This is a genomic window from Comamonas terrae (assembly GCF_001544075.1).
Taxonomy (GTDB): Bacteria; Pseudomonadota; Gammaproteobacteria; order Burkholderiales; family Burkholderiaceae_C; genus Comamonas; species Comamonas terrae.
The window spans coordinates 280,640-338,310 of record NZ_BCNT01000005.1 but is presented as its reverse complement, the minus strand read 5'-3'; the positions used below and the strand labels follow the sequence as shown (position 1 = coordinate 338,310).

Sequence of the window (57,671 nt, the reverse complement as noted above, 5' to 3'; positions counted from 1 at the left end):
AATCGTCATGAAATAGCGGGTCACCGCAGCATGCGTGACCGTCAGCGGTCCGCCATTGCGCAGTTGGCTGCGAAACAAAGGCACCACACTGCCGCTGCTGCCCAGCACATTGCCGAAGCGCACCATGCAAAAGCAGGTCCTGTTTGCAACCGGAATACCCAATCCTGCTTCATCAATAGGCGCAAAATCCACTTCCGATGCACCGGCCATGGCTTGCAGCACCAACTCCGCCATGCGCTTGCTGGCCCCCATGACATTCGTAGGACGAACTGCCTTGTCGGTGGAGATCAGCACAAAGCGTTCCACTCCCAGTTCCATAGCCACGCGAGCCACATTCAGCGTACCGAAGACATTGTTCAAAATGCCTTCGGCTGGATTCTCTTGCACCAGCGGCACATGCTTGTAAGCTGCTGCGTGATACACCGTGTGGGGCCTGCAATCTGTAAAAATAGCACGCAGACGCCTCAGATTGCGAATACTGCCTAGCCGCGGCATCAACTGCACAGACAACCCATGCTCCTTACACAGCAGTTCAAGGTCGCGATGTATGGAGTAGAGTCCGTATTCGTTGTGCTCTACCAATACCAGAGCTTCGGGTTGTTCCAGGATGATCTGCCGGCACAGCTCGCTTCCGATGCTTCCGCCAGCCCCCGTCACCAGTACCACCTTGCCGGCTAGATTCTTGGCTAGCAGCTGCGGATCGGGCGTCACCGGGTCGCGACCCAGCAGGTCCTCGATGTCCAGCTCTTGGAAATCTGCCACCGTCACCTTGCCCGAGGCCAAGTCCATCATGCCCGGCAGAGAACGCACATGCACAGGCAGCAACTGCAACTGATCGATGATTTCCCTACGTCGCAAGCGGTTCAGTGAAGGGATCGCCAGCAGGATGTCGGAAATTTTGTGTCTCTGGATGAAGGCAGCTGCATCTGCAGGTGAAATGATCGGAATGCCATTGATGGTTCGTCCTACCTTGCCTAAATCATCATCAACGAAACCTCGAACCGAGAACTCACGCATCACATCAATGGCAGATGCCGTCTGCACCCCTGCATCGCCAGCGCCATATATCAGCAAATGCTTTTTTGGCGATAGACTTTGCTCGGAATCACTCACCCCAGACAGCCAATAGCGCGCAAGAATGCGCCAGCCGCCAGCCAACAGCAAGAAGAGAATTGGCTGGATCAAACCTATACTGCGTGGTACACCGTTCCAGCGCATCCACAGCAACACCGCAAAAAAGACAACACCGTAAATGACCACGGCAACCGCAGTAGCCACAACCGCTGGCATTCCGGCATAGCGGAAGATGGCCCGGTACAAGCCCATACGCACAAAGATCGGCACAAACAGCACGATCGCCAGACCGTAGACATAGCCTTGATCCATAACCGGTATCCCTGTCTGGTCAATGCGCAGGTAAAACGCCAGCCAGACAGCCAAAACCGCCACAGATACATCCACACCCAAAACTACCGCTTGCTTCAGCAATCGCGGCAGGCCCAACAATTGTTCAGCCAATGCATTCAACGACATGCTTTTTCCAAGACTGCGTTGATCGCATCACAGGTCTGTTGAACCTCCGCGTCTGTCAAAGTCGGATGGACTAGGAACATCAGGCTGGTGTCGCCCAGCTCCTTGGCAGAAGGTAGGCGTTCCGCTGGCCTCCAACCTGTGGAATCAAAGGCTTTCTCCAAGTAAACCTCTGAGCATGAGCCTTGGTAGCAAGGAACGCCTAATGCATTAATCTCCGAGACAATGCGGTCTCGGCTCCAGCCTCCAGCAAGTTGATTAGGTTCAACATATGCATAGCATTTGTAATGTGCATGTTCGATGCTGTCAGGAATCTCAGGCACTCGTAGCGCCGCGAATTTACGGCATGTGGCGAGAATGTTCATCGCATTTCGCGTACGCAGTGCAGTCCATTCCGACATGCGTTTGAGTTGAATACGGCCTATGACGGCTTGCATCTCCAGCATGCGCCAATTAGTGCCAAAGCTCTCATGCAGCCAGCGAAAACCCGGTGCATGCTCACGCTCATACACTGCCGCATAGCTCTTGCCATGATCCTTGAAGCTCCACATGGCACGCCACAGGGCTTCGTCATTGGTCGTCACCATGCCCCCTTCGCCGCCGGTGGTCATGATCTTGTCCTGGCAAAAACTCCAGGCTCCGACATGGCCGATGCTCCCCACGCTTCGCCCCTTGTACCGCGCTCCGTGTGCCTGGGCACAGTCTTCGATGACCTTCAGGCCATGCTGCTCGGCGAGCGCCATGATCGGGTCCATGTCGCAGGGCCAGCCCGCCAAGTGCACGCAAATTACGGCACGGGTGCGCGGCGTCAGTACCTCGGTAATGGTGTCTGCTGAAATATTGCCGCTATCGAGCTCCACATCGGCAAATACCGGTGTAGCGCCTGCATTGACCACACAGGAAATGCTGGCAATGAAAGTGCGCGGCGTCACTACTACCTCATCACCCGGGCCAATACCCAGCGCTTTGAGTGCAACATCCAGAGCCAGCGTGCCGTTGGCCAAGGCCACAGCATGGCTTGTTTCAGTCCATGCAGCGAACTCCTTTTCAAACGTACGGCACTCCTGGCCCGTCCAATAGTTCACCTTGTTGGACAGCAGCACCTGCTGAACAGCATCAGCCTCCTCAGCAGTAAAACTAGGCCAAGGAGAAAACGGGGTATTTAACATCTTCTAGATCCAGATCACTTCTATTTCACAACAATTACTCAATCCGCCCGCAACGGCCTCGCAGGATTCCCCACAACGGTTGTTCCGGCTGGCACACTTTTGGTCACAACAGCCCCCATCCCGACCACAGCTCCTCGGCCAATCACCAACGGCTTTCCTGGCACACCTTGCTTGATCACCGCACCAGCACCGATATAAGCATGGTCTTCCACCACGATGTTGCCGTTGCACTTCACGCCCGGTGCAAAAGTGACAAAGTCGCCAATCACGCAATCATGCTCCACATAGCTATAAAGATTGGCATGAAAGTGGCGGCCAACACGGATGTTGCTGGTCAGTGTCACAAACGGGCTAAGGGCAGCCCCCTCACCCAACTCCACATCGTCCATACGAACAACATTTGCGGCCTGTACGCTCCACGACTGCACTCCGTCCTGAGCCAGGCGAGCCGCAAGCTTTTCACGCACGGTCCCGTTGGCAATGGCCAGAACCGCATGGCGCATGCCTGCGGGCTCTGCCAAAAACTGCGCATAAGTCAGCAAACGCTGCCCATTCACTCGCTCCGGCCCAAGTCCATCATCCACAAATACCAAGCGCTCTGGCGCAATACCGGCCTGTACCAACTGCTGGCGAGCCAATGGCATCACGCCACGGCCACACCCGCTAGCGCCGTAAACAGCGAACAAATCTTCCAAGGGAGACACCTATGCGCCTTTCGCTCTTTTAAATATAGCTAGCCAAGCTTACTAGACAAGCACACAAGTGGCTTTTGCTTGAGATAGGCATCATGTTATGGCGTCTTGCGACCCGTGAACTTGCTCATCGTCGCTTCACCCGCCGCGCTGATGCCATCACGCACCAGCACCTTTTTCACCGTCAACCACAAAATCTTGATGTCCAGCCACAGGCTTTGATGCTCCACGTACCACACATCCAATGCAAATTTTTCTTCCCAACTGATGGCATTGCGTCCATTCACCTGCGCCCAGCCAGTCACCCCCGGGCGTACCTCATGGCGGCGAGCCTGCTCAGGTGTATACAAAGGCAGGTACTCCATCAGCAACGGACGCGGCCCCACCAAGCTCATGTCGCCTTTGAGCACATTCCACAGTTCGGGCAATTCGTCTAGGCTCGTTGCCCGTAAAAAACGACCCAAAGGCGTCAGCCGCACAGCATCAGGCAGCAATTGCCCATCCGGGCCGCACTCATCCGTCATGGTGCGGAACTTGATCATTTCAAACGATTTTCCACGCAGCCCTGGGCGCAATTGGCGAAAAAATACTGGACTACCCAACTTAATGCGAATTAACGCAATAAGAGCTAACAATGGCAAAGCCAGTATAATTAACCCGAACAGAACAGCGGTAAAATCCAAAAGACGCTTCATAATTTTATAGATTTACCTCACTAATATTTTTTCTGCTATCGAATGGCATTAGTCATTATTTTTTGCATGCATCAATAAACATGCGCACCAATAGTTTCATTAGTAAATAAAATAATTAAACTTTCCGACGAACTTATGTGAATATAGCAATCATTTATACAGAAAACACCCGCTTGAAGCAGCGTGTCACAACATTACATCTGCATTGAGAGATCACCAATAAAGATAGCCCCGAGCGACAAAATAGGTGTCACTCGACAACCCAACCCATGGGTACATCGCTAAGCAGTAAGTTAACTAACCGCTGATTGACCTTACGTACATCAAAATTTTCTTCCGCGAGCCGGCGACTTGCCTGCCCCATTGTGGCAATTAACTCAGGCTTCTCGATAAACAACTGCATCTTTTCAACCAATGCCTGCACATTACGAGGAGGTACGAGGAAACCATTGACACCATCCATCACCGTTTGACGGCAGCCCGGCACGTCTGTAGTAATCACTGCACGCCCCATGGCCATAGCCTCTTGCGTGCTCACTGGTACTCCCTCGCGATACGAGGGCAGCACATACACGCTGGTTTGCGTCATCCATGGCATTACTGGGGTATGGCCATACCACTCCAGGATGCCTTCGCCCACCCAAGCCTGTACATCAGCCTCGGTGATTGAGCCGGGGTTATCGTCCAGTCCGCCCAGCAGGATGAAACGCGTTTTCGGATACTTTTGCTTGACGATACGTGCTGCAGCGGCATATTGCACCACGCCCTTTTCTCGTAACAGGCGGGCCACAAGCATAAAGGTCGGCGACTGCAGTACTGGAGGAACGGGCACCCAATGCTCCAGATCCACGCCAATCCCGCCAAGTAGAAATCCCTTCCTAGCTGGCAAAACACCTGAATTGACCAACTCTGCTTGATCGTCGGAATTCAAAAATATCACCCGCTCGGCCCGTGACATCCCCAACTTGTACAACCACAGCACCATTCGCCTCAGCAAACGACGCTTAAATGGCAAGCCTCCATCATCGGTGGGCGTAAAGACGAAGCCTAAGCCCTCCACCATGGCAAAACGCCGCGGAACGCCCCCCCACCAAGCAGCCAACGTGCCAAAAATCACTGGTTTTATGAAATAACCAAGAGATACATCCGGTTTCAAACGTCGTAACAGCCGTGCCATACGCCAAGTATTAACAGCATCTCGCAACGGGTTCATGCCAGTGCGAGCCATAGAGCAATCAACTGGCGTTGCCCCCAATGAGTAAACAGCGGCACGCGTGCTTTCGTCAAAATTTGGGGCCAAGGCAAGCACTTGTACTCCTTGGGAATGCAGCAAACGTATTAGTGGAGCACGAAAATTAGTTAACGAAGGTGCGTGAGACGTGATAATGGCAATAGTTCGCATTATTTCAACCAAATAATATCAACATGCGTAATTAATAAATTTATTTTCGAAATAAGGTGCGCACGAAGCAATTAAATAATTTATTTTTATCATTAAAATTTTTTTATGGGATTACTCGTACAAACATGAGGTTTTATTTTCTAAAAAAACGTACTTTTATAACTCGTTAATATTCTCAATCATACGACGGATACAGCAAATCGACCAACCGTTGAGGCAAGCCTATTTCGGTCCTTAAAAGCTGCAGAGATAATCTATAATTTATTTTTCCTCAAGTCATTTATTCAAACATGCTCCACATACCAAGGCATGGCCTTCCCTATGCCTTCCAATATCCGATACTCAGGCGTATAGCCTAACTTGGCAGCCGCTTTGCTTATATCTGCTTGTGAATGGCGAACGTCCCCAGTTCGAAATTCACGATAAATCGGCTCTTTTCCATAAGTTTTCCCACTCTTTGCCAATGCGACTTGCAAAGCGTGAAATAAATCGTTCAACGTGGTACGGTCTCCTACCGCAACGTTATAGACTTCATTTTTTTCATCATCGCCTGCAGTTGCTGCAAGCAAGTTCGCTTGCACTGCATTTTCAATAAAACAAAAATCTCGACTGGTTTCTCCATCACCATTGATGAATATTTCATCACCCTGGATCATGGCTGCGGCCCATTTTGGAATAACAGCCGCATAAGCACCATTGGGGTCTTGACGTTGACCAAACACATTGAAATAACGCAAGCCTATGGTTTTAAAATCATAGGTACGTGCAAACACGTCGGCATACAGTTCGTTTACATACTTTGTTACTGCATAGGGCGATAGCGGCTTACCAATGTGCGCCTCCACCTTGGGTAAAGCTGGATGATCACCATATGTGGAGCTACTGGCTGCATAGGTAAAGCTTTTGACCTTGGCATCACGCGCTGCAACCAGCATATTTAAAAAACCACCTATATTGGTAAAATTGGTGGTAATTGGGTCGTTGATGGAGCGCGGGACAGATCCCAGAGCAGCTTGATGCAATACATAATCTACGCCCATACAGGCTCTCTGACAATCAGTCAAAGCACGAATATCACCTTCGATAAAATTAAAATTTTTCCATTGCTGCTCAGAAACCAAACTCTGCACTTCATCAAGATTGTGCTGATGTCCCGTGGCAAAATTATCCAATCCTACAACTCTCTGGTTGAGCTTTAACAAATGCTCCAAAAGGTTAGAGCCAATGAAACCTGCTACACCAGTCACCAGCCAAGTAGCTTGATTTTTTAACAGATATGTTCTTAATTTAGCGTATTTTTCCATATTACAACCGGATATCCGACTCATCAGCACTCAAAATATACTTCAAATCGTAAAGCACATGTACATCCTTTCCCAGCTTACGAATACCCTTGCCACCCATTTTGGAAAACTGTTTATGCGCAACAGCAAGAATAATGGCATTATATTCATTGCATTTCAATTGATTCTCTTGCGTCACGACATCAATGCCATACTCATGCTGCGCTTCTTCGGCACTAACCCAAGGATCAAAGCAGTCCACTTCAATGCCGTATTCCTTAAGTTCAGAAATAATATCCACCACGCGCGTGTTACGCAGGTCTGGGCAATTCTCTTTAAAGGTCAAACCCAATACCAACACCTTGGATCCATTCACCTGAATGCATTTTCTCAGCATCTCTTTCACCAACTGACCAACCACATATGTGCCCATGCCATCATTTAATCGTCGGCCAGCAAGAATAATCTCTGGATGGTAGCCCACAGATTGGGCTTTATGGGTTAGATAATATGGATCCACGCCTATACAGTGTCCTCCCACCAATCCCGGTCGGAAGGGCAAAAAATTCCACTTCGTCCCAGCGGCCTTCAGCACGTCTTCAGTATCAATATCTAGTTTATTGAAAATAAGTGCCAACTCATTAATCAATCCAATATTCACATCGCGCTGCGTATTTTCAATCACTTTCGCTGCTTCAGCCACCTTAATAGAGCTGGCTTTATGTGTACCAGCCACGATAATAGATCGGTACAGTTCATCAACAAAATTAGCAATTTCAGGCGTCGACCCTGAAGTCACTTTCAAAATGCTTGTAACACGATGCTCTTTATCACCCGGATTGATACGCTCGGGGCTATAACCCGCGAAAAAATCCTGGTTAAATTTCAAACCGGATACTCTTTCAAGAACAGGTACGCAATCTTCTTCTGTGGCGCCAGGGTACACCGTAGACTCATAGATCACTACCCCACCCTTTTTCAGAACCTTACCTATAGTTTCGCTAGCTTTAATAAGCGGCGTTAAATCCGGCTGCTTGTGTGCATTAATTGGTGTTGGAACAGTAACGATAAAAACATTGCACTTGGCAAGCTCATCGAGTTCGCTACTGTAAGAAAGCAATGTAGCTTGCGCTAGCTCCTCATCCTCAACTTCCAAGGTATGGTCATGCCCAGACGCCAATTCAGCCAAGCGTGCTTTATTAATATCGAAACCAAGTGTCGGATATTTTTTACCAAATTCAACTGCCAGAGGCAGGCCAACATAACCAAGTCCGATAATTGCCAGTTTTACGTCTTCAAATTTTTTCATGATTTCTCTAATCTTTAATATCCAAAATTACTTTAATCAACGTTTTCACTAATACTCTGTCAACCAAGCCTGAAACATCAAAACATCCCACAAATGATGTTGCCAATTGCGTTTACCACTAACATGCTCGTTCCATTTCTGCCGAATAGGCACAGGGTTGAAATAGCCCTCCTGACGCAAGCGCGATTCGCTGAGCAAATCCTCCGCCCAGTCGCGCAGCGGGCCACGCAGCCATTCGTCAAGGGGCACACCAAACCCCATCTTGGGGCGCTCTATCATTTCTCTGGGCACATGGCGGTACAGCACCTGGCGCAGAGCCCACTTACCTACGCTGCCGCGCAGCTTTAAGTGCTGGGGCAATTTCCATGCAAATTCCACCACACGGTGGTCAAGAAAAGGCACGCGCGTCTCCAGCGACACCCCCATGGCGGCGCGGTCTACCTTGCACAATATATCGTCGGGCAGGTAAGTGACGGCATCCAGCACCATCATGCGCTGCACCTCGTCCAGCCCTGTCAGAGACAGCGGATTTCCGCGCAAGGGGGTAAAGGGTTCGATAGCGCCCAGCACCAAGTCATCGGGCTTCCAATGGGTAACCAAGTCCAGATAGAGTTCATCCACGCTACGGGCATTGAGCAATGCAGCGCCCTTGTGCAGTTTGTCACCCATATTGGACTGGCGCAGCGAGGCTGGCAGCAGCGGCTGTACCGGCTTGCACAAAGTATTCCACGACGTAGGTGATAGTACCTGAATGCCTGCTGCCCCCAAGCGACGCAACGACTGCGGCAGGCTCTCCAGCTTACGCCACAAATTGCGTGTGAACAGATAGCGGCTGTAGCCAGCAAACAGCTCATCGCCCGCATCGCCCGAAAGCGACACCGTCACCTGCTGGCGGGCCAACTGGCTGACCAAGAAGGTGGGAATTTGCGACGAATCTGAAAATGGCTCGCTGTATAGCTGCGGCAGTTTTGGGATGACATCCAGCGCCTGCTGGGGCGTAACGTACAGCTCTGTGTGGTCTGTTCCCAAATGATGCGCCACCGCCTTGGCGTGCAAGGCTTCGTTATAGCCTTGTTCGTTAAAGCCGATAGTGAAAGTCTTGACTGGCCGCTGGCTTTGCGCCTGCATCAGCGCCACCACGGTGGATGAATCAATCCCACCCGACAGAAATGCGCCCAGCGGCACGTCGGCCATCATCTGCTGGCGCACGGCATCTTTGAGCAGCGCCTCCAGTGCATCCACCGCTTCGACCTCTGTACCTGCAAAAGGCGTAGCTGCACCTTGCAGCGCCACCTGCGGCAACGACCAATATGCTTCTATCTTTGGCTCGCGCTGAGCCAGCGACGCAGTCAGCAAGCAACCCGGCTGCAGTTTGCAAATACCTCGATAAATGGAATGCGGCGCAGCAATAGCGTTGTGGCGCATATACAGCGACAGCGCATCGCGGTTGATATCGGCAGCAAACGCCGGGTGCGCCTTGAGCGCAGCTAGATCCGAGCCAAACAGCAGGCTGGCATCTGCACCCTGTCCTTGCCAGCCGTAATACAGCGGCTTTTCACCCAGGCGGTCACGCGCCAGGGTCAAACTGCGCTCCTTCTTATCCCACACGGCAATGGCAAACATCCCAACGCAGCGTTCAAGAGTCGCACGCAGACCCCAGACACTAAATCCGGCCAGCAGCGTTTCCGTATCCGAATGCCCACGCCACCCAGCATTGCCATCCTCTCCCCCTGCGAGAGGGGAGGGGTGAGAGTGCTCCTTAGTGCCTAGTTGCCTGCGCAAATCCAAGTGGTTGTAGATCTCGCCATTAAAGGCCATCACATACCGCCCACAAGCCGACCGCATGGGCTGCGCGCCGGCGGGCGAAAGCTCCACAATCGCGAGCCGCCGGTGGCCCAGCGCAATCCCGCCAGCCGCATCATGCCAATAACCAGCACTATCGGGCCCCCGGTGCACGATGGTTTCCGCCATGCGCTCCAGCAGACCTGGCGCTACTTCATCGCGCGCCCACTGGCCTGCGGTTAAAAATCCCACGAAACCGCACATCTGAAATACCTTTTACTTGCTATCGCTGTCATTATCGGCCAGAGGGTGGGCCTCCCACAAAACCTCGCTCCGCGCCACATGTTCGTAAAACACCTCGTACAAACGCACTATGTGACCAATCTCGTAACGGGCTGCAACCCGCGCGCGCGCTTGTTCGCCAAGGACTGCTTTCTTTTCAGGCGGAAAGTTCAAAACGTCTACCAATCCCTGCGCCAAACCAGCCATATCGCCCGCAGCCACCACACGCCCAGTGTTACCCACGATCTCGGCGCTATCGCCTACGTCCGTCACCACGCAGGGTACGCCGCAAGCCATGGCCTCGCCCAGCACATTGGGGAAGGCCTCGCCATGCGAGCTGGAGGCCAGCACATCCAGCGAAGCCATCAGGCGCGGCACATCATCGCGCCGCCCCAGCAGGTGCATATGCGCCTGCAAACCCTTTGCGGCAATGGCGCTGTTCAGCAGGGCATTGGCGGCATCCACATCCGCACCCGCCAGCACAAAATGCACATCTGGCATCTGCGCACGCACCTGAGCGGCAGCTTCGACAAAACCGAAATGGTTTTTTTGCGAATCAAAGCGCGCAATCAAACCCACTAAAGGCGCATCAGTCTCCAACTCTAATTCAGTGCGAACGCTGGTGCGCGCTGTTATGTCAGGCACAAAGCGGCTTAAATCAAAACCATTGGGGATGACGTGTAATTTGTCTGCTGCATAGCCCACCGCAGCATGGACCTCTTTGGCCCGCTGCGAACAAGAAATAATTTTTGCTGGTACACGGTGCGACAGCAACGCACATGCCTTAACTACCCAGAGCGTGGAGCGCTTGTTTTCTGTTTTTGACAGATTGCTGTGGCGAATGCACCAAATCACCTGTTCACACCCCGCCAACCGCGCTGCCAATCCACCCAAGAAATCGGCATGGTACATCCACGTATGCACGACTTCTGGCTGAATTCTACGCAAATATTTAACCAAGCTTAATAGTTTCAGAGGGCTCGGAAAATTTTTCTTCATCCCTAATGCAAAAACAGGAATACCAAGCTTTTCAATACGTGGGCCAAATACCCCTTTATCCATCAACGATATAACATATGGCTCAAATCGATTCCGGTCGATGAGCTGCATGAGTTTATAGAGCATCGCCTCAGCCCCTCCAGTGGAAAGACCTGTAATAATAAAAGCTATTCTCATACCCCCCCCATAATTTGCAACCAATACAACCACTGAAGAACTGCATACAGAAAGAACATAGAGAAAATAAAAATTCTCAAACGACCTTTAAAAGCAGCAATAGACGCGACAATGGAAGGAAACGCAGCGGACAAAAATCTCATTGAATACCCCCCATGCAAAACATTAAAGGCAACAATTGATATTGTAATTAAAGCATATATAGAATAATCATATTTTAACAAATTTAATTTATTAAAATAGAATGGAATCAAAAGGAATATCCAAAAAAGCGAATATTTAATAGTACTCGACATATCTGAATACTCCGCTCTTCTATCCCCTATTATCGAAAGAATAAAATCCCGAAGAGGCCCAATCAAAATAGAAATAATTACACCAAAAGCAAATGAAAAAATATATATCCAAGTAGCATTTAAATTACGCTTGAAGTTAGCCTTCTTCAAATATAGCACAAATACATATATAAATATGAATATAAATGATCCAGTATGGATGAATACTGTCAACAATAATAATATAAAAGAGGTTTTTTTATATTTCTCAAAGAGAATATATGCTCCTCCCAGCAAAGACATCGCTAAAGCCATTCGATACTGAGAAAAAGCAAAATCGACTACTAACGGATTAAAAAGAAAGATAACATGATAAATTTCACCCCAGCGAGAGATTAAACACGCAAAAACATAAATCGTCAGAAACGATATTGAAATAAAAACCACATCCAAAGATATACCAACTTTATTCACCAAGAAATCAATAATAAAATACCAAAGAAACTCCCCGGAGATATAACCAAAAAATCCAACAACATCGTTTATTCTTGATAAATTATCCTCGTATAAAAAAGGATCTAGATAAATTTTTTTATCAACAAACCCATCACCATTGGAGATAGCGTATAGCGCCTCCCACGGTATTATTGAAAAAATAAAGGCAAATGAAAATAAAAATATAAACTTACTTAATTTCATATATACACTACAAATCCAACATTACACGTAGATAATTGTCTGTAGCATTCTTATAATTGAAATCCATTGCGCGGATCGCTCCCTTAGGAAGTTCTTCAGAAGGAGTATCAAGTGTCAGCATCATTGCTTCTGCTAGTTTCTCGGAACTTCCGAGAGGGACAAGACGTCCCCATCGGCCATGCTCCAAAATCTCATCCGGACCACTAGGACAGTTAGTACTAACGACAGGAATTCCACAAGCCAGCGCCTGAATAAGTACATTTGGCAAGCCTTCATATATAGAAGAAAGAACAAACAAATCAGACTTTCTCATATATGAGTAGGGGTTTTCAACAAAACCAGGAAGATCTACATCACCTTCCAATCCAAGATCCATAACGAGTTTTTCCAAATCTTTTCGCTGCTCCCCCTCTCCTAAAATTAACAGCTTACAATCTCTTTGAGAACGAACATAAGAAAATGCCTTAATCAGATTTAAAAAATCTTTGGCAGAATTTAGACGACCTGCTGCTAATATTACTGAGTTTTTTTTATCCGCTAGCCATTTATGTGCAACAGGTGCTTCTGCAAGCTGAAAAATGGAATCTGTAACGACCGGATTGTAAACAACAAATAATCTATTATTTTTTAAATTTATATGTCTCAGCAAATCATCCGCAACCCCTCTCGAAACAGCAATGATGGCATCTGCATATTTATAGGTCAATTTCACCAACGGAAAAACCAAGCGCGCGCGTAATCCCTTGGAGAATTTACTGTTTATAGATAAATTTGATCTTTCACTAATTACTAAGCGCACACGATGTCGAGCTATAAGCTTTGCAAAAATCGCAATAACATTCACATAATCAAGAGCAGATAGCATAACATCGGGATTGCTCTTATTTATGTATTGAACAAGTGGAAATAAAGATCCAGCTACACTTGCAGCCTTCAAATCAATAATTCTGACTCGACTCGATACCTCGGTAATATATTCGCCAATAGCTTGAGCTAATACCAGATCGACTGTAAAACCTCTATTGGCGAACTCGTTTGCAAGGATCACCATAACCCGCTCGGCCCCTCCGCCCTTGACCGAAGGCAGGAATACCGCAATACGCTTATTTTCCATAAATCTAAAATCCACCATTTCCATTCTTCTTCTCAAGAGCCCCCATTAACAAATATCTTGAGTTGGCGATATTCAGAAGAAAGAATATCAACATTACAACAAATCCTCCCATTAATATAGAAATAGACATTCTGTATATCATAGGAATATTTATGCTCATGCATAAAGAAGCTGAAAAATATGTGGCTGTAGCCGGTACCAATCCAATACCAACAAGGGAAATAACTTTAGGCATTGGGAAATACCTCATACCAACAACAGCGCTACCGACTGTCGCAATTAGATAGGAGATACCAGATGCCCAGGCAGCCCCCACGATCCCGTAGATCGGAATAATATAATAATTTATTCCCACATTAAAAATAGCCGCTATACCATTGGTAATCAGCAGCCATTTTGTCTTTTTTGTCAAATGAAAGACTATATCGAAATAATACGATTTAATTCCAACCACTGCTGCTGAAAGTGCAATCCATATAAATACAGGCAATGCACCTTCTCTAAATTTTTCACCTGCAAATATTCCAATCATGCCTGGAGCAATCGCAATCAAACCAGCCGCACCGGAAAATGCCATAGCAAATATTAATTCACCATTTTGACGCATCTGCAAGCTTGCAGCCTGAACACCTCTGCTTTCAAAAACTTTTATTACCAAAGGTGTGGCGGCGGTATTAATAATTATTAGCAATAATCCTAAGCTATTTTGGGCAAGATCATATCCAACAGAATAGAGTCCAGTCTGAGCTTCACCAAGAAAATAGGTGATCATTAACCGATCAGAACTTGAGGTAATCCATATCAATGAAAATGTAATTGCCAATGGAAGTCCGTAACTGCCAAACTCAGTCCACTGCGGAGAAGTTGGTCTTCGAGGTAACACGCCAGCCCATGCACTGCGTCCAACCAACATCCAAGAAGTTGCCGACCCAATGATCAGACCGATCAATGGTGCATTTTCTGCAAATCCATAGTATGCGAGCAATGCACCAGAGGTCAAAGCTAGTATTGACTTGATACCGCTTAAAGCACCATATCTCCTAGGATCGAGCAATGTCGTTGCTTGTTGTAAATTAAGCTCATGCCATGCTTGCACAATAGTCAAAACAACCGCAATCGGAATCAGCATATGCCACTGCCTGAATTTTCCGACAGTCATTCCAATTAATGACAATGAAATAATAATACCAGTCAGGAGCAAAAAAATTGCAAGCACAGGTTCTAGAATTTTCTTAGGACTATTTGGATATTTAGGCAAAAATCTTGCGCAGACCAAAATCAACCACTGGAAAATCAGAACATGAAAAACTCCTATACAAGCCATCACTGTTGAATAACGGCCAAACTCATCCGATGACAGAATTCGCGTATAAATCGCAAGTGCGATAAAATTTATAATACCTGGAATTCCCCGGGCAATAAAATATGATGCGATATGACGAATTAGCATCTATTTTGTCAAGTTATATTTAAATGCATTTAATCAATTTATCTTTTAGATAAACGCAAATCCATTACATTAATTCATAAATTATCATAGAAAGATACCTCATGTACAAAAATAGCTAATGACATCCCTTGACTTAATTTATGCGCTGGCTTATACTCAAAAGATGCATAGCTTTTTTAAAATTAGCCTGACTATGGCACATATTATCATCTTAAAATAATAATAATTGAATTTATTTTATAAATTACACGATCAAAGAGAAGTATACATAACCTAATAATAGCGACAGTGAAATTCATTAAAATCAATATTCATCAGCAATAACGCCGATTTAATTAAATACTCACCCAACCAATATAGCCAGATTAGCGACATTATTCATAGAAGAATATAGAGTCGCGAGCAAGTTCAAACGATTGGCCTTCAGTGCAGGCTCTTCAGCATTTACCATCACCTGTTCGAAAAAGGTATCGACAGGAACGCGCAATGCGGCCAGGGTTTGCAGGCTGGCGGTGTAATCACCTGCTGCAAATTGTTGCTGCGCCTTGGGCGCCACGGCCTGCAAGGCGGTATAGAGGTCTTTTTCGGCCTGCTCGGCCAGCAGCGCTGGGTTGACCTGCGCGCTCACGGCGGCTTCGGCCTTCTTGAGGATATTGCCCACGCGCTTGTTGGCCGCGGCCAGGGCCGGCGCCTCGGGTAGCGCGGCGAAGGCGCGCACGGCTTCCAGGCGTTTTTGCACGTCGGACAGGCGCTGGGGCTGCAGGGCCAGCACAGCCTCCACTTCCTGGGCGCTGTAGCCTTGTTCGCGGAACATGTTGGCCAGTCGGTCGTAGATGAATTCGACCAGCTGCGGCGTGGCGTCCTGGATCTTGTCGCCGAAGGCCGGCAGCGTGCTGACCAGCAGGGTTTCCAGGTCCAGCGGCAAATCCTTTTCAACCAGCATGCGGATCACGCCCAGCGCATGGCGGCGCAGCGCGAAGGGGTCGCGATCGCCGGTGGGCAGGTTGCCGATGCCGAACATGCCGACCAGGGTTTCCAGCTTGTCGGCCAGGGCCACGATCACGCCCACGTCGCCGCGCGGCAGTTCGTCGCCGGCAAAGCGGGGCTTGTAGTGGTCTTCGATGGCGTCGGCCACGGCCGTGGCGAGCTGGTCGTTCAGGGCGTAGTAGCGGCCCATGATGCCTTGCAGCTCGGGGAACTCGCCCACCATGTCGGTCACGAGGTCGGTCTTGGCCAGCATGGCGGCCTGGTCGGCCAGGCGGCCCAGCTCCGGATTGCCCAGCTGTTGGGCAATCGTCTTGGCAATGGCTCGCACACGCTGCACGCGCTCGCCCTGGGTGCCGAGCTTGTTGTGGTAGACCACCTTGTCCAGCAGCTCCACGCGGCTGGCCAGGGTCTTCTTGCGGTCCTGGTCGAAGAAGAACTTGGCGTCGGCCAGGCGCGGGCGCACCACGCGCTCGTTACCGCCGATCACGGCCGAGGCGTCCTGCGGCTGGATGTTGCTGACCACCAGAAACCGGTTGGTGAGCTTGCCGTTGGCGTCCAGCAGCGGGAAGTACTTCTGGTTGGCCTTCATGGTCAGGATCAGGCATTCCTGCGGCACGTCCAGGAACTCCTTCTCGAATTCGCAGACCAGCACGTTGGGGCGCTCGACCAGGGCCGTCACCTCGTCCAGCAGCGCTTCGTCCTCGATGGCACGAACGCCACCACCCACGCGTTCGGCTGCGGCCTGCAACTGGCGCGCGATCTCGGCACGGCGCTCGGTGAAGCTGGCGATCACGGCGCCCTCTTCGCGCAGCTGCTCGGCATAGCTGTCGGCATCGCGGATGACCACGGGGTCGACGGCGGCTTCGAAACGGTGGCCGTGCGTGGCGGGGCCGGCCGTCAGGCCCAGGGCCTTGACGCCGATCAGTACCTGGGTGCCGTGCAGCACCACGAGGCCGTGTGCGGGGCGCACGAAGTTGACGCTGGTCCAGCCGTCGGCCAGCTGGTAGCGCATGACCTTGGGAATGGGCAGCCTGGCAATGGCTTCGTCCAGCGCCTTCTGCACGCCGTCGGTCAGTTGCACGCCCTTGACGGTGGATTCATAGAACAGGGCTTCGGCCTTGCCCTCGCCCTGGCGCTTGAGCTGGGCCACGGCCGATTCGTCGGCGCCGATGGCGGCCAGCTTCTTGAGCAGCGCGGGCGTGGGCTTGCCTTCGGCGTCCAGGCCCACGGAAACGGGCATGAGTTTTTGCGAAACGGCCTTGTCCTGACCCTGCGGCAGCACTTCGGTGATGTGGGCGGCCAGGCGGCGCGGCGAGGCATAGGCCGTCAGGCGCGCTTCGCTGGAAGCCAGCAGGCCCTGGGCCTTGAGCTGATCAAACAGCACGCTGGCAAAGGCGTCGCCCAGCTTTTGCAGCGCCTTGGGCGGCAGCTCTTCGACAAACAGTTCAACCAGGAGATTCGATGCGTTCATGATATTTTGATAGCTGCCAGCGCTTGAGTGACGGGGCCAGCAGCTGAAATGACTGTAGATCGGTTGTTTGGCGGATTTCAGGCGGCCTTCTTGCCCTGCTGCTCGGCAGCCTTGGCCAGTTCGGCCAGCACTTCGTCGGCATGTGCCCTGGAGGCCATGGGGAAGCCCAGGCGCGCGCGGCTGTCCAGGTAGCTCTTGCCCACGGCGCGGGCCAGGTTGCGGATGCGGGCGATGTAGGCGGCGCGCTCGGTCACCGAGATGGCGCCGCGTGCATCCAGCAGGTTGAAGGTGTGGGCGGCCTTGAGCACTTGCTCGTAGGCAGGCAGCGCCAGCTCGGCGGCGATGAGCTTGTTGGCCGTTTCCTCGTGGGCGCCGAAGGCGCTGAACAGGAAGTCGGCGTTGGAGTGCTCGAAGTTGTAGGTGGACTGCTCCACCTCGTTCTGGTGGTAGACGTCGCCGTAGGAGAGGCCGTCGGTCCAGGTCAGGTTGTAGACGTTGTCCACGCCCTGCAGATACATGGCCAGGCGCTCCAGGCCGTAGGTGATCTCGCCGGTGGCGGGCTTGCAGTCGATGCCGGCGACCTGCTGGAAGTAGGTGAACTGGGTCACTTCCATGCCGTTGAGCCAGACTTCCCAGCCCAGGCCCCAGGCGCCCAGCGTGGGGTTCTCCCAGTCGTCTTCCACGAAGCGGATGTCGTTCTTCTTGAGGTCGAAGCCCAGGGCCTCGAGCGAGCCCAGGTACAGCTCCAGGATGTTGTCGGGCGCTGGCTTGAGGACCACCTGGAACTGGTAGTAGTGCTGCAGGCGGTTGGGGTTCTCGCCGTAGCGGCCGTCCTTGGGGCGGCGGCTGGGCTGCACGTAGGCGGCCTTCCAGGGCTCGGGGCCGATGGCGCGCAAAAAGGTGGCGGTGTGCGAGGTACCGGCGCCCACTTCCATATCGTAGGGCTGGAGCAGCGCGCAGCCCTGATCGGCCCAGTAGGACTGCAGTTTCAGAATGATTTGTTGGAAGGTCAGCATGACTAAAGTACGTTCGCGGCCCAGGCACCGGCCTGTCGCGTTGTTCGGTATTTGAATATCTGGAATATCGGCGGCGCAAAGCCGCGTAAACGGCAATTCTAAGTCTGAGGCCCCTGGGCCGACGCACAGCGTCTGTGCAGCCCCACAGCCCGGTTTTTTTCCTTGAAGCCGCTTGGGGCGGGGATTTCAGCGTTTTGCAATGAAAACGGAAGCTGCTTTCGCATGGCTGCACTGGCTTTCGGGGCTGTTGATACCCGGATCCCATAGCTGCCAAGCGCCTGTAGCTCACTTTTTTACAATTGCGCGCCGCTGCCGGCTCACGGCAATAAAGTGTCGCCATGGTTGCACCCTAGAATGCCCCATTCACCTTGCGTGGACATCTACATCCGGAGCCCGTCATGAACCTGATGAACATCATCACCAAGCAACTGATCGAAATCATCGAATGGACCGATGATTCGCGCGACACGCTGTCCTACCGCTGGCCCGATGACGACAAGGAAATCAAGAACGGCGCCCAGCTCATCGTGCGCGAGTCGCAGCAGGCGCAGTTCGTCTCCACCGGCCAGTTCGCCGATCTGTTCGGCCCCGGCAAGCATTCGCTGACCACGCAGAACATTCCCATCCTGTCCACCATCCAGGGCTGGAAGTACGGCTTCAACTCGCCGTTCAAGTGCGACATCTACTTCATCAACACGCGCCTGTTCACTGGCAACAAATGGGGCACGTCCAACCCCATCATGATGCGCGACAAGGATTTCGGCGTGGTGCGCCTGCGCTCTTTCGGCACCTACGACTTCCGCATCGTGGAGCCGGCCAAGTTCCTCAAGGAAGTGGCCGGCACGGACCAGAACTTCCGCCTCGACGAATTCGCCGACACCATGCGCTCGCGCATCGTCAGCGTGTTCTCCGAAGCCCTGGCCAAGGCCCAGGTGCCGGCCCTGGACGTGGCCCAGCGCTATGGCGAGCTCGGCGACGCGCTGCTGCAGCTGATCAACCCGGCCATGACCGACAAGTACGGCCTGGAGATCACCAGCTTCGTCCTGGAAAATGTCTCCGTGCCACCCGAGGTGGAGCAGGCCATCGACAAGCGCTCGAGCATGGGCGCCATCGGCAACCTCAACGACTACGTCAAGTACCAGATGGGCCAGGCCATGGCCAATGGCGGCGAAGGCGCGGCCGCGGCCGCCATGCCGGCCACCATGGCCATGGGCTTCGGCATCGCCCAGGAAATGATGAAGAGCATGCAGGGCGGTTCTGCAGGCACTCCTGCAACTGGAGCCGCCGCAGACCCCTTCTCGCCTGCGGCGGCACAGGCAGCGCAAACCCAGGCTGCACCGGCGGCGGCTGCGATACAGGTATTGACGCCCGCCCAGGCCGCCCAGGTGCTGGGCGTGAGCGAGGCCGATGTGCTGGCCGAAATCCAGGCCGGCAACCTCAAGGCGCGCCAGATCGGCAGCCAGTGGCGCATTGCCCAGAGCGCGCTGGATGAGTTTTTACGCGGCTGACCCTCCCCTAGCTTGAGCCTCTGCGGCGCCAGGCCCCGGTCTGGCGCCGCGCCTCGTTGTACTGGACGATACCGTGAGCGCGCCCGCCCCTTCCTCTTCCTCGAACTCTTCCGCCGGCTCCACCTGGGATGCGGTCGCCGCGCCCGCCATGGTGCGCAAGCACCCCTGTCCTGAATGCGGCGCCAACCTCGAGTGGAATGCCAAGGCCCAAGCCCTCAAATGCCCGTATTGCGGCACCGTTGTTCCCTGGAGCGAGGAGACCCGCGAGGAGCTGGGCCGCGAGGTGGTGGAGCAGGATCTGGCCGAAGCCTTGCGCAACCCTGCCACCGGCCGCGGCTGGGGAGCCGAGGAGCGCTATGAAGTGCAGTGCCAGAACTGCCGGGCCATCTCGGTTTTCCTGGACCGCAAGGTGGCCCAGCGCTGCGAGTTCTGCGGCTCGCCGGCCATTGTCGCGCACGAGGAGCGCAGCGACGCCATCACGCCGCAAAGCATTCTGCCGTTCAAGATCAGCGACGGGCAGATCCGCGACCGCATCCGCCAGTGGTACGGCAGCCGCTGGTTCGCCCCCAACCGGCTCAAGAGCGCCGCGCTGACGGATACGCTGCACGGCGTCTACCTGCCCTACTGGACCTTCGATGCCCACGCTTCGGCCCAATGGCAGGCTGATGCAGGCTATTACTACTACACCACGGAAACCTACCGCGACAGCAACGGCAACACCCAGACGCGGCAGGTGCAGCATGTGCGCTGGGAGCCGGCCTCGGGCAGCCTGCAGCATTTCTTCGACGACGAACTGGTGCCCGGCACCGTGGGCGTGCAGCCGCAGCTGCTGCGCCAGGTGGAACCCTTTCCCACCACCACCGACCTCAAACCCTATACGCCGGAGTTCGTGCGCGGCTGGACGGTGGAGCGCTACCAGGTGGACCTGTCCCGGGCCGCCCAGCTCAACGAAGAGGACATGGACGGCCAGCTGCGCAGCCTGTGCGCGCGCGAGGTGCCGGGCGACACCATGCGCAATCTGCAGGTGCAGCGCCAGTACACGGGCCGCACCTTCAAGCACATCCTGGTGCCGGTCTGGCTGGTGGGCTATACCTACGGCCGCAAGACCTACCAGATCGTGGCCAACGGCTACACAGGCCAGATCGCGGGCGAGCGGCCCTACAGCTGGGTGAAGATCGCCTTCGCCGTGCTGGCCGTGATCCTGCTCATCGTGGTGCTGGCACCGCTGTTCGTACAGCAGTAGTAAGCCCTACCAGGCCTTCCACACTTCCTCGGCCAGGCCGAAGGCCGTGCTGGCGCCCGAGCCGCCGGTGACGGCCACCACGCGCGTGGCGTCGTCCGGGGCCTTGACCATGCAGGGCACCTCGGGCGATGAGGGATAGATGCCCACCCAGCGCTCGACCACGCGGGCGTCCTGCACATGCAGCGCCTCGTTCATGTGGCGCAGCATCAACTGGTCGACCTCGTCGCTGGCAAATGGCTGCGGGGCCGCGCCGTAATGGTGGGAATCGCCCACCACCAGCGAGCCGTCGGCGCTTTGCACGGCGATCAGGTGAATGCCGTGGGCCAGGCTCGCGGCCTCGTCCTGCTCCAGTTCGGCACGCAGCGCCGCCGCTTCGGGCAGTTCGCTGTAGCCTTCATAGCGCACCATGCTCAGGTCGCCCATGACCGAGCCCTGCAGCGCAAAGCCCGCCTGCGGGCGCACACGCAGCATCTGCAGCTGGCACAGGCGCACGCCGTCGTTTTTCCATTCGCCCGCGAACAGGCCGCCCGGGTCGGCGTTGTTGCAGACCGCCACGCGCTCGCCATGGTAGGTGGCGCGCGAGGTGACCACGCGCGGCGTGGCCACTTCGAGCACGGCTTCGCTGAAGGCGAAATCCACGCCCAGCGCCTGCTGCAGCCAGCACGCCAGCAGCGGTATGGCCGTGCGCGATTCCACGCGCAGCTCATGCGGGCTGTAGAGCACGGATTGCAGGCCCTCCGTGCGCAATGCCGGGTGGCGCCGCGCGGCCTGGGCGGGGGTCAGCAGCTCGCAGCCCTCGCCCATCTCGGTGCGCATGAAGGCCTGGGCCACGGCTGCAGCGGCCGGGCGTCGTGCCGTCAGCCACAGGCCGTGGTGCACGACCTCGATGCCGGCCTGGGGTGCGATCTGCGCCCAGACCTCGCGCGAGCGCATGGCGCGGCGCCAGTGGTCCCCGGGGCGCTGGCCGGTCACGGTGACAAAGCCGAAATTGCGGATGGAGGCGCCCAGGCAGGCGGCATCGCGCTCGATCACCAGCACGGATCTGCCATTGCGGGCCGCGGTATAGGCGTGGGCCAGGCCGACAATACCGGCCCCCACCACGATCAGGTCGTAGTTCTTCATGTCGTTGGAAATGGGAAAAGAGGAAGGCGGAGCCGGGGCCGTGTGGGCGTCCCCGGTCCGATGCAGAGTCAGTGCTGGCGCCAGTGCTGGGTGCGCTTTTGCATCCAGGCGTCGAGCCAGGCGATCAGCAGCCGGCCGGCAGCGGCCGTGGCGAAGATCAGCGTGGCCATGGCGGCGGCAGGAGCGATGTCGCCCGCATCGTCCATGGCCAGCACGGCCACCGAGGCCAGCGTGGTCTCGGGCGAGTACAGGAACACCACGGCCGAGACCGTGGTCATGGCGTTGACGAAGAAATAGCCGGCCACCTGCATCACTGCCGGCAGGCACACCGGCAGATGCACGCGCCACAGCAGCGACCAGAACGGCACGCCCATGGAATCGGCCACGCGCTCGTACTCGGCGTCCAGCTGCTGCAGCGCCGTCAGCTGCGTGATGTGGGCCACCGAGAAGAAGTGCGCCACCGAGCACAGCACCAGGATGGACAGGCTGCCGTACAGGAAGTTCAGCGGATTGCCGCCGGCATTGAAGAACAGGATGTAGCCCAGGCCCAGAGCCAGGCCCGGCACCGCCATGGGCAGCGTGGCCACGGCATGCAGCCACTGGCGCGTGTGCCGCCAGCGCGAGGGCTTGGCCACCAGATAGGCCGAGACAAAGCTCAGCAGCGCACCCAGCACGGCGGTGGCCGTGGCCATGCGCAGCGAATTGCCGTAGCTGGCCCAGCCGCCGCCGTCCATCATGTCGAACCGGTAGTTCTTCAGGCTCAGGCCGAGGTTGTAGGGCCAGAAGCTGACCAGCGAGGCCAGCACGGCCGTGCCCATCACGGCCAGCATGGCCAGCGCGACCAGGCTGCAATAGGCCAGCAGCGCGCGGTCCAGCGGCGCATGGGGCTGGGGCGCAAGCGGCACCGCGCGCACGGCCATGGAGGCCGCCTGGCGTGCGCGCAGATGGCGCTCGGCCGCAAAGGCCAGGCCCGCAGGCACCAGCAGCAGCATGGCCACCACGGCGCCCATGGACAGGTTCTGCTGGCCTATGACCTGCTTGTAGATGTCGGTGGCCAGCATCTGCGTGTTGCCGCCGATGACCTTGGGCACGCCGAAGTCCGTGGCCACCAGCACGAAGACCACGGTCCAGGCGATCATCAGCCCGTAGCGGCTGGCCGGCAGCGTGACCTGGCAGAAGCTGCGCCAGCGGCCCGCGCCCAGCGTGGCCGCGGCCTCGTACAGGCGCGCATCGCCCGAAGCCAGCGTGGTGCACAGAATCATCAGCGCATGCGGAAACGTCCACAGCACCGAGCCCGCGATGATGCCGAACGGGCCGTAGGCCGTGCCGCCCAGCAGCCAGCTCTTGAGCAGGCCCTGGGCGCCGAACAGGTAGATCAGGCTGATGGCCATGAGCAGCGACGGCGCCAGCAGCGGCACCAGGGCCACGGCGCGGAACAGGCGCGCCAGCGGCATGCAGCTGCGCGTGATGCCGTAGGCATAGACATATGCCAGGGCCACGCACAGCGTGCTGCTGACAGCCGACAGCCACAGGCTGTTGAACAGGGACCGACCCACGCCGGGCATCCGCACATAGGCCAGATATTGGGCCCCCCCCGAAAAGCTGCCGTCCGCCGACAGAAAGCTGTGGCCGAGCAACGCACCCACCGGCAAGGCAATGGCCGCCAGCAGCACGCCCAGCATGCCCAGCAGCAGCACGCCCAGCCAGACATGCTCCCAATGGAGAGCGCGATGGCGCGGCCTGGCCGGCCCTGATGGCTGGCTGGTGCGAGCCGGCTTTTCGCGCTCCGGCACAGCGGTCGCCGGCAGGCTGCCCACTGCGGCGTTGATGGAGGTCATGGGCAAGGAATTCATGCAGCCCTCCGCAAGTTGGCCTGGGAAAGCTCCGGAGCTGCCAGCGGCTGCAAGGCTGCCGCTGGCAGCTCCAGCAGCACCTCGCCCTGCAGCCAGTCCGGCAGCCTGGCATCGTGGCGCAACGGCCATTGCGCATCGATCTGGCACTGCAGCGCAGGGCAGAAGACGCGCACCAGGGCCATGGGGCCGAGGAAGGAGGTCTCGACCACGCGCGCCCGGAAAAGATTGGGCAGCGCCGCGGGCTGGGCCGGGTGCAGTACCACGCTCTCGGGGCGTACGCCCACCAGCAGGGCGTCCCCGGGCGCAAAGCCCCGGGTGCGGCAGTCCACCCTCGTTTCGCCTACGTGCACCACGTCGCCGCTGCCGGCCACGGCGGGCAGAAGGTTCATGCGGCCCACAAAGCCGGCTGCAAAGCGGCTGGCCGGCTGGGCATAGAGCTGTTCGGGCGAGCCCTGCTGCTCGATGCGCCCCTGGTGCATGAGCACCACGCGGTCGGCCATGGACAGGGCCTCCTCCTGGTCATGCGTGACCATGATGGAGGCAATGCCCAACTGGCGCTGCAGCCGGCGGATTTCGCTGCGCAACTCGGTACGCACCTGGGCATCCAGGGCCGACAGCGGCTCGTCGAGCAGCAAAAGGCGTGGCTGCGGCGCCAGTGCGCGCGCCAGCGCAATGCGCTGCTGCTGGCCACCCGAGAGCTGGGCCGGATAGCGCTGAGCCTGGGCCGAGAGGCCCACAAGGGCCAGCATTTCCTGCACCCGCTCCCGAACCCAGGCCGCAGGCAAGCCCTTGAGGCCGAAGGCCACATTCTGCGCGGCCGTCAGATTGGGAAACAGTGCATAGCTCTGGAACACCACGCCAAAGCCGCGTCGCGCGGCCGGCCAGCGGGTGATGTCATCCCCCAGGAACAGGATGCGGCCTTCGTCCGCCTGCTCGATGCCGCACAGAATGCGCAGCAGCGTGGTCTTGCCGCAGCCGGACGGCCCCAGCAGGCTCACGAACTCGCCCGCCTCCACCGACAGGGCAATGCCGCGCAGCACGGGTGTTTCCTTGTACTGCTTGGCGATTTGGTCTATGCGCAGCATGTGCATCTTTCAACGGGCAAGAAATAGGTGGCGCGCTCCAAGCCAGAGACAGCGAGCAAGGGCCGCCCCGCAGCGAAGCTGTCGTCCCCCTCCCATAGCGCGAAGCGCATAGAGAGAGGGGAAGGCGCGCAGCGCCTCAGGGGGTGCTTACTTTTTTTCAGCCTTCGCTTCGTAGCGTCGGCTCCACTCGGCCAGGATGCGCTCGCGGTTGGCGGCAGCCCAGTTGAAATCGTTCCTGGCCAGCAGGGACTCAAGGTTGGCGGGGATGAACTCCAGCTTTTCCTGGGCCTCCGGCAGGGCCAGCACGGCGAAGTTGGCCGCGTAGAGCCTGTTGGCCTCGGGCGTCACGGACCAGTCGGCCAGCACCTTGGCAGCCTCCTGCTTCTTGCTGGACTTCATGATGGCCGTGGCTTCCACGTCCCAGCCCAGGCCTTCCCTGGGAAAGATGATGTCTATGGGCGCACCGTCCTTCTTGGTCTTGCTGGCGCGGTATTCGAAGCTCAGGCCTACGGGAAACTCGCCCGCGCCGGCCTGGCGGCAGGGCTTGGAGCCGCTGTGGGTGTAGACGCCGATGTTCTGGTGCAGCGCGTCCATATAGGCCCAGCCTTTTTCCTCGCCCATGATCTGCAGCCAGGCAGCCACCATCAGATAGCCTGTGCCGCTGGAGGCCGGATGGGGCATGGTGATGCTTCCCTTGTATTCGGGCCGGGTCAGATCGGCCCAGCTGGCTGGCGTGCTCAGCTTGCGCTTGCCAGCCTCCACGGTGTTGAAGCATACGGCCGAGGACCACAGGTCCATGCCCACCCAGGTGGGGGTGGCCTGCGGATCGCGCATATTGGCGCGGACCTTGGCCAGATTCCTGGGTGCATAGGGCTGGAGCATGCCCTGCTTGTCCAGCAGCATCAGCGAGGTGGCCGCCACGCCCCAGATCACGTCGGCCTGCGGATTGGCCTTTTCGGCCAGCAGGCGGGCCGTGATGATGCCGGTGCTGTCGCGCACGAACTTGAGCTCGATCTCGGGATGGGCTTTTTCGAAGGCAGTCTTGTAAGCCTTGATCTGGTCGGCCTCCAGGGCCGAATAGACCAGCAGCTCGGTCTTGGCGGCATGGGCCGCAGAGGCCAGGCCCAGCAGGGTGCAAGCCGCTGCAGCGGCCAGGGTGAAGCGGCGAGACCAGGAAACAACAGCGTGGCGCATGGCAGACAGTCCAATCAACGGCAAAAGTGAATCAGCCACAAAGGCCAAGCCTTCATGGGTTGCTGGAACTGTAGGAAACCGGTGTGAAACTGCCGTGTCACGGAACTGAAATTTCCGAAGGGCGGCATTGGAAAATTTGGGTGCTTTGCCGCACCCAAATGCCATTCGGCCTGCTGCGGCGAATCACAATCGGCGTACGGTTGTCCCACCCATGCAGCAACACCGTCACGACGCCCATGTTTGTCACACAGCTCAAATCATTTTTCTGGACCGCGCGCCTGGGCAGCATCACCCAGGCGGCAAGGCAGCTGGGACTGAGCCAGCCCACGGTCACGGCGCAGATCAAGGCGCTGGAAGAACTTTATGAAGTGGAGCTGTTTGCGCGCCAAAGCGGACGCCTTGCCATTACGGACGCGGGCCTGCGCCTGCTGCCGCAGATCGAGCAATTGCTGCTGCAGACGGCTCAGGTGGAGGCTTCGCTGCGCCAGTCCGGCGACATAGGACAGGGCTGCCTGCGCATCGGCGCCACTGCGCCGTTCTATGTGCTGGACATCATCCATCGCTATCAGCAGCGGTTTCCCCGGGTGGATATCAGCATCGTGAACGGCAATTCGAGGCAGATGATCCAGGCTCTCTTCGAATACCAGGTGGATCTCGCCACATCCTCTCACCTGGACGCCGACCCGCGCCTGAGCAGAATCGAACTGGGACAGGACCCTCTGGCCCTGGTGGTCCATCGCCTCCACAAGCTGGCATCCCGGCCTTCGGTCCCGGTCGAGTCCCTTGCCCACGAGACCCTGATCCTGCGCGAGCGCGGCTCGATGACGCGCCAGCTCACCGAACAGATGCTGGCCACCGCCGGAGTGGTGCCGCAGCGCATTTTCGAGATCGCCAGCCGCGAAGCCATACGCGAGGCCGTGATACGCAATATGGGTATCAGCGTGTTTGCCCGGCATGAGGCCTCCGCCCATCCGGAACTGGTCATTCTCCCCCTAGAGGGAGCCGTGCCGAGGCTGCCCGAGTATCTCTATTGCCTGCGCGAGCGCCGCGCAGCCGGGCTCATTGAGGGCTTTCTGGCGCTGTCGCAGCAACGGCAGGCCTGAAGTGAAGCAGGCCTGCGCCTTGTCAGCGCGCAGCGAAAACCTCGGCATCCTTGAGCAAAGGCTGCCTGGTGTCTTTGTCCGAGAGCACGAATTCCATGCCCAGATCGGGCCACCGGATGCCGATCTGCGGATCGTTCCACAGAATGCCCCGGTCCGACTGGGGGGCGTAATAGGCCGTCGTCTTGTAGAGGAAATCGGCCGTTTCGCTGAGCACCACAAAGCCATGGGCAAACCCCGGGGGGATCCAGAGCTGCTTGTGGTTTTCCGCCGTCAGCTCGACCCCCACCCATTTGCCGAAAGTGCCTGATCCTTGGCGGATATCCACGGCTACATCGAAGACAGCGCCGCTGGTCACCCTCACCAGCTTGCCCTGTGCATGCGGGTCCAGTTGATAATGCAGGCCGCGCAAAACACCGCGGCTTGAACGGCTGTGGTTGTCCTGGACAAAGTCCAGGCAGGTGCCGGTTACTTCATTGAACGCCTGCTGATTGAAGCTTTCCATGAAAAAGCCGCGGGCATCGCCGAACACCCTGGGCTCGATGACAAGCACATCCGCAATGGCCGTGGGGGTCACTTTCATCGCACACCGCCTTTCAGGCACTGCATCAAATACTTGCCATAGCCGTTCTTGAGCAGAGGCTGGGCCAGCCTTTCCAACTGATCGGCCTCTATCCATTGGTTACGATATGCAATCTCTTCGGGGCAGGATACTTTGAGCCCCTGCCGCTGCTCCAGCGTGGCAATGAACTGGCTAGCCTCCAGCAGACTGTCATGGGTTCCCGTATCCAGCCAGGCATAGCCGCGGCCCATGAGCTGTACGTTCAGCTGTTCCTGCTCCAGATACAGCCGGTTGAGGTCCGTGATCTCCAGTTCACCACGTGGCGAGGGCTGGAGCGACTTGGCCAGATTGACGACCTGACTGTCGTAGAAGTACAGGCCCGTGACGGCATAGTTGGATTTGGGCTGGGCGGGCTTTTCCTCCAGCGACAACACCTTGCCCTGGGCATCGAATTCGGCCACGCCATAGCGCTCTGGATCCTGCACATGGTAGGCAAACACGGTAGCTCCCGCCTGCTGGGCGCTGGCCTCGCGCACCAACAGTTGAAAATCGTGGCCGTAGAAGATGTTGTCGCCCAGCACCAGGGCACTGGGAGCGCCCTCGAGGAACTGCTCGCCGATCAGAAAAGCCTGGGCCAGCCCGTCCGGGCTGGGCTGCACGGCATATTGCAGATTCAGGCCCCACTGGCTGCCGTCGCCCAGCAATTGCTCGAAGCGCGGCGTGTCCTGGGGCGTGCTGATGACGAGGATGTCGCGGATGCCCGCCAGCATCAAGGTGCTGAGCGGGTAATAGACCATGGGCTTGTCGTAGATGGGCAGCAACTGCTTGCTGATGGCCAGCGTGGCCGGATGCAGGCGCGTGCCGGAGCCGCCAGCCAGGATGATGCCTTTGCGTGCTTGGGTCATGAGAAGTCAGGAATTCGGATCGTTCGGATTAGAGGATTTCATGCAGCATGCGGACCACGCCCTGCTGCCAGTGTGGCAGGCTCAGGCCGAAGGTGGCCTGCAGCTTGCGCGTATCCAGGCGCGAGTTGTGCGGGCGGCGGGCCGGCGTGGGGAAGGCGCTGGTGGGGACGGCCCGGATTTGCGCGGCCTTGATGGCCAAGGCCGGCTGTATCTGGCGGGCCTGCTCGATCACATAGGCGGCGTAGGCGTTCCAGGTGGTTTCGCCGCCAGCCACGCAGTGGTACAGACCGCCGTCTTCGGGATGCAGGCGCAGATGCCGGATGGCATGGGCCGTCACGTCGGCCAGCAGATCGGCACCGGTGGGCGCGCCCCACTGGTCGTCGATGACGGACAGGCTGTCGCGCTCCTGGGCCAGGCGCAGCATGGTCTTGGCAAAGTTGCCGCCGCGCGCCGCATAGACCCAGCTGGTGCGCAGGATCAGGTGCGCGCCGCCGGCCTGGCGGATGCGCTGCTCGCCTTCGAGCTTGGTGCGGCCATAGACAGAAAGCGGTCCCGTGGCATCGCCTTCCTGCCAGGGCACGGTGCCGCTGCCGTCGAATACGTAGTCGGTGCTGTAGTGGACGAAGAGCGCGTTCAGGCGCGCAGCCTCCTGGGCCAGCAGGCCGGGCACGGCAGCATTGATCTGCCGCGCCAGCTCGGGCTCGCTCTCGGCCTTGTCCACAGCCGTGTGGGCCACGGCATTGATGATGACATCGGGGCGCACGGAGCGCACGGCATCCACCACGCCTTCAGGCCTAGTGAAGTCGCCGCACAGCCCGCTGCCTTCTCTCGCGCGGCCCAGCGCCACCACTTCGCCAAGCGGCGCCAGGCTGCGCTGCAGTTCCCAGCCGACCTGGCCGCCTTTGCCCAGCAGCAGGATCTTCATGCCGCCGCTGCCTGCCCGCTCTGCGGGGCATATTGCTTCTGCACCCATTCGCGGTAGGCACCCGACTGCACATTGGCCACCCATTGCGGATTGTCGAGATACCACTGCACGGTCTTGCGGATGCCGGTCTCGAAGGTTTCGGCCGGCTTCCAGCCCAGTTCGCGCTCGAGCTTGCGCGCATCGATGGCATAGCGACGGTCATGGCCGGGGCGATCGGTCACATAGGTGATCTGCTCGGCATAGGACTTGCCGTCCTCGCGCGGCCGCATTTCGTCGAGCAGCCCGCATACGGTCCGGACGATGTCGATATTGGCTTTTTCGTTCCAGCCGCCCACGTTGTAGGTATCGCCGAGTTTGCCGGCCTCCAGCACACGGCGGATGGCGCTGCAATGGTCGCGCACATACAGCCAGTCGCGCACCTGCATGCCGTCGCCGTAGACGGGCAGCGGCTTGCCGGCCAGGGCGTTGACGATCATCAGCGGAATGAGCTTTTCGGGAAAATGCAGCGGACCATAGTTGTTGCTGCAATTGGTGGTCAGCACCGGCAGGCCGTAGGTATGGTGCCAGGCGCGCACCAAGTGGTCGCTGGCCGCCTTGCTGGCCGAATACGGGCTGTTGGGCTCGTAGTTGTGCTCTTCGGTAAAGGCCGGATCGCTGGGTGCCAGCGTGCCGTAGACCTCGTCGGTGGAAACGTGCAGAAAGCGAAATACTTCCTTTTCAGGAGCATTCAACGCTTGCCAGTATTGCCGTACAGCCTCCAAAAGCCTGAAGGTTCCGACCACATTGGTCTGGATGAAATCCTCGGGGCCATGGATAGAGCGGTCCACATGGCTTTCTGCGGCGAAGTTCACCACGGCACGCGGCCGGTACTCGGCCAGCAGGGCGGCAAGGACGGCACTGTCGCCGATGTCGGCCTGCACAAAGCGGTGGCGCGCATCGCCCTGCAGGCTGGAGAGGTTCTGCAGATTGCCAGCATAGGTGAGCTTGTCGATATTGACGACCGGCTCACCCGTCTGCTCGATCCAGTCCAGCACGAAATTGGCGCCGATAAAGCCAGCGCCGCCGGTGACAAAAATCATATTCCTCCCACTGACTAGGATGGCCGATGTCTCGGACCTGGCTGACGGCTGGGCTATTCTCCCCAGCGCTTTGCAGCCATCACCAGCAGACCATCAAAAATCAGGTTATTCAAAAGCTGGAAGGGACGGGTCATGCTGGGAGACATTTTCCAGCCGGCACCACCGGCCATGATGCACATGGGCTCGGCCCGGCAATGATCAGCCAGATGCTGGTACATGCGCTCGACGGCTCCCGCGATCGCATAGGTCCCCCCACTGGTCAACGCATCGCTGGTGTTCTTGGGAAAGCGCTTCACTTCGCCCGTAGGCACATGCAAGCCGGCCGTACCGCCCTCCAGGGCACGCAGCATGATGCCATGGCCGGGAAGGATGAGGCCGCCGAGAAAGTTGCCATCTGCATCCAGCGCATCCACCGTGACGGCCGTTCCCACCATCACCACGATCAGAGGACGCTGCGCTCCCTGCGCCAGCATATGGTGGCGCGCGCCGATCATGGCAACCCAGCGATCGGCGCCCAGACGGGACGGATGGTCGTAGCCATTGATGACACCTGCCTCGGCGATCGAAGGCACCACCCACTGCGGCTGGACATCCCAGCCCAGCATCATCTCGATCTGATCGTGCACACGCCGCTTGGCCGCATCGCCGGCAACAACACAGCCCAGCATGCGATCCGGAGCCGGCAAACCCGCCCAGGCACCCTCCGCCAGGCGCTCGATATGCTCCAGGAATTCCGCACCATGGGCCAGCAGCGCCGCACCGGGACGGTGATCGTCGTATATGGCCCACTTCAAACGGGTGTTGCCAATGTCTATGGCCAAAAATGTCATGCGGCGGATTATCGAGATTTTTGCGCTGCCCCATCACAGCGCTTTCACATTCATGACACCGAGCCCGGAAATTGTTAAACATTCCCCAGAGGCAGCCGTCCTGCAGGACTGGATGCCTGTTTGTCGGTACATTGGACTCTCCCCTCGTCTTTCCACCACCTTAAGGAGATCAATCCATGGGTCTGTTCAGTTTCATCAAGGAAGCCGGTGAAAAGCTGTTTGGCGGCAGCGATGCACATGCCGCCACTCCTGCATCGCAGGACGATCTCAATGCCAAGGCCGCCCAGGCCATTGCCACCTACATCAATACCCAGAACCTGGGTGTTTCGGATCTGAAGGTGCAGTTCGATGGCTCGCAGGGCAAGGTCACCGTGCAAGGTACCGCACCCACGCAGGCTGCCAAGGAAAAAGTGACCCTGTGCTGCGGCAATGTGGCCAATGTACAGTCCGTCGACAACCAGATGACGGTCACCAATCCTGAACCCGAGGCTCAGTACCACGATGTGGTGCGCGGCGACACGCTGTCGGCGATTGCCAAGAAATACTATGGCGATGCCAACAAGTATCCTGCCATCTTCGAGGCCAACAAGCCCATGCTGACCAGCCCCGACAAGATTTATCCGGGGCAGAAGCTGCGCATTCCGGCGCTGTAAGCGGTGCTCTGCTGAGACAAGCCAGACAAAGCGGTCTGGCTTTTTTCAAGGGTGCCAGCGCTACTGCGTCCAGGGCAGGCCGCGCTTGCGCCAGCCCCCGAGGCGGCCTCTCTGGCCGTTGGCATCCACGTCGCCTTCGAAACCCTCCAGGATGTTGAAAGCCTCGATGCCCATGCTGGCGGCGCGCTGGGCCGCCGCCACCGAACGCACGCCGCTGCGGCACAGCAGCACGAGCTTGCGGCCACCCTCGGCCGCCGCGCGCACCTGGGCGTCGAAGTCGGGATTCAACGCCATGCCGGGCCACTGCTTCCAGGCTGCGGCCACGGCTCCCGGCACCCGCCCCACCCATTCGCGCTCGGCATCGGTACGCACGTCCACCAGCACGGCTTCTCCAGCCTGGACCCATTGCCAGGCCAACTCCGGAAACACATCGCCGGCATATCCCTGGGCCGGCCGTACTTCCCATAGCGCTTTCTGATCCGTCATAGTTCATCTCCTGCTGCATGAGGGCCTGCGCATCCTGGATGCACAAGTGCCTTAAACATGGACCGCACTCTACTCCCATGCAGGCAGAGGCTTGTCCTTGAGCACCTGACGCAACTGCTTCCAATGCGGCAGCACGTCCGCCACCACGGCCCAGAAGCGCGGACTGTGGTCCATGTGGCGCAGATGGGCCAGTTCGTGCACCACCACATAGTCGATCACGTCAGTGCCGTGATGCATGAGACGCCAGTTCAGGCGGATGACACCATCGGTATTGGCGCTGCCCCAGCGCGTGCGGGCACTGGTCAGGCGCAAGGCCCGCCATTGCACGCCCATGAGGGGTGCATGGTGCTGCAATCGGGCTGTGAAATGATTCCTCGCCTCACGCAGCATCCAGGCCTGCACGGCTGCCCGCACCTGGACGGCAGGCGCCTGCTTGCCCAAGGGCAGACATAGGCTCTGGCTTCCGTCGGCAGACTGCTCGCGGCGGGCATGGCGGGCCCCGAGCATCCCTTCCTCATTTCCGGACAGCTCCAGCGTCATGGCCTGCCCCAGAAAATCGAGACGGCCTCCATGTGCCCAGTCAATGCGCGCGGCCTGTCTGGACAGCTGTCGCTGTCCGGCTTCGCCGAGCTTGCGCGTCAGCCATCCCGCCTTGGACTGCAGCGCCTGTTCGATTTCGCGCATGCCCACCCACTGCGGCGCCGTGACGACCAGCCCCTCGGCACGCACTGCAAACCCGATGCTGCGGCGCCGCGAACGCTGCAGCAGATAGGTCACCGGCACGCCATCCAGCCTGGCCATCTGATTGGCGTCGGGATGGGAAGGCCATACAGGGGAAACTTCCGGTTCCGGCGGCCGCACGGAATCCTGCTCCTGCTGAGCAAGCGAAGTCTCACCAGAATACGGTGCCGATGCAAAAAGCAGCAGCTGCTTGCGCGGAATCAGGCCGCCGGCGCCATCCCCAACCGCCGGCGGCACCAGCCACTGCCAGGATGATTGCATGCGGTCCGGCATCGGATGTGCAGCTTCTGCCTGATCAGCGATATGCCTCGGGATCCAGCCTCTGCATTTCGGACTCGATCCAGCTCTCCACCTCGCTCATGAGTTCGTCATGCTTGCGGCCCTGGGAAGAAATGGGCTTGCCGATGGAGACATCCACAATGCCGGGCCTCTTGATGAAGGCCTTGCGCGGCCAGCACTTGGCCGAGGTCACGGCAATGGGGACGACGGGCACTCCGGCCATGATCGCCAGGCGCGTGGCTCCGGTCTTGTAGTCACCGCGCTGGCCGCGCTCCACACGCGTTCCTTCGGGGAACATGATGACCCAGATGCCCTGCTCCAGCAGGCGCTTGCCCTGCTCGACCACCTTGTGGAAGGCGCGCGAACCCTGGGCACGGTCGATATGCACCATGTCCAGCGCGCCGATGGACCAGCCGAAGAAGGGTACCTTGAGCAATTCCTTCTTGAACACATAGGCCAGCGGGCGCGGCATGATGGCCGGCATCAGAAAGGTCTCGTAGGTGGACTGGTGCTTGACCAGCAGCACCACGCCCTGGCCTGCATCCGTGGGCAGGTTTTCCATGCCCTGCACACGGTACTGGATGCCCATGATGGAGCGCGCGCTGTTGACCGACAGCGCAAGCCAGGCCCTGGCCACACGGTAGGCCTTGGCGGACGATCCGCCCAGCCAACGGGCGGCCAGCAGCACCATGGTGTATGGAATCACGGTGATGCTCATCCAGAGCATGTGGATCACGGAACGGAGCAGGAACATGGTGGCAATCGGGTCCAGCAAAGGCATATGCCGGGCATATGCCTGTTCAATTCAAAACGGAAACGGTACAAACGCTAACGGGAAAATAGCAGCAAACGCTGATTCTGCAAGGGTTTGACGCCACTTTATAGGCAAAAGAGCGTAAACCCCGTCATGGCTGTCCGGCAGGCAGGCTTTCGCCGCCCAGCGGCAGCAGGTCGTTGACCACGGCATTCAGATCGGGATACTGCGCAGTGCCTTCGGGCAATGCCTCTTGCGCACCACCGTCCGCCGGAGGGCCGATGAATACCAGATGCGCTCCCAGACTGCGGCCGGCCTGAAGATGCTCCACGCCGCTGCCTATGGCCCAGATTTCCTGCCCTTCCGCACCGTAACGCTCGGCGATCTGCTCGAACAGCGCCGGAGCCGGCTTGCGGCAACGGCATTCCTCATCGGGCGCATGGGGGCAATAGAACACCGCCTCCACCCGGGCACCCACGGCCGCCAGTTCGCGGTGCATCTTGGCATGCACGGCATTGAGCTCCAGCACGTCGAACAGGCCGCGCCCCAGTCCCGGCTGGTTCGTCGCAATCACCACATGCCAGCCCGCGCGGTTCAGGCGCGAGACGGCCTCCATCGCACCGGGTACCGCCACCCAGTCGCCGGGATGGCCGATGAAGCCCTGCGCGCCCCATTGGTTGAGGGTACCGTCACGATCGAGAATGGCTAGCTTCATGGCAATGCGGGGAGAAAACCAGTGGATGGACGCAGGTTAGGCCATGGCCACCGGATGCGCATCTGGTGCATTGCCTATCCATGCAGGGCCGAGCGGCGACGCCACATCTGCGGCGCAGCCCGCTTTTTCTTACTGGCCGTCCCAGCGACGCAGCACCAGCGATGCATTGGTGCCGCCAAAGCCGAAGCTGTTGGACAGCACGGTCTTCAGTTCGGCGTCGCGCGTGCGGGTCACCAGCGGCATGTCGCCCAGTGCCGGATCCGGTGTCTCCACATTCGCGGAGCCGGCGATAAAGCCCTTGTTGAGCATGATCAGGCAGTAGATGGCTTCCTGCACGCCCGTGGCGCCCAGCGAATGACCCGTCAGCGACTTGGTCGACGAGAACGGCGGCACCTGGTCGCCGAACAGCGTCTTCATCGCACGCACTTCCTGCATGTCGCCCACCGGGGTCGACGTGCCATGCGTGTTGATGTAGTCGATGGGCGCGTCAACGGTTTCCATGGCCTGCTTCATGCAGGCAATCGCCCCGTCGCCCGAGGGAGCCACCATGTCCTCGCCGTCGCTGGTGGCACCGAAGCCCACCACTTCGGCGAGAATGTGGGCGCCGCGCGCCAGCGCGTGCTCCAGGCTTTCCAGCACCACGGCACCGCCGCCGCCGGCGATCACGAAGCCGTCGCGGTTGGCGTCATAGGCGCGCGAGGCCTTTTCGGGCGTCTCGTTGTACTTGCTGGACATGGCGCCCATGCCGTCGAACAGCAGCGACATGCCCCAGGACAGTTCCTCGCCGCCACCGGCAAACATCACGTCCTGCATGCCCCAGGCAATCTGCTGGGCCGCGGCGCCGATGCAGTGGGCCGAAGTGGAGCAGGCCGAGGTGATGGAGTAGTTGATGCCCTTGACCTTGAAGTTGGTGGCCAGGCAGGCCGACACCGTGGAGCTCATGCAGCGCGTGACCTGGTAGGGGCCCACGCGGCGTATGCCTTTTTCACGCAGCGTATCGGCGGCTTCGATCTGGTTGGCCGGCGAGCCGCCGCCCGAGCCCATGATCAGGCCGGTGCGGGGATGGCTCACCTGCTCGGGCGTGAGGCCGGCCTGCGCGATCGCGTCCTCGAGCGCGATCTGGGCATAGGCGGCAGCGTCTCCCATGAAGCGCAGCTGCTTGCGGTCGATGCGCGCCTCGATGTCGATCTCGGGCACGCCGGCCACCTGGCTGCGCAGGCCCAGTTCGGTGAACTGAGGCATTGCCTTGATGCCCGGACGGCTCTCGCGCAGAGAGGCCTCCACTGTCGCCAAGTCATTGCCGATGCAGGAAACAATGCCTGCGCCGGTGATCACTACCCGCTTTTTGGTCATGCTGCCGTTCCCTGGCCATCACCTTCGCGGAGGAACAGGCCCACGCGCAGATCATTGGCCACGTAGATTTCCTTGCCGTCGGCCAGCAGGCGCGCATCGCCGATGGCCATGTTGAGCTTGCGCTTGATCACACGCTTGATATCAATCTCATATGTCACGAGTTTGACGTCCGGTCCCACTTCGCCGGTGAACTTGACCTCGCCCGCGCCCAGCGCGCGGCCACGGCCGGGCAGGCGCAGCCAGGTCAGGTAAAAGCCGATCAGCTGCCACATGGCATCCAGGCCCAGGCAGCCGGGCATCACGGGATCGCCCTGGAAATGGCACTTGAAGAACCACAGGTCGGGATTGACATCCAGCTCCGCAACAATCTTGCCCAGGCCGTGGGCGCCACCTTCGCTGTCGATATGCGTGATGCGGTCGAACATCAGCATGGGAGGCAGGGGCAGACGTCCGCTGTCTGCGGAGAACAGCTTGCCCTCGCCCGAAGCGATCAGTTGTTCATAGGAAAAAGAATCGGCCATTATCTAAATTGCTCCACGGCAGCAGTCGCTGCCTGTATCTCTGAATTCGAATCGATGCGTGCCCCTGCATGCGGGCAACGGGCAATACAACCGGGCATTATCGAGGCTGATCGTTGTTCCGCAGCCACAAAACCCCGCAGCAAACCACGAAACTCTGCCACAAATACCGCTGCGGTCTGCCGCCTGGAAGCTTATCCCGGCGAGGCACTACGCTTTCGCCTGGCCGCGGTCTCGGCGCAGCCAGGCAACAAGGAGCGCGGCCAGGCACAGCAGCGTCAACGGTGCCAGCCCCAGCGCATGCACCCAGCGCGCATAGGGCGTCAGGCCCTCACGACCCTGCACCCGCCCCTGCAGCACCGCCCTGTCGAACGGCGCCAGTGCGTGAACCACCCGTGCCCGGTGGTCGATGACCACGGTGGCCCCGGTGTTGGTGGCGCGCAGCATGGGGCGCTCGAATTCCAGCGCGCGCATGCGGCTGATGGCCAGATGCTGGTCGATGGCGACCGAGTCCCCGAACCAGCCGATATTGCTGAAGTTGACCAACACGGTCGGAGCGGCTGCCGCGTTGCCGAAATGGGCACCCAGCTCCTCGCCGAACAAATCCTCGTAGCAGATATTGGGCGACAAGCGCTCGCCCGCCCATATCATGGAGGGCTGCCCCAGGTTGCCGCGGTTGAAGTCTCCCAACGGTATGTTCATCAGGTCGGTGAACCAGCGAAACAGCGGCGGAATGAATTCGCCGAAGGGCACCAAGTGGTGCTTGCTGTACAGATAGGGCTGCATCTGGCCGGGCTTCCAGCCTTCGACCGAATTGGTGAAACCCTGCTCGAAATTGCCCAGCGGAATGCCGACCAGGGCCGCCTGGCCACCTTGCGGCTTGACAAAGGGCGCGCGCACCAGATCCAGATAGCCCTGGGGCAGCTGCTGGGGCAGCAGCGGAATCGCGGTCTCTGGCGCCACGACCAGCTGGGCCGTGGAAGCGTGCAGCTGCTGCGCATACCAGTTGAGGGCCAGCGGAATGCCCGAGCCCATTTCGAACTTCTCGTCCTGCGGAATATTGCCCTGTAACAGCTCCACGCTCATGCCGGGCAGGGCACTGGGCGCATCGGTCGCCTGCTCACGGCCGAGCCATAGGCCGCCCCAGACCACGGCCAAAACCAACGCGGAGAGCAGCACGACCTTCATGCGCAGCGGGCGGGCGCCATTCCTGGCACGCCACGCGCCCATGGCCAGCCAGGCGGCCAGCCAGGCGGCCACCCAGCCCGTGCCGTAGACGCCGATCCAGCGCGGCAGCACGGCCAACGGCCCTTCCACATGGGCATAACCGCCGGCCCCCCAGGGAAAACCGGTCCACAGCCAGCCGCGCGCCAGCTCGGCCAGCGTCCACAAGGAAGCAAAAACAATAGCTGCCTGCGCAGATGGAGCGGGCGCCAGCCGCCTGAAACACCAGGAAACCAGTGCGTAATAACTGCCCAGAAAGGCAGCCAGGGCGAGCACGGCGGCCACCGCAAGGGGCGCCGCCAGTCCGCCATAGGTATGCATGGAGATGAACAGCCACCAGAACGTGGCCGCCAGCCATGCCGTGGCATATAGCTGGGCCCGGCCCGCCGCCTGGCGCGGCGTACGCGCGCCCAGCAGGGCATAAACCAGCACGGCCAGGGACAGCGGCTGCAGCCACCACAAAGGCCGGCCATAACCGCCTTCCAGGCTGAGCCAGCCGGCACCGTGGCCGCGTGCCCAAGGCCAAGCCAAGGACAGGGCCTGCAGCCCCCCGGCCAGCAGCAGGCCCAGACGCCATGCCCAGACGTGACCGCCAGGGCCACGGTCATGCGCCGGCAGGGGCGGGCTCCTCCCTTGAGCCTCGGCAGACGTTTGCGCCATGCGAAAGGCTCAGTTCCTGACCAGGCTGTCGGGCGAGGGTCCGCGCACCACCTTGAACCAGCGCACTGCGCCGCCCTTGGTGTGCAGCACGGTGAACTCCAGGCCGCCCAGGTGAATCTGCTCGCCGCGCTTGGGCACATGGCCCAGTTCGTGGGCGATCAGCCCGCCTATGGTGTCGAAATGCATGTCGCCGTCACCGGGGGGCTGCAGCACGGTCCCGAACTCCTCGCTCACATGGTCGATGGTGGCGTCGCCGGCCACGCGGTAGCTGTTGTCGGCCAGTGCAAAGATATCGCCCTCGTCCTCGGGAATGTCGAACTCGTCCTCGATCTCTCCCACGATTTCTTCCAGCACGTCCTCGATGGTGACCAGGCCGGCCACCCGGCCGAACTCGTCGATCACGACGGCCAGATGGTTGCGGTTGGCACGGAATTCGCGCAGCAGGTCGTTGAGCCCCTTGCTCTCGGGAACAAAAGTGGCCGAACGCACCAGCGCGCGGATGTTGAGGCTGGGAGAGCGCTGCAGCTTGAGCAGGTCCTTGGCCAGCAGGATGCCGATGATGTTCTCGCGCTCGCCCTGATAGACCGGAAAGCGCGAATGCGCCGTGGTGATGACCTGGTGCAGGATCTCGTCGAATGGCGCGTCGATGTTGATGAGATCCATGCGCGGCGCCGCCACCATGACGTCGCCGGCGCTCATGTCGGCCATGCGGATGACGCGCTCCAGCATGACGCGGGACTCGGTGCCGATGACCTGGTTGTCCTCGGCCTCGGCCAGGGTCTCGATCAGCTCGGCGGGAGATTCCGGAGCCGGGTGGATGAATTCAGCAACCCTTTGCAGGAAGCTTCGCTTGTCTTCCTTCTCGGGAAGTCGCGCAGGATGGGGGTCGGACACTGTCTTGGAGTGCAGGACGTGCGGTAGTCAAACAGAGTTACAAGAATAGCGGATTGCGGTGACACGCGGCTTGGATTCCGCCAAAAGCCATGGGCGGTTCTCATGAACCGGGCCGGCGGGGACGGCGCCGGGACACCCGCCGAAGCGCTTGCTCGCCGCCTCCGGCCGATTCACTCGCCCGACTGGTGGCGCCCTTCCTGAACGCCCTTGCGCACTTCCTGCACGCCGGCCAGGAAGGACCAGAAATTGCGGGCCTGCTTCTTGAGCTGGTAGTCGACTTCGCCGATGTGCTCTGTCATCAGCGAGCTCACATGGGTTTCGAAGTTCGCGGGCGGCAGCTCCAGATACGCCTCGGACTCCGAACCGTCGCGCTTGACGGTGGCACCGGCATTGCGGGCGATCTTGAGCATGGCCGTGTTTTCCGACAGCGCATGGATGAACATCAGGCTCACGCCCTTGCTGCGCGCCTGCAGAACCGCCCGGTCGAACAGGCGGGAGCCGTAGCCGCAGCCGCGCGCCTTCTTGAGCACCGAGACGCCGAACTCGGCGCACTTCTCGTGTTCGGGGTGGCCGGCAAAGGCCAGATGCGCCATGGCGATCAGCTCCAGGCGGCGGTTGAAGATGCCGAAGATGTCGTCGCGCTCGAAATCCAGATGCTCGGCGTAGCGGCGCACCTGCTCGTCGCTGGCGGCATAGCCGAAGCGCAGATAGCGATCGCCGGTGTCCAGGCTCAGCAGATGCTTGGTGACGCGGTCGCGGTGGCGCGGGCTCAGGGTACGGATGGGCACCAAAGACGGCGAGCGCCGCTCGGCGTCATGGGACATGCCCATGCCATGCAGCCAGCGCGAGCCGGCCTGCCAGGGCGATTTCATCCAGTCTTTGGGGAGGTTCATAGCCGGAAATATAAGTAAAAACCCGAACCTCAGCAAGATTTATATTGCATTGCAACATTCCTGTAAGGTTTTGGTATTAGCCCCACTCCGCCTCTGCAGCAGGCCAGGCAGGCGCCCCCTGGGCGAGGCGCTTGCTTTTCCATAGCAGGCCGCCCCGCCTAGAGCGGCACGGCTGTTGTGACCTTGACACGGTCCATCACGAAGCTGGTCTTGCAGTCCTGCACGCTGGGGTGCTTGAGCAGCGTGTCCATGATGAAGCGGCTGTAGTGCTGCATGTCGGCCACCACCACGCGCAGCAGATAGTCCATCTCGCCGGTCAGCGAGACGCATTCCACCACCTCGGGCCAGGTCTGCACGCTGGCACGGAACACGTCCATGGGATTGCGCTTGCTGGTCTCGGTGTATTTTTCCAGGCGCACGTTCAGATAGGCGGTCAGGCCCAGACCCACGGTCTCGGGCTGGACCAGCGCCACATAGCGGTCGATCACGCCGCTTTCCTCCAGGCGCTTGACCCGGCGCAGCACGGCACTGGGCGACAGGCCGACCTGCTCCCCGATCACGTCATAGGTTTCGCGGCCGTTGGCCTGCAAACGGCGCAAAATCGCCTTGTCCAGTTTGTCGATGGTATGCGTCACGCTCATGGCAAAAGACTGTAAAAACAGAGCAGTTTTTATTCAGGGTTAACCCTTGATGAACACGAATATTGTGCAACATCAATTTTGAACACAATTTTCGTGCATTTCGGGGTTTGAAGTCATGCTGCAAATGCAAAAAGGCTGTCCCGGGCCTGGCCTACAGTGAAAGCCAAGCTGCAACCGCATGCCACCGGGCCCCATGGCCGAGCGTGCCGTGCATTCACCGGATGGAGACCTCTATGAACGCCCCCCTGACTCAAACCTCTGCGACCGACTTCCAGACCTGGGACAACCCCATGGGCACCGACGGCTTCGAATTCGTCGAATACGCGGCCCCCGATCCGGTGGCCATGGGCCAGCTGTTCGAGCGCATGGGCTTCCAGGCGATCGCCAAGCACCGCCGCAAGAACGTCACACTGTATCGCCAGGGCGAGATCAACTTCATCATCAATGCCGAGCCCGACAGCTTCGCCCAGCGCTTTGCCCGCCTGCACGGCCCCAGCGTCTGCGCGATCGCCATCCGCGTGCAGGATGCCAAGTTCGCCTACGAGCGCGCCATCTCCCTGGGCGCCTGGGGCTACGACCAGCATGCCGCGCCCGGCGAGCTCAACATTCCGGCCATCAAGGGCATCGGCGACTCGCTGATCTACTTCATCGACAAGTGGCGCGGCAAGAACGGCGCCAAGGATGGCGACCTGGGCAACATCAGCTTCTTCGACGTGGACTTCGAGCCCCTGCCCGGCGCCGACCTGCATCCGCAGGGCCTGGGCCTGACCTACATCGACCACCTGACTAACAACGTCTACCGCGGCCGCATGGCCGAGCTGGCCGGCTTCTACGAGCGCATCTTCAACTTCCGCGAGATCCGCTACTTCGACATCGAAGGCCAGGCCACGGGCGTCAAGAGCAAGGCCATGACCAGCCCCTGCGGCAAGATCCGCATCCCGATCAACGAGGAGGGCAACGACAAGGCCGGCCAGATCCAGGAATACCTGGACATGTACCACGGCGAGGGCATCCAGCACATCGCGCTGGGCTCGACCAATCTCTACGACACCGTGGACGGCCTGCAGATGAACGGCATCAAGCTGCTCAATACCAGCGAGACCTATTACGAGCTGCTGCCCAAGCGCATTCCCGACCTGCAGGAGCCCATTGCCGAGCTGCTGGCGCGCAACATCCTGGTCGACGGCAAGCCCGGCGAGCTGCTGCTGCAGATCTTCAGCGAGAACCAGCTGGGCCCGATCTTCTTCGAGTTCATCCAGCGCAAGGGCAACAGTGGCTTCGGCGAAGGCAACTTCAAGGCCCTGTTCGAGACCATGGAGCTGGACCAGATGCGCCGCGGCGTGCTCAAGGGCTGACGCGGCCGGCCGGCAATGGCGCGCATACCCGCTGTTTCCGGCCCTGTTTTGCATCCATTTGTAAGACTGACGCATTCTGCCGCCTGGCCCAGCGCCCGGAGCCCTACCATGCAAAGTTCGCTGGCTTTTCAGCCGTCGTCCGCCGCGCCTGCCGCGCCCTGCCCCGGACGAGCTCATACCGGTGCACCACGGACGATGCTGTGCGGGACCGGCCTTGTACCGCTGCCTCGCTTCACCCATGACTCACCGCAAACTCCCACCCGGCGCACTGGCAACGATCAGCGGCCCGCGGAGTGCGACGAGCCATGCGCCCCGCCCCCCTCTGTCTGCATCGCGCCGCCGTGCGCTGCTGTGGGCGGCCTCCCTGGCCGCGCCCATGGCTGCACGAAGCGCCCATGCCTCCATCGACACGGCCCGCGGCAGCCGGGAAGCACGGGATTCGCGCGAGCTCACGCTGGTCGTGCCCTATGCAGCCGGCGGGCCGCTGGACCGTTCGGCACGCAAGCTGGCCCAGGAGACAGCGGGGCTGGGCACCATCCGTGTGCTGAACATGACCGGAGAGGGCGGCGGCACCGGGGCGGCCATGGTGGCGCGTGCCGGTGGGCGCGATCCCATGCTGCTCATGGGCGCGGTCGGCACCCATGCCATTCTGCCCCAGCTCAATCCGCAGCTGCCCTACGACCCGCTGCGCGACTTCGTGCCGCTGGTGCTGGTGGGCCGCATGCCCCATGTGCTCATCATGCGCAGCGAACTGGCCCAGCAGTGGCGCATCAACACGCCCGGCGATCTGCTGCGCTTCATGGCCAAAAACCGCCAGCCCCTGCGCTATGCCTCGGGCGGCAAGGGCAGCGTCGGCCATCTGGCCGGCAAGCTGTTCCAGTCCCTCACCCAGGTGCCGCTGCAGCATCTGCCGTTCGGCGGCGCGCGGCCGGCGCTCTCGGCCGTGCTCGAAGGCTCGGCCGACCTGATGTTCGACAACCTGGGCTCCACGCTGCCGCACTACCAGGCCGGACGGCTCAAGGCCATCGGCGTGACCTGGCGCGAGCCCGTGGCGCAGTTGCCGGGCGTTCCCAGCCTCAACGACAGCGTGCCCGGCATGCACATGGCCACCTGGTTCGGCCTGTTCGCCACGGCGGGCATTGCCGATCCGCTGGCGCAGCGCTGGACGGGCGCACTGGCCCAGGCGCTGCAGCAGCCGGAGATGCAGCAGTACCTGGACGCCATGGGCGTGCTGCGCATGAACCTGCGCCGGCAGGAATTCGCACGCTTCGTGCAGGACGAGCACCGCTACTACGGCCAGCTCATCCAGTCGGGCCGGCTGCCGCCGGACTGAGCCGCGCCGGCCACGGAGCCAACCACGCCGGCCTTGCATCGCGCCTTGCAAGGCCTCATCTTCCATATATCCCGGCAGGCCACCCGCCAGCCCGGGCCGTTTCACTTCTGCATCCAGGGAGTGCATCATGATCGACGCAGCCAACACCCCTCTTGCCGGCTCCATGGGGGCTGCCCCCGTGGTCTACGGCCAGTCCGACCGCCCGCCGCGCGGCGACTACAGCCGGGCCCACAGCGACTACACCTGCACCCAGGATTACGCCGCCTACACGGCGCAGGACCACGACACCTACCACCGCCTGTACGAGCGCCAGAGCGCGCTGCTGCCCGGCCGCGCCAGCCAGGAATTCATTGCCGCCCTGCCTTCGCTGGGCGCCAAGGAGCGCATTCCGCGCTTCGAAGAGGTCAACGAGCGCCTGTTCAAGGCCACAGGCTGGGAAATCGTGGGCGTGCCGGGGCTGATCCCCGAAGTGCCGTTCTTCTCGCTGCTGGCCCAGCGCAAGTTCCCGGTCACGGACTGGATACGCAAGCCCGAGGAATTCGAGTACATCGTCGAGCCCGACATCTTCCACGACCTGTTCGGCCATGTGCCGCTGCTGTTCAACCCGGTGATCGCCGACTTCATCCAGGCCTACGGCCAAGGGGGGCTCAAGGCTGCCGAGCTGGGCGCCTGCGAGATGCTGTCGCGCCTGTACTGGTACACCATCGAGTTCGGCCTGATCCGCGAAGGCGAAAAGCACGGCGGCGGCCTGCGCGCCTACGGCGCCGGCATCCTGAGTTCGGCCGGCGAGCTCGAATACTCGGTGCGCAGCCCCGAGCCGCACCGCATCCCGCTGGAGCTGGCGCGCACCATGCGCACGCTCTACAAGATCGACACCTACCAGCAGACCTATTTCGTCATCGACAGCATGCAGCAGCTGCTGGACCTGGCCTCGGTGGACCTCAAGCCGCTCTACGAGGAGCTGCGCCAGCAGCCGACCATAGGCGCCAAGGAACTCCTCCCCGGCGAAACCCTGCTGGCCTGATGCTCCTGTCCGTATAGCTGCTTGCGCTTGATGTCAGCCATATGCAGCGGTATTTACTCTTGAATACCTTGCAGAGCCTGCGCCAGCGGCTCCTTTTTTGCAGGAACAGACTGTCACCGGGCAGGGCTTGAGGGCCTCTATAGTGGGGGCGCCGCGCGCTGGCGCGCACTACACGCGACTTGCGCAAACCAGGTTCAGGCCCGGCCTCGGCCTCAAGAAAGCCGTCCTGGTGCATTCCTGCGTGCATAAGTCCCTAAGATTCCTTCATGCGTATTTGCTGCACCCACTTGCTGCGCTGGCTGCTGGCGCTTCACCTTGGCATCGGCCTGGCCTTCGCGGCCGACCCCGCCATCATGGGGGACGCCCAGGCCGGCCTCCAGGACCAGATCCAGTCGGCCTCGGCCGCGCTCGACCAGGTCCACCAGTCACTGGACGATGCGGACGCGCCCGAGACCCTGCAGACCCTGTCCGAAAACGCGCTCAAGGCCAAGCGCGATGCCGATGCCGCCGTGGCGGCCCTGGAGCCCCTGCTCAAGCAGATCGATGCGCGCATCGCCCAGCTGGGCCCGGTGGCGCCGGGCGGCGACGAGGGCAGCGACATCAAGCAGCAGCGCAAGGAGCTGGACCAGCGGCACAACGACCTGGATTCGGCCATCAAGCGCGGCAAGCTGCTGTCGGTGGAGGCGGCCCAGACCTCGGATTCCATCGAGAAGATGCGCACCCAGCAGTTCAACGAGCAGATCGCGAGCAAGGCCGCCTCGCCGCTGTCGCCCGCGCTGTGGCAGCAGTTCGCCAGGCAGTTGCCCGCAGACCTGCTGCGCATCCAGGCGCTGGCACGCCAGGGCCGTGCCAGCCTGGACGCGGCCATCGCCAAGAACGGCTGGAGCACGCCGCTGTGGGGGCTGGCGCTGGCCTTGTTCCTGCTGTTTCCGCTGCGCATGGGGCTGCGACACCTGGGCCGCCGCTATGCGGCCTCCGACCGCGCGCCCGACGGCCGCCTGCGCCGCACCGGCCTGGCCGTCTGGCTGCTGCTGGTCGGCACCCTGCTGCCGGGCCTGGCCAGCCTGGTGCTGGTGGAGGCCTTGCGGTCGGTCGACGCCATCGCCCCGCGCCTGCAGTCGGTGGCCGATGCGTTCGTCAAGGCCTCCTTCGTGGCGGCCTTCTTCCTCTCGATCAGTGCCTGCCTGCTGGTGCCCCGGCGCCCGTCCTGGCGGCTTTTGAGCATCGACGATCTCGCGGCCCCGGCCCTGGTCCGCTATGCCTGGGGCGCCGCGGCGCTGGCCTGGTCTGCCATGCTGCTCAACGCCATCGACGTGGCGGCGCGCACCAGCGCGGTGAGCACGGTGGCGCTGGACGGACTGATCGCGCTGACCTATGTGGGCCTGATCATGGCCTCGCTGGTCACGCTCAACCGGCAGCGCCACCGGGCGCAGGGAACCCCAAAGGACGGGGACGGCTCCCACCCGCCCGAAGCCGGCCACCCGGTGCAGCGCAGCGGCTGGCTGACGCTGGCCTGGCTGGGCGGGCACCTGACCGTGCTCACGGCCTGGATCGCCACCCTGCTCGGCTACCTGAACTTCTCGGTCTTCGTCACCACCCAACTGGTGTGGATGACGGTGGTGGTGCTGGCCACCTCGCTGCTGATGAAGTTCGCCGACGACTTCTTCCTCTGGTTCTTCTCGCCCGACAGCCGCACGGGCCGCGGCTTTCAGCTGGCCACGCGGCTGAGCACGGCGCGCGTGGAACAGATCGGCGTGCTGCTGTCGGCCCTGGTGCGCATTTGCCTGCTGCTGCTGGGCGCGGCCGGGGTGACCGCCACCTTCGGCAATTCCAGCATCCTGCTGGGCTGGTTCGACACGCTGTCGGGCGGGCTGACCATCGGCGGCGCCGTGCTCAAGCCCATTGCCGTGGTGCGCGCCGTCATCGTGCTGGTCGCGGGGCTGACGCTTTTCCGCACGCTGCAGCACTGGCTGGTGGAGACCTACCTGCCCAAGACCGAGCTCGACATCGGCGCGCGCAACTCCATCAGCACCGTGGCCCGCTATGTGGGCATCATCCTGTCGGCGCTGTGGACGCTGGCCGCGCTGGGACTGGGCTTCGAAAAGCTGGCCCTGCTGGCCAGCGCGCTGTCCGTGGGCATAGGCTTCGGCCTGCAGGCCATCACGCAGAACTTCGTCTCGGGCCTGATCCTGCTGGCCGAGCGCCCCGTAAAGCTCGGCGACCGCGTGCGCATCGGCGACATGGAAGGCAATATCAACCGCATCAGCGTGCGCGCCACCGAGATCCAGACCGACGACAAGGCCACGCTCATCGTGCCCAACTCGGAGCTGATCACCAAGGCCGTGCGCAACATCACCATGGACAACGCGCTGGGCCGCATCGCCATGCCGTTCGCCGTGCCGCTGTCCACCGACATCGTCCAGCTCAAAGAACTGGTGCTGGACATCTACGCGCAGCACGAGGCCGTGCTGAAGGACCCGGCGCCCAGCATGTACGTGGATTCGCTAGGCGGCAGCACCATCAACATCACCAGCTTCGGCTATGTCTCCAGCCCACGCAATGTGTACGGCACGCGCAGCGACCTGCTGTTCGCCCTGCTGCAGCGCACGGCCGCGCAAGGCATCGCGCTGGTCTCGCCCACGGACATCCGCGTCATCCAGGCCCCGCCGCCGGGGGCGGCCGCCAGCGCGGCTCAAGGCCCGGAACACCCTGCCTGAGCGTTCTGCAGCCGCGCGCGCAGCGCCAGGCAATACGCCAGGACCCGCGCGTCGTACAGCAGCTGCATATGGGCCGCATCGTCCACCACGTGGACTTCGCTGCCGGGCAGCTGGGCCAGATCGGGCGGGAACACGATGTTGTCGCTGCGGCTGCACCAGCAGCTGAAGGCAACTTCCGCGCCGGGCGGGCCCAGCCGCTGCAGCCACGGGCTGTGCTCGCGCATGTCGCGCGCCGGCAGGCGGTGCGCAAACCGGGCCAGCCAGGCGCCCCGGTGGGGCGTGGCCACCGTGACCACATGGGCCGCCAGCTGCGCGCGCTCGCTGGCAGGCAAGGCCTTGAGCCAGGCGCGCACCACCAGCCCGCCCATGCTGTGCGCCACGATCAGCGGCGCCCTTCCCGTGTGCCGCACCACCTCGCGCGCGCAGCGGTCCAGGTCATTCACCATCGCATCCATGCTGTCGCCCTGGGCCGGCTCCAGCGTCACGGCCGCGCAGCCTATGCCCAGCGCCTTCAGCTGGCGCATCCACGACGCCCAGACCGCGCGGTTGCAGAAATAGCCATGCACCAGCACCAAGGCCACCTGTCCCGGATGCAGGCGGTCCGGCTGCGCAGGCGCCCGGAACGGAATGCGCCAGCCGAACAGGTACACACTCAGCCGCCATTCGGCCCACCAGGCCCGCACCAGGGTCCACGCCGGCGGCACCGCCAGGGCCCGCGCACGGCAGGCATGGCGCATGAGCAGCATCTGCACGCCCAGCTGCATGCCGGCGCCGCAGGCCAGCACGGCCACGCCGGCCACGGCCAGGCCCGGATGGCCGCGCCACCAGTAGGCCAGCCACGCCCCGGCGGCCAGCCCGTTGCCCAGCACCACCATGCGCCATATGCGTGCGTTCACAAGACCGCTCCTCCCGGTGAAATGAGCATCACCGTAGCAGAACCGGAGTCGGCCTCAAAAAGCCGCGGCAGCTAGGACAAGCACTGGTAGCCCCTGGCCGGTACAGCCCTCAGAATCGTCCGCAGCCGCCTGGCTGCCTGCGCCCGCCTCGGGCAGCGGGCCGGTTTCTCCCTCCTTCCCTGCATGCAACCCACCGCGCCGGGTTTCGGCCCTGCGCGGCTTCAGCGAGATTCAGCGAGATATGGATATGGACGCAGCGCCCTGGCTCAAGAACTACCCCGCCAACGTGCCCCACGAGGTGCATCCCGAGCAATACCGCTCGCTGGTGCATCTGCTCGAGGAAGCCTTCAGCCAGCATGCCGAGCGCCCCTTCTCGGTCTGCATGGACCGCTGGATGAGCTATGGCGAGCTGGGCCGGCTGTCCGAGCAGCTGGGCGCCTGGCTGCAGGGCCTGGGGCTGGAGCCCGACGCGCGCGTGGCCATCATGCTGCCCAATGTGCCGCAGTTCGCCGTGAGCATGGCGGCCGTACTGCGCGCAGGCTTCATCTGCGTGAACGTGAACCCGCTGTACACCGCGCGCGAGCTCGAGCACCAGCTCAGGGATTCGGGCGCCACGGCCATCATCATCCTGGAGAACTTCGCCCATACCCTGGGCGAGGTGCTGGAGCGCACCGCCATCCGCCATGTGTGCCTGACGGCCATGGGCGACCTGCTGGGCGGCATGTACGGCAGCTGGATCACCTTTGCCGTGCGCCACCTGGCCAAGATGGTGCCCGCCTACACCCTGCCGCTGGGCAGCGACCGCCAAGTCACGCCTTTGCGCAAGGCGCTGGAGGCCGGCGCCGCGCGCAGGCTGGCGCCCAGCGCGGCCACGCTGGACTCGGTCGCCTTCCTGCAGTACACGGGCGGCACCACGGGCCTATCCAAGGGCGCGGTGCTCACCCACCGCAACATCGTGGCCGCCACGCTGCAGGCGCATGCCTGGTTCACGCCGGCGCTGGACGGCAAGGTCAAGGCCGACGAGACCCACATCATCGCGGCACTGCCGCTGTACCACATCTTCGCGCTGACGGTCTGCCTGTTCGCCATGCGGCTGGGCGCCAGCCAGAGCCTGATTCCCAATCCGCGCGACATCCCCAAGTTCGTGAAGGTGCTGCAAAAGCGCCCGTTCCACATTCTTCCGGCCGTCAACACGCTGTTCAACGCCCTGCTCAACAACGCCGAGTTCCGCGCGCTGGACTTCTCCCAGCTGCGCGTCTCGCAGGCCGGCGGCATGGCCGCCTCCGAGGGCACGGCGCGCCAATGGCAGCAGGTCACGGGCAGCGTGATGATCGAAGGCTGGGGCATGAGCGAGACCTGCGCCATCGGCACCAACAACCCCGTCACGGCCCGGAGCTTCAGCGGCACCATCGGCCTGCCGCTGCCCGGCATCTCCATCGCCATCAAGGACGACGAGGGCCGGGACCTGCCCATCGGCGAGGCTGGCGAGCTGTGCATCAAGGGCCCCAACGTCATGCGCGGCTACTACAACCAGAGCGCCGAGACCGCCAAGGCCTTCACGGACGACGGCTATATGCGCACCGGCGACATCGGCGTGATGGACGCCGAAGGCTATACCCGCATCATCGACCGCAAGAAGGACATGATGGTGGTCAGCGGATTCAACGTCTATCCGAACGAGCTGGAGAACGTGATCTCGCTATGCCCCGGCGTGCTAGAATGCGCGGCCGTGGGCGTGGCCGACGACAAGCAGGGCGAGGCCATCAAGGTCTATGTGGTGCGCAGCGACCCTTCGCTGACCGAGGAGCAGGTGCTGCGCTACTGCCAGGAGCAGCTGACCGGCTACAAGCGTCCGCGCTTCATCGAGTTCCGCGACGAGCTGCCCAAGACCAATGTGGGCAAGATCCTGCGCAGGGAACTCAGGACTACCCCCTGAGCCGCGTTGCGGCTTCCCCCGGGAAGGGGGACGACACCTTCGCCGCGAGGCGGCTCTTGCTCGGCGTCCCTGGTCTGGAATGCGCGAGTTTTATAGGCCTTGAGCAATACCACCCCTCCATTGGCTCATCGTTCGAATCTCAAAAAATCGACGGCATCTCAATCGACTCTCGAAAAGGTGCTAGAATTGCGGTCTTCGGGTGATTAGCTCAGCGGTAGAGCACTGCCTTCACACGGCAGGGGTCACATGTTCGATCCATGTATCACCCACCAGGTTTCGCGCGATTAGCTCAGCGGTAGAGCACTGCCTTCACACGGCAGGGGTCACATGTTCGATCCATGTATCGCGCACCAAACGAAAAGCCTCTTGATTGCTCAAGAGGCTTTTTTTTTTGCCCAGCCCTCATGACAAGCACGGACTTGCCGACATAGCTGCATATCCACACATTTCGTGGAGAGGTAGAAGGCAGGGACGATGCAACTGAAGGATTTGACGATTGGCAAGCGGCTGGGTATTGGCTTTGCCCTGGTGTTGCTGGCCTTGATCGCCAGCACGGCGATCAGCGTATTGCGCCTGCACGCTCTTGAAACCGCCACGCGCCAGATGATGGACGTCCCCCTGTCCAAGGAGCGGATGCTGGCGGACTGGAGCCGCTACGTCTATGGCGGCATACGCCGCACGATCGCCATCGCCAAGACCGGCGATGCCGCCCTGGCCGAAATGTTCGCCAAGGATTCGGAGACCAGCACCAAGAACTCCCAGGACCTGGCCAAGCAGATAGAAGCACTGCCCAGCTCCGACGAGGAAAAAGCCATACAGCAGAAGTTTGCCCAGGTGCGCAAGGATTACCTGAGCACGCGCAATGCCATCGGCAAGGAGCAGGAGGCAGGCAACAAGGCCGAAGCGGCACGGCTGCTGGAGCAACACTTCCTGCCCACCGCAAAGCTCTACGAGAACACGCTCGATGAGCTCGTGAAGCTGCAGCGCCGCACCATCGACGAGTTGGCCGACCAGGTCAGCGACATGGCCCGGCAAAGCCGCCAGCAGCTGATATTGCTGGCGGCTCTGCTGACGGCGTTTTGCATCTGGTGGGCCTGGTGGCTGACCCAGGGCATTACACGCCCCATCCACCGCGCCATGGCGGCCGCGTCGCGCGTGGCCCAGGGGGACCTTGCCAGCGATCTGTCCCGCGACGAAAGCCTGATACGCAAGGACGAAACCGGTCAGTTGCTGCGCTCGCTGCGGGACATGAACGAAGGCCTGGTGCGCATCGTCGGCAACGTGCGTGCCGGCGCCGAATCGATTGCCGGAGCCTCACGTCAGATCGCGGCGGGCAACCTCGATCTGTCGTCTCGCACGGAGCAGCAGGCCAGCTCGCTGGAGCAGACCGCCGCCTCCATGGAAGAGCTCACCGCTACGGTCAAGCAAAACGCCGACAACGCGCAGCAGGCCAACCAGCTCGCGGCCACAGCCTCGAGCGTAGCGGGCAGGGGCGGCACCGTGGTATCCCAGGTGGTGAGCACCATGGAGGCCATCAACGCCTCGTCGCGCAAGATCGTGGACATCATCAGCGTCATCGAAGGCATTGCTTTCCAGACCAACATCCTGGCCCTCAACGCCGCCGTGGAAGCAGCCCGCGCGGGCGAACAGGGGCGTGGCTTTGCCGTGGTGGCCAGCGAGGTGCGCGCGCTGGCAGGCCGCTCGGCCGAGGCCGCCAAGGAAATCAAGGCCCTGATCGGCGACTCGGTGACCCAGATCAGCCAGGGCAGCGAGCTGGTCCACCTCGCAGGCAACACCATGAAGGAGATCGTGGACAGCGTTAGGCGTGTGACGGACATCATGGGCGAGATCACGGCAGCCACAAGCGAGCAAAGCGCGGGCATCGAACAGGTAAATCAGGCCGTGGTCCACATCGACCAGGCCACACAGCAAAATGCCGCCCTGGTCGAACAGGCCTCGGCCGCGGCCCAGTCCATGCAGGAACAGGCCAACCAGCTGACGCAAACCGTCAGCGTATTCAAACTGGGTCATGTGGGCTGAGAGTGCCTGCCGCTCCGGGCTTTTCCAGGTCATCGGAGTGGAGGCTTTCCGTGCTTTCCGCTAAAGGGTCGTAGCCATTTTTTTGGCATATCTGGCACCCACGCTGTCCGGTACGATGCCTTCACATGGCAGGTACTCTGCTACGCTTTGCCGCAGGCGGCGCGCAGCCGAGCTCGCCCCACCCTACAGCTCCATCGAGCACGTTCCACGATGTCAGACTGCCTCCCCTCCCTGCCGCCCGGCATGACCGTGCTGGAGCGCGGCTGGCTTTCCGCCAACAACATCGTCTTTGCCGCGCTGCCCGGCGATCGCGACAGCGATGGCGAAGGCGCGGCCGTGGTGGACACGGGCTACGTCGCCCATGCGCCGCAGACGCTGGCGCTGGTCGAGGCGGCGCTGCAGGGCGCGCCGCTGGCGCGCATTCTCAACACGCACCTGCACAGCGACCACTGCGGCGGCAATGCGGCCCTGCAGGCGGCTTATCCCCAGGTACAGACCTGGATAGCGCCGGGCCAGGCGGACCAGGTCCGGGCCTGGGACGAAGCCGCGCTCAGCTACCGGGCCACGGGTCAGGAATGCCCGCGCTTTGCGGTCACCGGCGTGCTCCAGCCGGGCGGCACGGTGCGGCTTTCCGGCCGGGACTGGCAGGTGCATGCTGCGCCCGGACACGACCCGCACTCCATCATCCTGTTCGAGCCCGCCAGCCGCACGCTGATCTCGGCCGATGCCTTGTGGGAGAACGGCTTCGGCGTGGTCTTTCCCGAGATCGAGGGCCTGGCCGCCTTCGACGAAGTGGCCGCCACGCTGGACGTGATCGAGCGCCTGCAGCCGCTGGCCGTGGTGCCCGGCCATGGCAGCGTGTTCGCCGACGCAGGTCCGGCCCTGGCCACGGCCCGCAGGCGGCTGGACGGCTTCGTGCGCTCGCCCGAGCGCCATGCCGGCTATGCGGCCAAGGTGCTGCTCAAGTACAAGCTGCTGGAATGGCAGGGCATTGCGCTGCCGGCGCTGCAGGACTGGGTGCAGCGCACGCCGTATTTCGGCCTGCTGCACCGGCGCTATTTTGCGGACCAGGGGCTCCATCAATGGCTGGACGGCCTGATCGACGGCCTGGTGGCCAGCGGCGCGGCGCTCAGGCAGCCTGTCCCCGGCAATCCCGACATGCTGCTGAACCTCTAAGCCGCCCGGACTATCAATCTTGATAGCTGAAAGCGCTTGCTGCGCGTGCGCTACCGCCGCTTTGGTCTCAGGATTCGCTGAGTTCCTCATGGTGGCCGGCCTCGCCATGCTTCCAGTAGGAAGCAATGCGCATGCGCCTGGGATGGGCGCCGGGCTTGGCCACAATGGCTTTGCGCAGCTCGGCCATGGCGCGGTTCTCGCCGGCGGCCCAGATGAAGCCCTCGCCTTCGGGGATATCGAGCGCCTGCACGGCCGCGGCCAGCGAATCCACCCACTGCAGGTCCAGCGCGGCCGCGCTGGTCCACGGGCGCCGGTCGGCGGGATTCGCCAGCTGCACGCGCACGATGGCGCGCACACCGGCCGGCAGCTCGGCCAGCCGGCGCTCGATGGCCGGCATGGCGGATTCGTCGCCCAACAGCCAGTGCCAGGAAAGATCCGCCGGAATCACCAGGCTGCCGCGCGGCCCGGCCAGGCCCAGCCACTGGCCCAGGGGCGCCTGCAGCGCCCATTGCACGGCCGGACCAGTGTCGTGCAGGGCAAAGTCCAGCTGCAGCGTGTTGGCAGCGGCATCGAAGTTGAGCGGCGTGTAGTCGCGCATGATGGGGCGCTCGCCCTCGATATGCGGGCGGCCGTCGACGATCCGCGGCAGATTGGGCCGGTCCTGTCCGGCCTGGGGCAGGATGAGCTTGGTGTGGTCGTCGAAGCCGGCGCTGGCAAAGCCTTCGAGCTCCGGGCCGCCCACGGTCAGGCGCACGAAGCCGGGGCTGGTCCGCTCGCGGGCCAGCAGCTGGACATGGCGGGCGCGGAACGGATGGCGCACGCGCTGCAGCACCGAAGCGCCCGCAGCGGCGGAACTTGTCTGAGAATTCTGGGAAGAGGACATCGCTTCGCAATAAGTTGATAAAGTCCACCAAATATCGATCAATAAGTTGATTCTGTCAACAATACCCCCGCGCCTTATGAACTCTTCCCTGTCCATCGACGTGTTCGAGACCCTGCACGATCTGCTGCACCTGTTTCGCGCGCGCATGCGCAAGTCCATGGAATCCGTGCATCCCGAGCTGACCTTCAACGAGGTGCGCGTGCTGGTGCACACGGGCCGCCAGCCCGGCATCACCCAGAAGGACATGGTCGAGCACAGCCATGCCGACAAGGCCCAGATGGCGCGCACCCTGGCCCTGCTGCAGGAAAAGGGCTGGCTGCTGCGCACGGCCAGCGCCACGGACAAGCGCGTGCGCTGCCTGCACCTGAGCGCGCAGGGCCAGGCCCTCTATGCCCGGCTGCGCAGCACGCGCGAAGCGCTGGCGGCCGAGCTGCTGCAGGACTGCCCGGCCGAACTGCAGGCACGGCTGCTGGAGCTGCTGCAGCAGGCGCGCGACAGCGCCCGGCGCAACGGCCGGGCGCATGACGGCGAGCCGGCCGATGCCTGAATAAAAATGGAGCTGCCAGCGCCTGCATCATCACGATTTCACGGTCTTTTCACCATGAAACCATGACACATGCAGCGCTGGCAGCTCCCGATTTCGAAGCCCCTGCGTTTCAGGCGCCGTGCGCCCCGCTCAGGGCAGGTCCTTCATGGTTTCCGGATCGTTGGCCGGGCGCGGGCCCACGGTGCCCAGGCGGCTCTTGAGCGACTGCGGCTGGCCCGTGATCAGGGCCGCATAGTTGGTGGTGTTGGACAGCACCTTCTTCACGTAATCGCGCGTCTCGGTGAAGGGCACGTTCTCGGCCCAGATGGCCGCGTCCAGCACCGGCCCGTTGCGCCAGCTGCGCGGGCGGCCCGGGCCTGCGTTGTAGCCGGCCGCGGCCAGCGCCATGGAGCCCTCGAAGTCGTCCAGCGCCAGCTTGAGGTACGAAGTGCCGATGGTGATGTTGGTGTCGCGGTCGTTGATCATGTCGGGAGTGAAGCCCGTCATGCCGATCTTCCTGGCCGTCCAGCGCGCCGTGGCCGGCATGACCTGCATCAGGCCCGAGGCGCCCACGCCCGAGCGCGCATCCATGATGAAGCGGCTTTCCTGGCGGATCAGGCCGTAGACATAGGCCGGGTCCAGCCCGATGGCGCGCGACTTGGCCAGCACCGTGTCGTGGTAGGGCATGGGGTAGCGCTGGCTCCAGTCGGCAAAGGTCTTGGTGCGCTCGCTGGTATTGATGCAGCGGTCCCACACCTGACGCTCGCAGGCCAGGTCGGCCGCGGCCAGCAGTTCGCGGTCGCCCATGCCGCCGCCCTGGTGCAGATTGGTGGTGTAGTTCCACTCGCGCACGCCCTCGCTGCGCAGCCCGATCTGGATGGCGTACAGGCCGCGCACCAGGCCCGGGTTGGCGCGCGCCGCGGCCTTTTCCTCGCGCGTGAGCGGCGCGGGTGCGGGCGGAACGGTCACGCGCTGGCCGATCTCCTCCAGCGCCAGCTGCTCGTAGAAGCTGCCGGTGCCGGCCGTGTCCTCCAGCAACTGGCGGGCCTCGGCGCGCTCCTCGGCGTTCGGGCGGTCGGCCAGCATGGCCTTGGCTTTCCAGTAGGACCAGGTCGCGTCGGTGCGCTCGGGGCCCATGGCGTCGATGGCGCGGCGCACGGTCTTCCAGTCGCCGGCGCGCAACGCGGCGCGGGCCTTCCAGCCCAGCAGGTCGTCGTTCAGGTCCTGGTCGCGGCGCACCTTGGCAAAGTAGCCGACCGCCATGGGCGAGAGCTTGAGCGCCGCCTGCTTGCCGGCCACGGCCCAGGCCCAGTTGCGCTCCTCGCCGGCCAGCTGGGCACCCCAGCCGCCCTCGATCTGCGTGGCCGCCGCATCGGGATCGCCGGCCGCCATGCGGATCAGCGCCAGCAGCGCCAGTTCCTTGCGCTCGCGCCCGCGCGCCTTGCTCTGGCCGGACAGGTACTTGGCCGGCGAGGCGAATACCTGCGCCACCTGGTCGGCCGCATCGGGCGCGACGATGGCCACGGCATCGCGCACGGCCTTCTGGCGGTTGGCCTCGGCCGCCACGCGCGCGCGGCGCCAGACGTCGGCATCGGTCAGCTGCTTTTGCGCATACGCCTGGGCGGCGGCCAGCGTGCAGCCGTCGTCGGCATCCTTTTGCGCCAGCCACAGGTCGCGCACCTGCCTGCCCATGTCGGGCGCGCCGCGGCCCTGCAGGCTGTCCACCAGCAGTGCATAGCAGGTGACCGAGCGGTCGTCGCGCATGCGAAACTGCGGATAGACCTGGGCAAAGGTGCCCCAGTCGCGCAGCTTGCCCAGCTGCAGCAGCCAGTCGTTGCGCATGCGGTCTTCCTGGTAGGTGCCCGCATAGCGCGCCATGAAGGCCAGCACCTCGTCGGGCGCGGCGGTCTCCAGGCGGTTCTTGAGCTCCCAGTAGGCGGCCCATGGCTCCAGCGGGTGGCCGGCGGCCTGCGGCAGCAGCTGGGTCAGCGTGGCCTGGTCGCGCTTGCGAAACGCTTTCTGCATTTCCAGCAGGATGGCATCGCCCGAGTTTTGCGCCTGGGCCAGCGGCGTGGCCGCGGTCAGGAAAGAAGCCGTCAAAAGCGGTGTCAAAATCTTCAGCCAGTGCATGGAGGAAATTATCTGATGGACAAAGCAGCTCTGCGCCGCACGTTGATTGACCAGCGCCTCAACCTTCCCGACCGCCTGCAGCGCGCTGACGCCCTGCAGCAGGTGA

At 60.9% G+C, this 57,671-nt stretch carries 49 protein-coding genes and 2 tRNA genes (2 of these 51 running past the window's edge); 15 read left to right on the top strand and 36 right to left on the bottom strand.

The genetic code is table 11. The features are described from left to right. From Cte04_RS09980 to glyQ, 14 genes are all read right to left on the bottom strand, one after another. Window positions 1-1,533 carry the 5' portion of a polysaccharide biosynthesis protein gene (locus tag Cte04_RS09980; RefSeq protein WP_066476001.1) on the bottom strand. The gene continues 456 nt to the left of window position 1, outside the view, so only the first 1,533 of its 1,989 coding nucleotides appear in the window; the start codon lies at window positions 1,531-1,533; its stop codon lies off the left edge, out of view. Further along, window positions 1,524-2,699: a DegT/DnrJ/EryC1/StrS family aminotransferase gene (locus Cte04_RS09975; protein WP_066475999.1), complete on the bottom strand. Its 1,176-nt coding sequence runs from the start codon at window positions 2,697-2,699 to the stop codon at window positions 1,524-1,526. The genes Cte04_RS09980 and Cte04_RS09975 overlap by 10 nt, the downstream gene beginning before the upstream one ends. Before the next feature lie 38 nt (window positions 2,700-2,737). Next, entirely contained in the window at window positions 2,738-3,394 is a 657-nt protein-coding gene (locus Cte04_RS09970) for an acetyltransferase (protein ID WP_157081917.1), read from the bottom strand. A 95-nt stretch (window positions 3,395-3,489) separates the two neighbouring features. Continuing rightward, the gene (locus Cte04_RS09965) at window positions 3,490-4,086 is read right to left on the bottom strand and encodes a sugar transferase (protein WP_066475993.1); all 597 of its coding nucleotides are present in this window, start codon (window positions 4,084-4,086) and stop codon (window positions 3,490-3,492) included. A gap of 250 nt (window positions 4,087-4,336) precedes the next feature. Continuing rightward, window positions 4,337-5,488: a glycosyltransferase family 4 protein gene (locus tag Cte04_RS09960; RefSeq protein WP_083526594.1), complete on the bottom strand. Its 1,152-nt coding sequence runs from the start codon at window positions 5,486-5,488 to the stop codon at window positions 4,337-4,339. Window positions 5,489-5,772: 284 nt separating this feature from the next. Then, entirely contained in the window at window positions 5,773-6,792 is a 1,020-nt protein-coding gene (locus Cte04_RS09955; RefSeq protein ID WP_083526593.1) for an NAD-dependent epimerase/dehydratase family protein, read from the bottom strand. A 1-nt stretch (window position 6,793) separates the two neighbouring features. Further along, on the bottom strand, window positions 6,794-8,080 hold the full coding sequence (gene tviB, locus Cte04_RS09950) for a Vi polysaccharide biosynthesis UDP-N-acetylglucosamine C-6 dehydrogenase TviB (protein WP_083526592.1): 1,287 nt from the start codon (window positions 8,078-8,080) through the stop codon (window positions 6,794-6,796). A gap of 48 nt (window positions 8,081-8,128) precedes the next feature. After that, the gene (gene asnB / locus Cte04_RS09945; RefSeq protein ID WP_066475982.1) at window positions 8,129-10,126 is read right to left on the bottom strand and encodes an asparagine synthase (glutamine-hydrolyzing); all 1,998 of its coding nucleotides are present in this window, start codon (window positions 10,124-10,126) and stop codon (window positions 8,129-8,131) included. A gap of 12 nt (window positions 10,127-10,138) precedes the next feature. Next, window positions 10,139-11,320: a glycosyltransferase family 4 protein gene (locus Cte04_RS09940; RefSeq protein WP_066475980.1), complete on the bottom strand. Its 1,182-nt coding sequence runs from the start codon at window positions 11,318-11,320 to the stop codon at window positions 10,139-10,141. Then, window positions 11,317-12,294 (bottom strand): EpsG family protein, encoded by a 978-nt coding sequence (locus tag Cte04_RS09935; RefSeq protein WP_157081915.1) that lies wholly within the window; start codon window positions 12,292-12,294, stop codon window positions 11,317-11,319. The genes Cte04_RS09940 and Cte04_RS09935 overlap by 4 nt, the downstream gene beginning before the upstream one ends. Before the next feature lie 7 nt (window positions 12,295-12,301). Then, window positions 12,302-13,432 (bottom strand): glycosyltransferase, encoded by a 1,131-nt coding sequence (locus tag Cte04_RS09930; protein ID WP_217997575.1) that lies wholly within the window; start codon window positions 13,430-13,432, stop codon window positions 12,302-12,304. Next, the gene (locus Cte04_RS09925; RefSeq protein WP_083526590.1) at window positions 13,413-14,858 is read right to left on the bottom strand and encodes a lipopolysaccharide biosynthesis protein; all 1,446 of its coding nucleotides are present in this window, start codon (window positions 14,856-14,858) and stop codon (window positions 13,413-13,415) included. The genes Cte04_RS09930 and Cte04_RS09925 overlap by 20 nt, the downstream gene beginning before the upstream one ends. Window positions 14,859-15,201: 343 nt before the next feature. Next, entirely contained in the window at window positions 15,202-17,316 is a 2,115-nt protein-coding gene (gene glyS, locus Cte04_RS09920; RefSeq protein WP_066475978.1) for a glycine--tRNA ligase subunit beta, read from the bottom strand. A gap of 77 nt (window positions 17,317-17,393) precedes the next feature. After that, window positions 17,394-18,332 (bottom strand): glycine--tRNA ligase subunit alpha, encoded by a 939-nt coding sequence (glyQ, locus tag Cte04_RS09915; protein ID WP_066475974.1) that lies wholly within the window; start codon window positions 18,330-18,332, stop codon window positions 17,394-17,396. Window positions 18,333-18,730: 398 nt separating this feature from the next. On the opposite strand from glyQ, the gene Cte04_RS09910 reads away from it, so the two are divergent. Together Cte04_RS09910 and Cte04_RS09905 are read left to right on the top strand one after the other, a co-directional pair. Further along, complete coding sequence (locus Cte04_RS09910) at window positions 18,731-19,840, top strand: SPFH and helix-turn-helix domain-containing protein (protein WP_066475972.1); 1,110 nt, start codon at window positions 18,731-18,733, stop codon at window positions 19,838-19,840. A 148-nt stretch (window positions 19,841-19,988) separates the two neighbouring features. Further along, window positions 19,989-21,083 carry a TFIIB-type zinc ribbon-containing protein gene (locus Cte04_RS09905; protein WP_066475970.1) on the top strand — a complete coding sequence of 365 codons (1,095 nt, stop codon included), beginning with the start codon at window positions 19,989-19,991 and terminating at the stop codon, window positions 21,081-21,083. 6 nt (window positions 21,084-21,089) lie between these two features. Here the strand turns inward: Cte04_RS09905 and Cte04_RS09900 are convergent, their stop codons facing one another. The 4 genes from Cte04_RS09900 to Cte04_RS09885 all read right to left on the bottom strand — a co-directional run bounded on the left by Cte04_RS09900 (window position 21,090) and on the right by Cte04_RS09885 (window position 26,337). Next, window positions 21,090-22,205, bottom strand: a complete 1,116-nt coding sequence (locus Cte04_RS09900; protein WP_066475967.1) for a TIGR03364 family FAD-dependent oxidoreductase — start codon at window positions 22,203-22,205, stop codon at window positions 21,090-21,092. Between the two features lie 68 nt (window positions 22,206-22,273). Then, the gene (locus Cte04_RS09895) at window positions 22,274-24,058 is read right to left on the bottom strand and encodes a putative 2-aminoethylphosphonate ABC transporter permease subunit (RefSeq protein ID WP_066475965.1); all 1,785 of its coding nucleotides are present in this window, start codon (window positions 24,056-24,058) and stop codon (window positions 22,274-22,276) included. Next, window positions 24,055-25,143 carry an ABC transporter ATP-binding protein gene (locus Cte04_RS09890; protein WP_066476229.1) on the bottom strand — a complete coding sequence of 363 codons (1,089 nt, stop codon included), beginning with the start codon at window positions 25,141-25,143 and terminating at the stop codon, window positions 24,055-24,057. The genes Cte04_RS09895 and Cte04_RS09890 overlap by 4 nt, the downstream gene beginning before the upstream one ends. Before the next feature lie 147 nt (window positions 25,144-25,290). Further along, on the bottom strand, window positions 25,291-26,337 hold the full coding sequence (locus tag Cte04_RS09885) for a putative 2-aminoethylphosphonate ABC transporter substrate-binding protein (RefSeq protein WP_066475963.1): 1,047 nt from the start codon (window positions 26,335-26,337) through the stop codon (window positions 25,291-25,293). Window positions 26,338-26,573: 236 nt separating this feature from the next. Between Cte04_RS09885 and Cte04_RS09880 the strand changes: the two genes are divergently transcribed. After that, window positions 26,574-27,440, top strand: coding sequence for a LysR substrate-binding domain-containing protein (locus Cte04_RS09880; RefSeq protein ID WP_066475962.1), 867 nt, complete (start codon window positions 26,574-26,576; stop codon window positions 27,438-27,440). Between the two features lie 22 nt (window positions 27,441-27,462). On the opposite strand, the gene rfbC is transcribed toward Cte04_RS09880, so the two are convergent. Genes rfbC through Cte04_RS09855 form a run of 5 tightly spaced genes read right to left on the bottom strand, consistent with a single transcriptional unit; the run spans window position 27,463 to window position 31,738 of the window. Beyond that, window positions 27,463-28,020: a dTDP-4-dehydrorhamnose 3,5-epimerase gene (gene rfbC / locus Cte04_RS09875; RefSeq protein WP_066475960.1), complete on the bottom strand. Its 558-nt coding sequence runs from the start codon at window positions 28,018-28,020 to the stop codon at window positions 27,463-27,465. Continuing rightward, window positions 28,017-28,904: a glucose-1-phosphate thymidylyltransferase RfbA gene (gene rfbA / locus Cte04_RS09870; protein WP_066475958.1), complete on the bottom strand. Its 888-nt coding sequence runs from the start codon at window positions 28,902-28,904 to the stop codon at window positions 28,017-28,019. Before rfbA ends, rfbC begins: the two co-directional genes overlap by 4 nt. Before the next feature lie 28 nt (window positions 28,905-28,932). Then, window positions 28,933-29,829 carry a dTDP-4-dehydrorhamnose reductase gene (gene rfbD, locus Cte04_RS09865; RefSeq protein ID WP_066475956.1) on the bottom strand — a complete coding sequence of 299 codons (897 nt, stop codon included), beginning with the start codon at window positions 29,827-29,829 and terminating at the stop codon, window positions 28,933-28,935. Beyond that, complete coding sequence (gene rfbB, locus Cte04_RS09860) at window positions 29,826-30,908, bottom strand: dTDP-glucose 4,6-dehydratase (protein WP_066475950.1); 1,083 nt, start codon at window positions 30,906-30,908, stop codon at window positions 29,826-29,828. The genes rfbD and rfbB overlap by 4 nt, the downstream gene beginning before the upstream one ends. A gap of 53 nt (window positions 30,909-30,961) precedes the next feature. Continuing rightward, window positions 30,962-31,738 (bottom strand): type III pantothenate kinase, encoded by a 777-nt coding sequence (locus tag Cte04_RS09855; protein WP_066475948.1) that lies wholly within the window; start codon window positions 31,736-31,738, stop codon window positions 30,962-30,964. Window positions 31,739-31,914: 176 nt separating this feature from the next. Here Cte04_RS09855 and lysM point away from each other — a divergent pair, with 176 nt between their 5' ends. Continuing rightward, window positions 31,915-32,391, top strand: a complete 477-nt coding sequence (gene lysM, locus Cte04_RS09850; RefSeq protein WP_066475946.1) for a peptidoglycan-binding protein LysM — start codon at window positions 31,915-31,917, stop codon at window positions 32,389-32,391. A 60-nt stretch (window positions 32,392-32,451) separates the two neighbouring features. On the opposite strand, the gene Cte04_RS09845 is transcribed toward lysM, so the two are convergent. The 10 genes from Cte04_RS09845 to Cte04_RS09800 all read right to left on the bottom strand — a co-directional run bounded on the left by Cte04_RS09845 (window position 32,452) and on the right by Cte04_RS09800 (window position 41,549). Then, complete coding sequence (locus Cte04_RS09845; protein WP_066475942.1) at window positions 32,452-32,877, bottom strand: rhodanese-like domain-containing protein; 426 nt, start codon at window positions 32,875-32,877, stop codon at window positions 32,452-32,454. 69 nt (window positions 32,878-32,946) lie between these two features. Further along, on the bottom strand, window positions 32,947-33,879 hold the full coding sequence (locus tag Cte04_RS09840) for a M48 family metallopeptidase (RefSeq protein ID WP_245633337.1): 933 nt from the start codon (window positions 33,877-33,879) through the stop codon (window positions 32,947-32,949). A 34-nt stretch (window positions 33,880-33,913) separates the two neighbouring features. Then, window positions 33,914-34,651: a lysophospholipid acyltransferase family protein gene (locus tag Cte04_RS09835; protein ID WP_066476224.1), complete on the bottom strand. Its 738-nt coding sequence runs from the start codon at window positions 34,649-34,651 to the stop codon at window positions 33,914-33,916. Window positions 34,652-34,802: 151 nt separating this feature from the next. After that, complete coding sequence (locus Cte04_RS09830; RefSeq protein WP_066475940.1) at window positions 34,803-35,366, bottom strand: D-glycero-alpha-D-manno-heptose-1,7-bisphosphate 7-phosphatase; 564 nt, start codon at window positions 35,364-35,366, stop codon at window positions 34,803-34,805. Window positions 35,367-35,495: 129 nt separating this feature from the next. Further along, window positions 35,496-36,719, bottom strand: coding sequence for a beta-ketoacyl-ACP synthase I (gene fabB / locus Cte04_RS09825; RefSeq protein WP_066475937.1), 1,224 nt, complete (start codon window positions 36,717-36,719; stop codon window positions 35,496-35,498). After that, window positions 36,716-37,240 carry a bifunctional 3-hydroxydecanoyl-ACP dehydratase/trans-2-decenoyl-ACP isomerase gene (gene fabA / locus Cte04_RS09820; RefSeq protein ID WP_066475936.1) on the bottom strand — a complete coding sequence of 175 codons (525 nt, stop codon included), beginning with the start codon at window positions 37,238-37,240 and terminating at the stop codon, window positions 36,716-36,718. The genes fabB and fabA overlap by 4 nt, the downstream gene beginning before the upstream one ends. A gap of 207 nt (window positions 37,241-37,447) precedes the next feature. Further along, a complete protein-coding gene (lnt, locus tag Cte04_RS09815; protein ID WP_066475934.1) occupies window positions 37,448-39,121 on the bottom strand; it encodes an apolipoprotein N-acyltransferase in 1,674 nt (557 codons plus the stop codon). 9 nt (window positions 39,122-39,130) lie between these two features. Next, complete coding sequence (locus Cte04_RS09810; RefSeq protein ID WP_066475932.1) at window positions 39,131-40,015, bottom strand: CorC family transporter; 885 nt, start codon at window positions 40,013-40,015, stop codon at window positions 39,131-39,133. 170 nt (window positions 40,016-40,185) lie between these two features. After that, window positions 40,186-40,908: a GNAT family N-acetyltransferase gene (locus tag Cte04_RS09805; protein ID WP_066475928.1), complete on the bottom strand. Its 723-nt coding sequence runs from the start codon at window positions 40,906-40,908 to the stop codon at window positions 40,186-40,188. A 158-nt stretch (window positions 40,909-41,066) separates the two neighbouring features. After that, entirely contained in the window at window positions 41,067-41,549 is a 483-nt protein-coding gene (locus tag Cte04_RS09800) for an Lrp/AsnC family transcriptional regulator (protein WP_066475927.1), read from the bottom strand. Between the two features lie 233 nt (window positions 41,550-41,782). Here Cte04_RS09800 and hppD point away from each other — a divergent pair, with 233 nt between their 5' ends. The 4 genes from hppD to Cte04_RS09780 all read left to right on the top strand — a co-directional run bounded on the left by hppD (window position 41,783) and on the right by Cte04_RS09780 (window position 47,978). After that, window positions 41,783-42,904, top strand: a complete 1,122-nt coding sequence (gene hppD / locus Cte04_RS09795; RefSeq protein WP_066475926.1) for a 4-hydroxyphenylpyruvate dioxygenase — start codon at window positions 41,783-41,785, stop codon at window positions 42,902-42,904. Between the two features lie 376 nt (window positions 42,905-43,280). Then, window positions 43,281-44,237, top strand: a complete 957-nt coding sequence (locus tag Cte04_RS09790; RefSeq protein ID WP_245633336.1) for a Bug family tripartite tricarboxylate transporter substrate binding protein — start codon at window positions 43,281-43,283, stop codon at window positions 44,235-44,237. 127 nt (window positions 44,238-44,364) lie between these two features. After that, window positions 44,365-45,261 carry a phenylalanine 4-monooxygenase gene (phhA, locus tag Cte04_RS09785; RefSeq protein ID WP_370671026.1) on the top strand — a complete coding sequence of 299 codons (897 nt, stop codon included), beginning with the start codon at window positions 44,365-44,367 and terminating at the stop codon, window positions 45,259-45,261. A gap of 266 nt (window positions 45,262-45,527) precedes the next feature. Next, the gene (locus tag Cte04_RS09780; protein WP_066475925.1) at window positions 45,528-47,978 is read left to right on the top strand and encodes a DUF3772 domain-containing protein; all 2,451 of its coding nucleotides are present in this window, start codon (window positions 45,528-45,530) and stop codon (window positions 47,976-47,978) included. On the opposite strand, the gene Cte04_RS09775 is transcribed toward Cte04_RS09780, so the two are convergent. Next, on the bottom strand, window positions 47,954-48,874 hold the full coding sequence (locus Cte04_RS09775; protein WP_066475923.1) for an esterase/lipase family protein: 921 nt from the start codon (window positions 48,872-48,874) through the stop codon (window positions 47,954-47,956). The two genes, Cte04_RS09780 and Cte04_RS09775, sit on opposite strands and share 25 nt — an antisense overlap. Window positions 48,875-49,121: 247 nt before the next feature. Between Cte04_RS09775 and Cte04_RS09770 the strand changes: the two genes are divergently transcribed. From Cte04_RS09770 to Cte04_RS09750, 5 genes are all read left to right on the top strand, one after another. Then, a complete protein-coding gene (locus Cte04_RS09770) occupies window positions 49,122-50,810 on the top strand; it encodes an AMP-binding protein (RefSeq protein WP_066476220.1) in 1,689 nt (562 codons plus the stop codon). A 197-nt stretch (window positions 50,811-51,007) separates the two neighbouring features. Further along, window positions 51,008-51,082, top strand: a tRNA-Val gene (locus Cte04_RS09765). A 6-nt stretch (window positions 51,083-51,088) separates the two neighbouring features. Continuing rightward, window positions 51,089-51,163: transfer RNA gene (locus Cte04_RS09760), tRNA-Val, on the top strand. 121 nt (window positions 51,164-51,284) lie between these two features. Next, the gene (locus tag Cte04_RS09755) at window positions 51,285-52,850 is read left to right on the top strand and encodes a methyl-accepting chemotaxis protein (RefSeq protein WP_066475921.1); all 1,566 of its coding nucleotides are present in this window, start codon (window positions 51,285-51,287) and stop codon (window positions 52,848-52,850) included. Window positions 52,851-53,060: 210 nt separating this feature from the next. Continuing rightward, window positions 53,061-54,026 (top strand): MBL fold metallo-hydrolase, encoded by a 966-nt coding sequence (locus Cte04_RS09750; protein WP_066475919.1) that lies wholly within the window; start codon window positions 53,061-53,063, stop codon window positions 54,024-54,026. A gap of 67 nt (window positions 54,027-54,093) precedes the next feature. On the opposite strand, the gene Cte04_RS09745 is transcribed toward Cte04_RS09750, so the two are convergent. Then, window positions 54,094-54,909, bottom strand: a complete 816-nt coding sequence (locus Cte04_RS09745) for a siderophore-interacting protein (RefSeq protein WP_066475917.1) — start codon at window positions 54,907-54,909, stop codon at window positions 54,094-54,096. A 76-nt stretch (window positions 54,910-54,985) separates the two neighbouring features. Between Cte04_RS09745 and Cte04_RS09740 the strand changes: the two genes are divergently transcribed. Then, window positions 54,986-55,456 carry a MarR family winged helix-turn-helix transcriptional regulator gene (locus Cte04_RS09740; RefSeq protein WP_066475911.1) on the top strand — a complete coding sequence of 157 codons (471 nt, stop codon included), beginning with the start codon at window positions 54,986-54,988 and terminating at the stop codon, window positions 55,454-55,456. Between the two features lie 129 nt (window positions 55,457-55,585). Here the strand turns inward: Cte04_RS09740 and Cte04_RS09735 are convergent, their stop codons facing one another. Continuing rightward, window positions 55,586-57,565, bottom strand: coding sequence for a lytic transglycosylase domain-containing protein (locus Cte04_RS09735; protein WP_066475909.1), 1,980 nt, complete (start codon window positions 57,563-57,565; stop codon window positions 55,586-55,588). 15 nt (window positions 57,566-57,580) lie between these two features. Here Cte04_RS09735 and Cte04_RS09730 point away from each other — a divergent pair, with 15 nt between their 5' ends. Next, window positions 57,581-57,671, top strand: the 5' portion of a protein-coding gene (locus Cte04_RS09730; RefSeq protein WP_066475908.1) for a 5-formyltetrahydrofolate cyclo-ligase. The gene runs 500 nt beyond the window's last position; only the first 91 of its 591 coding nucleotides appear in the window; its start codon is at window positions 57,581-57,583; its stop codon lies off the right edge, out of view.

Bases quoted from the DNA above. Each gene is read 5' to 3' on its own strand.
- Cte04_RS09975 (WP_066475999.1), bottom strand. From the start codon at position 2,699: ATGTTAAATACCCCGTTTTCTCCTTGGCCTAGTTTTACTGCTGAGGAG.
- Cte04_RS09965 (WP_066475993.1), bottom strand. From the start codon at position 4,086: ATGAAGCGTCTTTTGGATTTTACCGCTGTTCTGTTCGGGTTAATTATA.
- Cte04_RS09960 (WP_083526594.1), bottom strand. From the start codon at position 5,488: ATGCGAACTATTGCCATTATCACGTCTCACGCACCTTCGTTAACTAAT.
- Cte04_RS09955 (WP_083526593.1), bottom strand. From the start codon at position 6,792: ATGGAAAAATACGCTAAATTAAGAACATATCTGTTAAAAAATCAAGCT.
- tviB (WP_083526592.1), bottom strand. From the start codon at position 8,080: ATGAAAAAATTTGAAGACGTAAAACTGGCAATTATCGGACTTGGTTAT.
- asnB (WP_066475982.1), bottom strand. From the start codon at position 10,126: ATGTGCGGTTTCGTGGGATTTTTAACCGCAGGCCAGTGGGCGCGCGAT.
- Cte04_RS09940 (WP_066475980.1), bottom strand. From the start codon at position 11,320: ATGAGAATAGCTTTTATTATTACAGGTCTTTCCACTGGAGGGGCTGAG.
- Cte04_RS09935 (WP_157081915.1), bottom strand. From the start codon at position 12,294: ATGAAATTAAGTAAGTTTATATTTTTATTTTCATTTGCCTTTATTTTT.
- Cte04_RS09930 (WP_217997575.1), bottom strand. From the start codon at position 13,432: ATGGAAATGGTGGATTTTAGATTTATGGAAAATAAGCGTATTGCGGTA.
- Cte04_RS09925 (WP_083526590.1), bottom strand. From the start codon at position 14,858: ATGCTAATTCGTCATATCGCATCATATTTTATTGCCCGGGGAATTCCA.
- glyS (WP_066475978.1), bottom strand. From the start codon at position 17,316: ATGAACGCATCGAATCTCCTGGTTGAACTGTTTGTCGAAGAGCTGCCG.
- glyQ (WP_066475974.1), bottom strand. From the start codon at position 18,332: ATGCTGACCTTCCAACAAATCATTCTGAAACTGCAGTCCTACTGGGCC.
- Cte04_RS09910 (WP_066475972.1), top strand. From the start codon at position 18,731: ATGAACCTGATGAACATCATCACCAAGCAACTGATCGAAATCATCGAA.
- Cte04_RS09905 (WP_066475970.1), top strand. From the start codon at position 19,989: ATGGTGCGCAAGCACCCCTGTCCTGAATGCGGCGCCAACCTCGAGTGG.
- Cte04_RS09900 (WP_066475967.1), bottom strand. From the start codon at position 22,205: ATGAAGAACTACGACCTGATCGTGGTGGGGGCCGGTATTGTCGGCCTG.
- Cte04_RS09895 (WP_066475965.1), bottom strand. From the start codon at position 24,058: ATGAATTCCTTGCCCATGACCTCCATCAACGCCGCAGTGGGCAGCCTG.
- Cte04_RS09890 (WP_066476229.1), bottom strand. From the start codon at position 25,143: ATGCTGCGCATAGACCAAATCGCCAAGCAGTACAAGGAAACACCCGTG.
- Cte04_RS09885 (WP_066475963.1), bottom strand. From the start codon at position 26,337: ATGCGCCACGCTGTTGTTTCCTGGTCTCGCCGCTTCACCCTGGCCGCT.
- Cte04_RS09880 (WP_066475962.1), top strand. From the start codon at position 26,574: ATGTTTGTCACACAGCTCAAATCATTTTTCTGGACCGCGCGCCTGGGC.
- rfbC (WP_066475960.1), bottom strand. From the start codon at position 28,020: ATGAAAGTGACCCCCACGGCCATTGCGGATGTGCTTGTCATCGAGCCC.
- rfbA (WP_066475958.1), bottom strand. From the start codon at position 28,904: ATGACCCAAGCACGCAAAGGCATCATCCTGGCTGGCGGCTCCGGCACG.
- rfbD (WP_066475956.1), bottom strand. From the start codon at position 29,829: ATGAAGATCCTGCTGCTGGGCAAAGGCGGCCAGGTCGGCTGGGAACTG.
- rfbB (WP_066475950.1), bottom strand. From the start codon at position 30,908: ATGATTTTTGTCACCGGCGGCGCTGGCTTTATCGGCGCCAATTTCGTG.
- Cte04_RS09855 (WP_066475948.1), bottom strand. From the start codon at position 31,738: ATGACATTTTTGGCCATAGACATTGGCAACACCCGTTTGAAGTGGGCC.
- lysM (WP_066475946.1), top strand. From the start codon at position 31,915: ATGGGTCTGTTCAGTTTCATCAAGGAAGCCGGTGAAAAGCTGTTTGGC.
- Cte04_RS09845 (WP_066475942.1), bottom strand. From the start codon at position 32,877: ATGACGGATCAGAAAGCGCTATGGGAAGTACGGCCGGCCCAGGGATAT.
- Cte04_RS09840 (WP_245633337.1), bottom strand. From the start codon at position 33,879: ATGCAATCATCCTGGCAGTGGCTGGTGCCGCCGGCGGTTGGGGATGGC.
- Cte04_RS09835 (WP_066476224.1), bottom strand. From the start codon at position 34,651: ATGTTCCTGCTCCGTTCCGTGATCCACATGCTCTGGATGAGCATCACC.
- Cte04_RS09830 (WP_066475940.1), bottom strand. From the start codon at position 35,366: ATGAAGCTAGCCATTCTCGATCGTGACGGTACCCTCAACCAATGGGGC.
- fabB (WP_066475937.1), bottom strand. From the start codon at position 36,719: ATGACCAAAAAGCGGGTAGTGATCACCGGCGCAGGCATTGTTTCCTGC.
- fabA (WP_066475936.1), bottom strand. From the start codon at position 37,240: ATGGCCGATTCTTTTTCCTATGAACAACTGATCGCTTCGGGCGAGGGC.
- lnt (WP_066475934.1), bottom strand. From the start codon at position 39,121: ATGGCGCAAACGTCTGCCGAGGCTCAAGGGAGGAGCCCGCCCCTGCCG.
- Cte04_RS09805 (WP_066475928.1), bottom strand. From the start codon at position 40,908: ATGAACCTCCCCAAAGACTGGATGAAATCGCCCTGGCAGGCCGGCTCG.
- Cte04_RS09800 (WP_066475927.1), bottom strand. From the start codon at position 41,549: ATGAGCGTGACGCATACCATCGACAAACTGGACAAGGCGATTTTGCGC.
- hppD (WP_066475926.1), top strand. From the start codon at position 41,783: ATGAACGCCCCCCTGACTCAAACCTCTGCGACCGACTTCCAGACCTGG.
- Cte04_RS09790 (WP_245633336.1), top strand. From the start codon at position 43,281: ATGGCTGCACGAAGCGCCCATGCCTCCATCGACACGGCCCGCGGCAGC.
- phhA (WP_370671026.1), top strand. From the start codon at position 44,365: ATGATCGACGCAGCCAACACCCCTCTTGCCGGCTCCATGGGGGCTGCC.
- Cte04_RS09780 (WP_066475925.1), top strand. From the start codon at position 45,528: ATGCGTATTTGCTGCACCCACTTGCTGCGCTGGCTGCTGGCGCTTCAC.
- Cte04_RS09770 (WP_066476220.1), top strand. From the start codon at position 49,122: ATGGACGCAGCGCCCTGGCTCAAGAACTACCCCGCCAACGTGCCCCAC.
- Cte04_RS09755 (WP_066475921.1), top strand. From the start codon at position 51,285: ATGCAACTGAAGGATTTGACGATTGGCAAGCGGCTGGGTATTGGCTTT.
- Cte04_RS09750 (WP_066475919.1), top strand. From the start codon at position 53,061: ATGTCAGACTGCCTCCCCTCCCTGCCGCCCGGCATGACCGTGCTGGAG.
- Cte04_RS09745 (WP_066475917.1), bottom strand. From the start codon at position 54,909: ATGTCCTCTTCCCAGAATTCTCAGACAAGTTCCGCCGCTGCGGGCGCT.
- Cte04_RS09740 (WP_066475911.1), top strand. From the start codon at position 54,986: ATGAACTCTTCCCTGTCCATCGACGTGTTCGAGACCCTGCACGATCTG.
- Cte04_RS09735 (WP_066475909.1), bottom strand. From the start codon at position 57,565: ATGCACTGGCTGAAGATTTTGACACCGCTTTTGACGGCTTCTTTCCTG.